This is a genomic window from Kordiimonas lipolytica (assembly GCF_042651265.1).
In the GTDB taxonomy this organism is placed as follows: Bacteria; Pseudomonadota; Alphaproteobacteria; order Sphingomonadales; family Kordiimonadaceae; genus Kordiimonas; species Kordiimonas lipolytica.
On sequence record NZ_JBHSCR010000001.1, the window covers coordinates 623174 to 680844 of the forward strand.

Below are 57671 nucleotides of genomic sequence, written 5' to 3' on the forward strand. Positions count from 1 at the left end.
TGATGCGCTCAATATCCACCATGTCGAGCAGATAATGCTGGATCAGGCTTTCCTCGTCTACCGGCACCCCCATCAACTGATGCCATTCGTCTTCTTTTAACAAAGGTCGATGCGCCATGTTCCTTCCTCCCGCAGAATGCCGCCCTAGCCAACGTCAAACGGCCAACTGTCTGTCCATGGCCTCCTGACTTAAACCAATTCTTCGTTAGCGGGTTACTTTCCTCAAGGGGCCTTATCTGGTCTATCAGCAAGCTTCGATAAATATTGGCATCTGCGAACATTTAGCTGTGGCTTGAAGCCCACTCACCCTGAGATTGGTTAGCCAGCTTCACAAAATATTGTGGTCATCGGCTGCATTTGATTCGATAGCCCCGTTCAGGTATTTAACGACGCCGATCAGCCATACGACGACACCTATACCGACAACACCAAGGCTTTCCTTGATGAATACTGGCTCTATCTGGGCGGCCTCGGCCGAAAACCCAGCCATGCTATAAAGTATCAGTCCGATAACGGCGATGCCGAATCCTGCGAACACCAGCCTTTGTCCGGTGCGCATGCGAATATTGTCCAGAGGCATTTCATTGCTCCTTTCCTGACCTGTCGTATCCGACAGTGTCCCTGTTGTTGGCGTTAGGGGTTTGGGTGTTGGTTTGCTCATATCTATCCCCTCACGGTTTGCCTGCATGACGTTGTGTTTCAGAGAGAATCATCGGTGTATCCAGCCTCGATTGCAGCCTTCAGATACTGTGCGGCACCCAGCCCGAACACTAGGCATCCCAAACTGCCAGCGATCAGCCCTTCCGCCAAAAAGCCGGTACTCTCGCCACCTGGCTCTACCATTCCGAAAGTGATTGTGGTCGAGCAGAAGAGGATGCCCACAATGAGCGCCAGTGTGCCGATGATCATATCCAGAATACCCTGTCTGATCCGGTCATCTGCCCTTAAAGGCCTGTCTTTAACTTTGCGCATTTTCTCTGTCTCCTTCGTTTAATTGAGTATCAGGAAAAATGGTGGTATCCCGCGATCTTGTTCTCACCATGAGCAACACCGCGTAAAGCGGCCTTTTGATCATGCTCAGAAACGTCAGGAGCCATGCGATCAGGGCCACCACAATGAAGACCCGCGCCACCAGCAAAAACATGGGGAGGTTGAAAACGACACCCAGCTTCAACGTGCACACCGCATACATGCCAAGCGGGAACACCAGCCCCCAATAAAGCGGGTCGTAGGTCAGCTTGAAGCGGCGTATGCCGTGGCGCCAGACACCGAGCACCAGCAACATGGGTATCCACCAAGTCGCCGTCGCCCAGTACATGGTCGTCATCCCCTTGATGAAAGGCAGCATGCTGTGGATCGCGGGCGTGCTCTCGAAAGCCCGGATCAGTTCGGCACCGGTCAAGGTGGTGATGGCGACGGCCCCCATGTTGATCCAATAAGGCGGGATCAGGTCCGACGGCTCGAACCGGAAAAACATATAGCGGTAGAAGATGAGCGAGATGAGCCAGATATAAAGCATCCCACCGAACAGCCAGAAGGAAAGCAACAGAACCGCGGAAAAATCGCCGCTCCCGAGAATGCTGGGTTTGACCAGCGCACCGAGCACGCTGACCGACTGGGTCGCAACCACGGCGATCAGCCAGCCGCCGTTGATTCCCTCTTCGATCGGCGGCTTTTGCTTTTGCACCGCCAAAAGGACAAAAATACTGTAAGTGCACAAGAGCCACAGGATAAAGCCTGCCCACCAGAATATCTCCGCGGCTGCCACATTGTCTTGCAGGAGGAAAAACTGCGAGCCGAGCACATTGGTGGCGGCCACGACGGTGAAGAAGCCGAAGCCGCGTTTGTGCGACAACCAGTCCGCCATGAACCGGGACGGAAACAGCCAGGCGCGGGCGCCATAAACCAGCCACAGGATGGCATAGGCGGGCACGTTGACCCAGAAGAGCAAGGTCGCCACCTCTTCCAGCCCCATCGCCTTGCAACCGATCGACACGATTCCCGTCGCCATCACCAGGGCAAAATACGCAGGATGGAGTGCCGCGAGGCTTTGCTTCATATAGGCGAGGGAAAGGATACGACCGTCTGCTGCGGGTATCGCGCTCAGATCAGTTTCTCGGGTTATGCGGGACATCGTGCTCATACCCTTGAATATGCCTGGCGCGACCAGGCACGGGTATCGGGCGGACCCCCTCTATTCTATAGGAGAAGCGCTGTTTTTTATGTCGGGGTTTGTCCGACAGGCTATGTCACCAGTCCGTGCTGCATAGCATAGCGCATCAGTTCGGCATTGGATCCCACATCCATTTTTTCAAGAATGCGGGTACGATAGGTGCTGATCGTCTTCACACTCAGGCACAACTCTTTTGCAATATCCGAGACGGATTGTCCGGCTGCGATCCTCAGAAAGACCTCATGCTCCCGGGCGGAAAGGGTCTGATGGGGGAACTCCGAACTGCCGACGGCAAGATAGTCTGCCAGATGGGCGGCAACGGACGCGCTGACATACCGGCGGCCACCGAGGATGGTGCGGATGGCGCGGATCAGCTCCTCCGGGGCATGCTCCTTGGTCAAATACCCCGAGACGCCAGCGCGCAAGGCCTGCACGATAAACTGCTTGTCGTCATACATGCTGAGCAGCAGCACCGGCAAATCAGGACAGGCATCCCTGATGGCCGGCAGAATATGCAGGCTGTTCTCCTTGCCCATGGCGATGTCGAGAATAAGCAAATCCATCCTTTGCCGGGCCACTTGCGCCAGCGTTTCATCGCAGGACGCGGCCTCTGCGATGATGGCATCGGGAAAGTCGTCTTCCAGGATGCGGCGCAGGCCGGACCGGAACATATGATGATCGTCGGCAAGCAGAATTCGCATATATACAGCCTTTATGCCGGTTCATTATCCCTTCGCGGCCTTTTCATGGCTTTTGTACCACAAAATACCGTTGAAGATAACGGCGCCGATAATATTGCCCGTCGTGACCGGAATCTGGTTCCAGAACCACCAGTCATGAAAATTCACTTCCGCACCGCAGAGCAGGGCCACGGGGAACACGAACATATTGACGACCGCGTGCTCGAAGCCGACCGAAAAGAAGGTGGCCAGCGGGAGCCATATCAGGATTATCTTCCCGGCCGCACTGCGCGCGCCTTTCGACAGGATGGGCGCGAGGCTGACGAGCCAGTTGCAGAGGATTCCCATGCCAACGGCGGCGCACCAGCCGGAGGCGCCGAAATGGCGATAGGCGATCTTCTTTTCGGCAATATGCGCGATCACGCTTAGGAGGCCGCTTGCCTCCTGGTTCCCTCCCTTGGTGAGTGAAAACCAGAGCAGAAAAGCGAAAAAAACACCGCCGGCCAAGTTTCCCATATAGGTCAATATCCAGTTTCGGACCAACGCCCAAAGGCGGACGGTTCGGGCGCAAACGCCGATTGCCATAATGGAAAAACTGCCGGTCACCATCTCGAAACCAAGCACCCACAGCATGATATAGCCGACAGGAAAAAAGAGCCCCGCCGAGCCGCTTGGCATGCCCTGGTCGGTTAAATGCGCCGTCAGTGCAACGGCAAATCCCAGGAAGGGCGTGCACAGGAATGAGCGCAGGAAAAGCGGGGCCGTTCCGAACCCGGTTTTCTTGAATGCGTCCGCGGCAGCGTCCTGCCCCATTTGCGCAGGCAGCACGCAATCGCCCAAGGGGACATCGGGACCGGCCCCGAAATGGGGTGCCGCTTTGCCAGGTCTCAGAAGTGTGTCTGCCATCAGGGATTTCCTCGTTCGCACCGCAGCCCACACGTCCGCCCAAGCCGCGGTTACATATTCCGACCGGTATCGAGGAGCAGATTATGGCGGGTCCGGGCAGTCCGGTATCGGGCGAAAACTGAAAATCATGCCGGTTGCAAGGGAACCGCATGTCGGCGTTTGTCCTACGCCGCCATCAGGCGGAAACAGAATAGGCGTCGTCCAAGCTTGGGACCACAGGTACCGAGACGCTTATCTTCGTCCCCCTTCCGGGTTCGCTTTCGATGGCAAACGCCCCGCCGACCAGACGGGCGCGTTCGCGCATCCCTGCAAGGCCCAAAGTTCCTCCCTTTTGCGTGCTGACATCAAACCCACTGCCGTTATCCTGTACGGAGAGATGAAGAGTGCCATCAGTTCTTTGCAGCCCGACGGACACTTCCGAGGCATGTGCGTGCCGCAGGATATTGGTCAGTGATTCCTGCACGATCCGGTAAAGGGTTGTTGAGACCAGCCAGTCCAGCGGTTCAGGTATGTCACAAGTGTCTACATCGACAACCAGACCCGCGTCTGTTTCCAATCCACGCGCCAAGAGGTCAATCGCCGACGACAATCCCATGCGGTCCAGCACCGGCGGACGCAGATCGGATGCCAAACGACGAATGAAGGCAACAGTCTTGTCGATCTTCTCCCGTATGGCGCCGATGCTCTCACTGATCACACTATCAGTTCCCGGGGAAGCTCTATGAGCGCATTTGTTTTGAAAATGGACGAGGTCCATTTTTATGCTGGTCAGAACTTGCCCCACCTCATCATGAAGGTCACGGGATATACGCTGTGCTTCCGTTTCACGGGCCACCTGGAGGTGCCGGGTCAGACGCTCTAACTGATGATGGGCTTCCATGACTTCCTGATGGCGACGCATGAGTGTTGCCGCCATCGTATTGAATGCGACCGCCATATCCTGCAATTCACCATAGCCGCGAGGAATGTCGATGCGCACCGTATAATCGCCGTCGCCAAATCTCTGCGTCGCTTGGGACAAGGCGCGAATGACCCTGAGCAGCGCAACTTCCTCGACGATCAGAACTGAAACCACCGTGAACAGTGTCAGCAGGCCGAGCAGACCGAGAGTTCGATAGAAGATATCATTCGCCTTGCGGGTAAACTGCGCCTGCGGCAATGCATTTGCCACAAGGATACCCGGCATATCCAGCATGGAGGCTGTAACAAAATAGAAGGATTGCCCACCCATTTGGGCGGAAACGGTTTTGCCGTCCTGTTGGGCCGCCAGCCCAGCCAATTCTGAAACCTTTGTGCCGATGGAGAAGTCAACTGCGCCGGACGTTGCTGATCCGGTTAGTATTCGTCCTTCCCGGTCTGTCACCAACAGGATATGATCTGTTGGCAATTCGACGGTTTTCGTCAACTGCTCCAGCCATTTCAGGTCTATGGCAACAAATACTACCCAACGCACCCGGCTGCGGGGATCCCTTATGGCATAAGCCAGATGCAGCAGGGGGCGTTTCACAATGGGACCGATGACATAGGTCCCTGTCTCGATCTCCTGCGAATGAAGTGCCCGCTGGACGGCATCGTACTCATGCATATTGACCGAACTCTCCAGGGGATAGGCGCTGTTGATGACTTCACCGTCCGGCGCCAGGATCGCGATGTTGCCGAGTTGCGGATGTCCCGCCAGCAGCGCTGCAAGAAAGTGCGGATCTGATATCAACGTTTCGCTGTCTTGCCTCGCCAACCTGCCTGATAGCCACCTCAAGAGGCTTTTCGCACCGGTCATCTGGTTCAGGTGTTCACGCGTCATCAGGCTAATCACATGGTGCCCGTCCTGTTCCATGCGCAGCAGCGCCGAGGTGCGCTCGGTGTGGGCTAGGTAAAAAGCGAACAGAATTGCCGGAAGCGTCGCCAGACATATCAGAAAAACCAGCCTGCCCCGAAGCGTCAGAAATGTTGACAAAAACTTGGGCATATTTCTTTAGGGCTCCCTTCTATGCAGGGCACACATCCTTTGGCAGCCTTCAATGGCATATGCAGGATGGATAACACTTCACTTTTCTTTTCGCAGATTATCACATTTTCACCTAAATTGATTAGGCCATGCGGGTAAGTAACTTGGCTCCACGGAGACCATGTAAGCGCAAAGATCCTACCAAACCCCACTTTTTCCTATCATCCCGGTGTGCAGCTTCTCGAAGCAGAAGAGGAGACCATTATAACAACTCGGTCACGTTTTCCCTTGTACTATCTTCTGTATTTCCTGCGATCTCAGCTGACAGCCCGAAGAATTCCAGGGCCGCCTTTAAACGAGGGAGGTCCGCTTGAGGCAGACCGAAGGCTGTGCGCCAACCCTTGTGCGGAGCATAGAGGACGACATGTCCGATCCCCGCATAGCGCAGGAGGCGGGGCATCATGTCTTCGTCCTCGGGTTCAACCGCAGCCAGAAGCGAAGCTTGTCGCGCACCCGCACAGTGCCAAGCAACCGCTTCTGGTTCGCAGCGCCGGTGCAGACCTTCGCCATAAGCGACAGCAACCGCTGTGCCCTTATACTCAATCTTATACCCCAGCATGGGGCCCGCCCATTTGGGGCCCTGCATCATCATGCGCGCGATATGCCACGCGGTCGGCGCCTTTCTGATCAGCCTCCACAGGTGGCATGCCGCCGCAGCCAGGCCTGGCGGCAAGAGGGGCATATGGGTCCAGCCGAAGACCGAGAGCGTGATATTACCGGATAGGGATATCTGTTCCCCGTTGGTTGCCGGGCGCAGCGTCAGGTCGGCCCCAGGGTAGTGGCGCCCGAAATACCGACACAGCCATACCGAGGCGACAAGCGTTACATTGCCACGACCGCGGGACCGGTTCAGGAAATCTATGGTCCCGCCGAGATGCTCGGGGTGGCCATGGGTGAGAAGAATGATGATGTCGCCGCTGTCCGGGAACTGGGTGCCTTTTGGCGGGTCGATGAATATGGACGGCAACCCAGGGCCGTGTAGGTGGAAACCGGACCAGCCCAGATATTCGATGGCATATGGGCGCGGCTTGCCGGTCATCCTACGTCTTCCAGTTCCGGTTTGGGTTCAGGCTGTGGTATATGCAGATGCGCTTCTTTCAAGGCCTTGTAGTTGCGCATCAAACCGACAAACATGCGGATATAATGCCAGGACCAGTTGCCCGGACGCCACAGGCCGAGTTTTAGCGCGGCCCGCCGGATCACACGCGCATAGGCCTGGCGCATCAGCTGGTAAAGCTGTTTTGGCGGTGTTTCCGTGGGCAGGAGAAAATGCTGCAAGTCATATAGCTGTCGGTCGGTTGAAACAAGATCCGGCTCCACCTTCCGGTACAGCGGTGTGCCAGGCAGCGGGGTCAGCGGCGTGAATTCGGTCAGCAGGATGGCGGGGTGCCGCTTCACATAGTCGTCAATGGCCAGGAAGTCTTTTTCTTCGAAATGCGGCTCGACGAGGAAGCCGGCGCTCATGCCGATGCCAAGGTCGTCTAGGATCGCGAGAGCTTCTTCATCCCGACCCTTTTCCACCCGCTTGCCGGTTCGTTTCAGAGCCTCATAGTCCAGACTCTCAAGACCCGACATCACCAGTTGCAGGCCCGCCCGTGCCCACAGAGCAAAGAGCTCCCGGTTTTCCACGATTGAATCCACCCTTGCATAGGTGAAATAGCGTTTCTTGATCCCGGCAGACAGCAGCATCTCACCAAGCTTCCACATCCGCTCGGGATCGTGGAAGGCATGGTCGTCGCACAGATAGACAAACTCTTCCTCAAGGCCAGCGATTTCCTCGAGCAACAATTCTGGCGACCGCGGGATGAACCCACCGTGGGAATAAACCCTGCAGGAACAGAAGATGCAGGGGAAGCTGCACCCCACCGAACTGCGTACCGCGGCGATCCGGCGTTCCCAGAGATAGAAATATTTGTGCCGATACCGGGCTGTCAACGACCTGTCAGGCATCGGCTGGTGATCGAGCGTCCTTGGCAGCGGTCGGGGCTTTGTCGGCGTCAACGCGTCACCCTCGCGGATCATCAACCCGTCGATATGGTGAAAGGTTCGGCCACCGTCAGCAACAGTATCGCATATGTCCCGAAAGGCCTCCGTGCCCTCCCCGCGCACCACCAGGTCAATGACAGGGTCCAGAAAATCCTGCGGCCACACTGTGGGATGGTGCCCGCCAACAACAGTAACGCAGCGCGGCGCCGCCAGACGCGCCCGCGCAAGCGCCCGTTTGGCGGTTTCCACATGCACAACTTCAGAGGTGACCCCGACGATATCGGGGATAAACTCTCGCAGCATGCTATCCAGATCCCGGGGCGCCACTTCCATATCCACCAGGCGGACCTCATGGCGGTCGCCGACCATTGCCCCGAGAAGCTCCAGATTGAGGGGTTCGATCTTGGCGATATTCTTGAGCCCGATGGTATGGTCGCCGCAGGGCGGGTTGATCAGAAGGATTTTCATGATAGCTCCTGTCGAGGAAAAGGGGCGGAGAGGTGCTGTGCCCGCACCCCGGCGAGCGTGTCCTTGAGGGTCATATCCAGGGGGCGCGTATCCAGCCCGAGGTCCCGGCGCGCGCTGTCGGCTTTAAAATACCAGTAATAGCGGGACAGCCGCACCCCGGCTGTTGTCAGGGTGCTGTGTGGGGCGATGGTCTCTGCAAGTGCCGCAGCGGCCAGCGCCAACTGATAGGGCATCTTAAGCCACGGCAGTCGGGCACCGGACAAGCGGGCGATCCGGCCCACCAGAGCTGCCAACGTGATATTGTCCCGCCCGGCAAGGATGTAATGATCTTCGGGAGACACACAGGTCAGTGCGGCTACAGTGGCGGCAGCGACATCGCGGACATCGATGGGGTTTACGCCGCCGCCGGGCCACACAGGAAGCCGATTGCGGCTGACGAGGTCGACAAGAGCAGTGCCATTTCTCAGGCCATCACCGGGGCCCAGCACGAACGTGGGGCTCAGCGTGATAACGGGGTCGCCGTCTCTCCGGGCCCCAATAGCCATCTCATGGCCAGCCCGTTTTGTCGTTACATAAGGGATACCAGCTTTCGCCAGATTAAATGGGGCGTCTTCATCAAGTGCATCCGCAGGTCGGTGCGCCGGAAGCGCCCCGACAGCGGATGTGCTGGACATGACAAGCAACCGCGCCAGGCCAACCCGGCGGGATGCCGCCAGCATGTTCCGCATGCCTTCGACATTGACCTGCTTTAGCGCAACCTTGTCCGCCGCCTGCACCGAAACAACCCCGGCTACATGAACCGCGGCAGCAACATCGGACAGGCTGTTGGCAAGGGAGCAGGGGTCAAGAATGTCGGCATATCTCACCTCCGTGCCAGACGGCAGTATCCGAGCAGCAACATCCGGTGACCGGGCAAGCGTCACAGGCCGGTACCCGGCAAGTGCCAGCGCCTCTGATACATATCGGCCAATAAAGCCTGTCGCTCCCGTTACCGCAACTCGGCTGCCCTTAGAAATACCAAGCATGATGCACCCTACCTGTCCGCGTCAGGCCGGAACATTAGCCCCGAGGGCACCGTCCGCGCTTGATCTGGATCAACCAGTCTCGGGAACAGCGCTCTGCTGCTTGACTGGAGGGTGGCTCTTGGCCGTGAGTATTGCCTGAGCCGGCACGAACCGGCTCAGGGTATTTGGTTTTGTTGATCAGTGGCCCTGGCCGCCACACGAACCACAGCAGATACTGTCTTCCTGCTCGCTGTTCATAGACATCGAGGCGTTTCCGCCATCAAGGACCGGCACGGCAGAAGCCCCAGTACCGGTGGCAACAGTTGCCACCGGCTGATGTGACCTGGTGTCACCGATATTGAAAAGGCCTTTCACAACCTGCCAACTTACAGCCAGCGCACCAACAATAAAGACAACATCGCCAATGGTACGCACCCACCTCAGGGTTTGCAGGAGGTCACTTTGCATGAAGCTTTCGCTTCTTGCATACCAAAGCCCTTCAGACGCACTGGCGACAAACTGAATGATGCCCACGGGCAGCAAGCTGGTGAACAGCATCAGAACAAGGCCGCCATTCAGGCAATGGAAACCCCATTTCATCAGCTTTTCATCAAAGACCATCTGGGGCCTGATATAGCGCAGAACCAGAATGGTGAAGCCGAGGGCAAGGAAGCCATACACGCCGAACAGGGCTGCATGCGCGTGTGTTGCTGTGGTGTTCAACCCCTGGATATAATAAAGCGCGATCGGCGGGTTGATGGAGAAGCCAAGAACACCAGCTCCAAGCATGTTCCAGAAAGCAACAGCTACAAAGAAATAGAGCGGCCATTTCATCTGATCCATCCAAGGGGCCCGATGTTGCAACTTCCAATGTTCCCAGGCTTCATGACCAAGGACGATCAAAGGCACAACCTCAAGCGCGCTGAAGGTGGCCCCTACAGCCATCACGGGTGTTGTGGTGCCGGAGAAGTACAGATGGTGGAATGTGCCAGGTACACCGCCCAGCATAAAGAGCGAAGCAGACGCCAGCGCAGCAATGGTTGCCATCCGCTTTGATACCAACCCCATGCTGGAGAAAATAAAGGCCAGTGCCGCGGTTGCAAATACTTCGAAAAAGCCTTCCACCCACAGGTGTACGATCCACCAACGCCAGTATTCCATGACGGAGATATGCGTCTTTTCGCCATAGAAAAATCCGGCACCATAAAAGAGCCCGATGGCAACAACGGATGCTGTAAACAGAGCCAGAAGGTGCTTGTCGCCTGGCTGCATCAAAGCGGGCACGATACCGCGCATCATCAATCCCAGCCACAGGACGATCCCTGTGAACTTGCCAATCTGCCACAAACGGCCAAGGTCAACATATTCATAGCCCTGGTGACCCAACCAGAAGTTCCACTCTTGCGGCATGATTTGGGCAATCGCCAGATAGTTCCCAACGAAAGACCCGACAACAACAACGATCAGCGCCCAGAACAGTACATCAACGCCAAGCTTTTGATACTTTGGGTCTTTTCCGCCGTTGATGATAGGGGCTAGGAACAGGCCTGCGGCAAGGAACCCGGTTGCTATCCAGAATAATGCTGACTGGATATGCCACGTCCTGACGAGGGTATAGGGAAACCATTTGGAGGTCTCGATCCCGTAGAAGCTTTGGCCCTCCACGGTATAGTGCGCCGTGAAACCGCCCAGGAACACCTGGAAGGTAAAGAGGGCAACAACAAGGAACAGATACTTGCCGAGCGCCTTCTGAGACGGTGTCAGTTTAAAGCGGGTCAAAGGATCGTGGGCTGGTGCTTCCGCTTCCTTTTCATCTTCCCCGCGCATGAAGGACCAGGCCCAAACCAGACCGCCCACACCAGCAATCAGAAGAACAACACTGACAATGGACCAGACAACATTCTCGGCCGTTGGTACATTGCTGATCAGCGGTTCATGGGGCCAGTTATTGGTATAGGTTGCCGCAGTTTCTGGCCGTTCGGTTGCTGCGGCCCAGGCAGTCCAGAAAAAGAATTCCGTCAATCGCTCCCGGCGCTCGGCGCTTGGCAGCACCAATTCTTTCATCGCATAGCTGTCGCGTGTCTGGCGAAGCTCAGGCGCCCCACCAAAAAGGCGCGCATAATAGTCAGCCGTCTGATCAATGGCCTCAAGCCTGCGTGGTGATATCACCAGTGTGTCGGTCGCTGCATCATAGCTGTTGGTGCGGTAGGCTTGTGTCAATTCATACCGGAGACTGTTCTGCTCAGCACCTGATAATTGTCCATAGGGCCGCCCATAAGCATCCTGAGACGCCAATTCGAGCCAGGCCACCAGCTCACGGTGCAACCAGTCTGCGGTCCAGTCCGGCGCCTGATAGGCACCATGTCCCCAAATAGAGCCCAGCTGCATACCGCCAACCGACTGCCAAGCGGTCTGGCCATCCAGGATACTGTCTCGGGTCATGATGACAGTACCATCCTCAGAAATCACAGTCCCGGGTATTGGTGGCGCTTCACGATAGACCTCACTGCCGAAATACCCAAGCAACCCGAACGTAACAGCAAGTGTTGCAATCAACGTCCACCAAAGTCGGTAATATCTAGCCATGGAACGCCCCCTTCAGGTTGCGTGCAAAAAGGATGTCATTTTCAAGATGAATGTGGGCTGCCAGATCTGCCACAAAGGCCTTCAGGCCCAGATATAGGGCACGCCACGTATTGCAGGCACCTTCCGGTGGGACACAGCCGCCCGTGAGCTCGTCCAATCGGGCCAATTCCTGAACATGTCCCTCATGTTCGGCCATCATTACGCGCATCGGCCCGCCTGCCATGCCTCCTTCGCCCTGTATCAGCATCGGAAAGAGGATGGCCTCTTCTTTCTGCATATGCTGTTCCAGTTCAAGCGCCAGATGATGAAGGAACTCTGTCAAGCCATGCGGACAGGCAGGGTTGTCGCCATGCACGCTTTCAACCCGGTGCGCTAATCGCTTCAGTTCTGTCAATTGTTCACGATGCACCTTGTGAAAACGGTTCAGGATAAATTCAATCAGGTCAGCATCACTCAATGTATCCACACCTTTAGCGCCTTTAGCGACACCTGGAAGAGCGCTCAGGGCGTCCGCAATCTCTTTCACGTCCACCCCGCGCTTGGTGGCAGCCTCACGCAATGTGTGCTCGCCGCCGCAGCAAAAGCTCAGCCTATATTGGTGGAAAATTGCGGTTGCCCCTGGCAACTCCTGTGCTAACTGGGCCAATGTCCTATCCAGCATACTCATGATCTTCTCCATAAAACAGCGGTTCACCTGACAGCAGGTGCTGGATCCCGGTTGGTCAGCCGGGAATTAATAAATGTATTTTACATACATCTTTAAAAGATGCAATATACATTCATGTTTAAAGTTGCCGATTGGCCACTGAATGGCTAAATAAACTGTATAGAGGCTAAGCGGGTCGTTGGAGTTGCGGAGCTTTATTGCCGCTCCGGCGCGCAGTGTCATTCCAGTCCACATTGGAGAACAGATGCATATCACACGTTACACAGATTATTCGCTACGCGTTCTTCTATATTTGGCCGTAAACGACAAGCACCTTGCAACCATCAAGGTGATCGCGGACAGCTATGGCATTTCCAAAAATCATCTGATGAAAATTGTGCAACACCTTAGCGCCAAAGGATATGTTGAAGCCGTGAGGGGGAAAAACGGCGGCCTCAGGTTGGCCGCCAAGCCAGAGCGGATCAATATCGGCAAACTGGTACGCGATATGGAACAGGGCTCGCCGCTGGTGGAATGCTTTGGTGCAGATAATGAATGCGTGATTACGCCAGCCTGCCAGTTAAAGCATATTCTGGCGGAAGCCATGGAGAGTTTCTTCCAAACACTCGACCAATACAGTTTGGCTGACATGCTGCTCCCCAAGAATATGAAAGGTCTGGCACGTATCCTCGATGCGTCACAAAGCAAACCCTGACAGCCCCGGAAAAGCCGAAACGCTCATACAGGAAGACTTCTTTTCAAGCGAGAAAACGATCGCTCGAACTTTGTTTCTGAATCGTCACCAATTGGCGAAGAGTCGATATAGAAGCTCGCAATCATAAATCCGTGCTCACAATATCTGCAACGTCACAAGCGACCCAACAATGGCCAAGATGCAAGCCATTGGAATGTCTGCTATGACAATCGGCTACAGATCTTTTCGGAGCATCGGCTTTTCGTCTCAGGATGACCCATTGCGGTCACCAGTACAACTAAACAGTCAGGTCTAGGCTGGTCAGGTCGGTGAGGGTGAGGTCCTCTATGAAAACACTGTTCCCACCACCAAGATCGATCAATACGCCTGCGGTGCCATCCACACTGGTCAGCGAGGCTGCGGCCTGCACGTCGGCAAGGCTGGTAAAGTCCACGGCCGCAAAGCGCAGATCGAGGGTATCGTCCGTCACCGAGAAGTCGGTGATGGTATCGTCACCGCTCAGCGCGCCGAAGACGAAGTTGTCGGCCCCCGCTCCGCCCGTGAGCGTGTCATTGCCCGCCCCGCCCCACAGGGTATCATTCCCGCTGCCCCCATCGATGGCATCATTGCCTAAGCCGTTGAAAATCAGGTCATTACCGCCAGACCCGATGAGTATATCGGCATCTTCTCCGCCATATAGGGTATCATCACCTGCCCCGCCGTTGAGCGTATCATCACCTGTACCACCACCGACTTTGTCACCACCCCCATCGCCACTGGCGCTATCGTTGCCCGCTCCAGCCCAAACTTCATCATTGCCGCTACCACCCGACAAGGTATCCTCGCCATCGGCTCCGCTAAGGGTATCCCTGCCAGCCTCTCCCGAGATCATGTCATCACCGGCGCCACCGGCAATAGTATCGTCGGCATCATTACCCGACAGCGTGTCGTTACCGTTGCTGCCGGCCAGGTTGACAGGCTTGGGGTCTGAAGGAATGATGGGTTCGGCGACATCTGTCACATTGATTGTGAGAGTATAGCTGCTGGAGGATACACCGCCTTCATTATCCCGGACAGTAAAGTGAAAACTAGAGCGAGCGTTACCATTCGCATCGGCTTGTGGGATATAAACCAGATAGCCATCAGACAGATCCGACGGGAAAATGTTGTAGTTGTCGGTAACATCAACATCATTTTCCCCGGACTCTCGGTAAACCAGTTTGTCGCCAGAGGCTAAGCTGATGTTGCTGAGCGTAATCCGGTTGAGAGTTGCACCGGCATCTGCGTCAGCAAATGTGAAGTCCGCCTCTTTAAATACATATTCTTGGTCTTCTGTCGCCGTAACGGCGGTGTTTTCGCTGGTGGGTAAGCTGTTCGGAATGACGATATCAATATCGAAAAAGCCAAAAGCAATATCTGCTCCGCCACCTAGACCACTATTACCGCCATCATTGGCGCTTACGGTGATACGGGCAGCATCTGTGCCACTGACACCTGCGGGTCCTGTATAAAGGAACCAATCGCCATCTGCTGTTGCATCAAAATATTTATCGATGTCCGCAATCGTTCCTGCAATCGTGACGGTATCAGTGCCGGACCCTCCAACCGTAACGCTGTAATCAGCAGCACTGTCCATGGTTGCGGTAATCGTGCCGATAGAGGCAACAAAGGTGAATGTAACTGTAGCAGAACCGGAATCTGGATCGTTTACCCGCATGTTCGAGAAATCTATCCTGGAGGCTTCGGCCATATTCGCTGACGCGGTGAATGGCAGATCCCCGGCATTGTTCGGTGGGTCGTTGACAGATGTTACCTCGATTGTGCGTGTATCAACACTTGAAGCGCCCGCACTATCGGTTGCTGTCACGGTGATTGTACGCGGATCAGTGCCTGGATTGTAGGAGGCCGGAGAATACCGCATGCTTTGCAGTGTTTCCTGCACAATTGCGTTCGTAGCCTGGTCGTTGAATGTCAGCGTAAAAGCATCGCCGCCATTTGTCCCAAAGCTATTAACAGAAGCCACAACCACGCTGTTTGCTGACAAGGTATCGGCATCAAGGTCGAGGGAAATGCCATCACCATCACTATCCAGAAAGCTCAGTCTGTCTGTGGATTCCGCATTGCCAGCTTGACTGACCTATTTCACACACCCTGCGACTAACTATACCGTCATGTGCGCCTTGAAACATTTAATCCGTTCGTGGCGAGAGGCTGCCGTAATTGGCGTCCGGGCGCCGCTTCCGATGTCAGGTCAGAAAGCAGACGATGTAGAATTCAGCTATTACACAGCGGTCCGAAAAAACGACCGTTATTCCGTACTTGCCTGACTTTGCCTTCTGATGGCGACATTCTTTGTATTTCCGGTTCATTTTTGCGGTTTTGCAAAGCAAAGTCTGTTATTTTTTCGCTCCATGAGTTTCTCGAACCCAAACGGTCGAAATCATGTCCATGAAGATTGGGTATGCCCGGGTCAGCACCAGGGACCAGAACCTCAGCTTGCAGCTTGATGCCCTGGAAAAGGCAGGCTGAGCCAAAATCTTCCGAGAGGTTATCAGCGGGGCCAAAGCAGATCGGCCGGCACTCGATGATATGCTAAAGCATCTCCGCACAGGTGCCTGCAGCTGTGCGCTTTCAGGCCAGGCATAGCAACGACTGCTGGCAATTCGACATCAGCACATCCGATCTCAAGAAGATCGATAAACCCGCCTGGATTGATCCAGCGGTGTGCCAATGTGAGCGTCAATGAGCAAACTTGATTGCAGATAATGTGAGCCCGGTTACCCGGATAGTTGCAATCAATCTGATCTGAGCTCAAAAGTGTCGATGATTGCGATCACAGGCATGTATGATTGCGAGCTTCTATAGGTAGACCTTCAGAGACATCGCCGCTTATGACGGCTTTCTTTACCCATTGCCGCCCGGCGCCGACGACTCCTTTGTCGTTTTCTTTTCTGAAAGGGGGCCAGACTACCTGGCCGCCTTCAGCGCCCGATAGATAGTTGCCTCTCCCAGGCTAAACTCCTTGGCCAATTGACCAATAGTCGCGCCTGCAAGCCGTCTTGAGTAAATTTCCTGTTTTTTGGTATCCGTCAATTTTGGAGGCCTGCCAAACTTGACGCCATTTTCTTTGGCCTTGGCGATCCCTTCGGCCTGTCGCTCTGTGCGAAGGTCGTTTTCAAACTCGGCAATCGACGCCAGCATATTGAACATCAGCCGACCGGTGGAGGTGCTTGTATCGATATTCTGGTCCAGGACCAATAGGTCGATACCTTCTTGTTCAAAACGTTTGGCGAGCTGCGCTAGATGGACAACCGACCGTGCCAGCCGGTCGAGCCGTGTGATGATCAAGGTATCGCCGTCACGAAGATAATTCATGCACGCCTTGAACTCAAGTCGGTCAGCCGTTCGACCACTGCGCTTTTCCCGATAAATCCGGTCACATGCTGCCTCATTCAATTTTTCCAGTTGAACTTCCAGACTTTGACCAATTGAGCTGACTCTGGCATAGCCAATTCGTGACATAATCTATCATATTCCTTTTAAGGTTTTGACTGTGTATTTATGATAGTAGTTTTGATAGCAATTTTCCAGGACTATCATATAGTATACTTTTCGATACAATAAAATTTTGACATATTTCATGCGTTTCGATTATATTGAACAAATCAGATGAATCGAACGATATTTAGGATCGCATCATGGACGCCCTTACTGCCAATGAAGCCAAAACGCAATTTGGCGACATGCTTTTAAAAGCTCAGCGTGCACCTGTGCAAATCAGCAAGAATGGCAAGCCCGTGGCCGTTGTCATCTCTATGGACGAGTATGAGGGCATAGAGGCCCTCAAACTTCGCCTGCTGCAATCCAGGGCAGCTCAGGCCAAATTGGACATAGAAGCAAGCAACACTGCTGACGGCGAGACTTTTTTTGATGACGTCGAAGCAGGCAAGTTTGATTGATGCTTGCATATCATTTAACGCCGGAGGCGCAGAAGGACATTCTGGAAATTCGCCGTTACACCACTGAGCAGTGGGGAAAGCCTCAATCTCAAAAATATCTGTCGGAACTGCGGCAGACCATCCGCTTGCTGGCTGAGAATCCCAATTTAGGCAAACAACGCTCTGATGTCAGTTCAGGCGTGTCGAGCTTTCCACATGCGAGCCATGTCATTTACTATATCGTGCACAGACAGCAATTGATTGTCTTTGGTGTGCTGCACAAACGCATGGTACCGGACCAACATCTAGCCGACAGGCCAATAATCTAAATCATCTATGTTCTTGTTTTGTCCAGGTTAGCGTACAAATTGGCACTGTTCTTGTCGTGACCCCTAGATGGCCGCGGCAACCTGAGCGAAGAGTCGCTCGCGGAGTTTGCCAAGTTCTTTCTGAAGGCCTGCATTGATCAGGTTAGCTTCATGGAGGAGCTGGTTCGGCCAGACCGGTTGCGGGATCGTATGTTGATTTGGGTGGAAGAAGAAATCCGTGGAGACCGCCTGCCGACCAAATCCGGAAGTGTCATGGAGGCTGTTCTGTTTCGGGGTGACCTACCACGCGGTGATGTCGCCCCACTCTTGAACGCCAGTGAACGTACTGCGCGGCGCATTACGTCGGCCCTGCTTGATCGTGGGGTACTCACAAGTGCAAGCACCCGGGCGCCACTGCGGCTTACATTCCCAGCTACATTGGCAGGCAGATGGATGCCAGGCCTTTTCCCGGACAAAACATGATATAGGCGGCGGTGCTACGCGGCGTCAGCCGTCTCGACCAGGGCAGTTAAATCATCAATGTCGCAATAGGCAATTGCAGCCAGATAGGCCACGATCTTGGGAAGACTGGAATAGCGATCCCCGATTGGATTGACTAGATGCATAAATGCGATTCCATCGGGAAACTGGGGTTTGATGATGGCGTCCTTCACATTGAAACGGTATGCAGCTTGTCTGGGAATAGTCTTTCTCCACGTTGATTCCGTCGTCTCACGGTCTATTCCGTCCGGAATGCCAATGATGAACTGCCACCGGCTCTTTGGGATCATGGGTGCAAAGAAATCGACAATATCACTAATCTGCTCAGGTTGGTGCAGTCGGTAAGAGCGTGCACTGGGTGATGAAGCTCTCAACACCATGAGGGTAAACTCTGCGATCTCTTGCCCCGTCATGGAACGGAGATAATCCGGAATGGTTTCGAGCACATTTGCTAATTCCAGTCGCACGGACTTGTCGTTTGGGGCCTTCACCGTGAGAATAGAGCTGTCATTGTGGGGCTGCAGCCGTTTATTTCCGCGGCGGGTAGTGAGCTGCTGCAATACGCGGGCCTTCTGAATCCACTCTTCTACCTGTCTACGTTCGATCCCGAACTGATCTGCCACGTCGCGGCTTCTGGACCCTTCCTCGACGAGGCGCAAAATTGTGTTTGTCAGAGCAAGGTCGGGATCTGCGCTTTCAAATGGCAATCCATCATCTGACCCTAGAGAAAAGGGCGGATTGGTTAGTGGCTTGTATTGATGCTCTATGACACTGGCGATTGGCTGAGTGGCCAGATATTCGTGCCGTTCTTGGGCCCCGAGACCAGACAATCTCTTGCCCTGTACCCCAGCGATTTGGGCCAATTTATCAGTGCTGACGACCAATGACTGTCTTTGTAGCTTTTGGAAGAGGATAAGGTCAGTTAGGTGGAGGTAGCTTGTCATGGTCTCACGCGGATCAGCATGGCCGGCGAAAGCCGCCAAGGTATAATAAAGGCCCATGCGGTTAGACGCATGTCCCATCAAGTGCGTACGGATATTTCTGAGTTGTTCGATGGAAAGCCCGGTGAAACCTTGGGAGGCTTCATACACCTCTTCAAGCGTTGCATGGAGGCAGGAAAAACAACTGTGTCGCAGATTGTGAAACACGATGTCATCTTCATTGGTCAATGCCTTCATGGCCATCGAGAACATTTTGGAGATTGCGCTGGGTTTATAGGGAATGCCAGTATCGTTCTTGTCGAAAAGTGGCTTAAGAAGATGCTTTTTGGATGCCGTTTTGTGGTTCATCAGAAGACGAAACTCTTTGAGCTCATCGTCATCGAGAAATGAGCTTAGATGTATTCGTCTGTGTCCTGCTTTTGATTTGTTATCACCATATGGGTTATTCTTGATGGTAACGACGAAGTCGTCTGATTTCTCAACTTCGCAGACCCGTAATTTTGCCAATTCGCCCAGACGCATCCCGGTCCGGAAGGCAAGCGTGACGTAAAGGGCAATCTTGCGCCTCTCTAACATGTTCGGCTCGTTCTCGAGCATAACGTCAATCGCTTTGCGCACCTGCTCTATGGATAGAATTCTGGTTCTTACGCGCGTATGTCGTTGGCGATTGTGCCATGGCAAGGTCTCTAGTTCGGGCAATCGATAGCGGCGATCCTTCATGGCGAAGCTATGGAAATCTGCCAGCCGCCCCATCAGATAGTCAGTCTCCCCTTGGGTCGTGTGGAAGGTCTGCATATTGGTGTATAGTTCTTGAAGGTATACTTCGTCCTGCAGGTCCGGCACTTCCCCGTTGGTTTCATAGATGAGGGGTAGGACAAGGTTTGAACAATAGCGCTGGAGTGTGGCCGGGCTATTGTCTTTTCTCAAAGCAACCTCGATCAGCCAGTCAATAGCAAGGCGCAAGTGCACCGGCAGATTGTCCCGGTCTCGAAGGAATTTCAGGTTGGCTACGGCTTGGCCAGTGGTGATCTTGCCGTTTTCAAATGAAGGTGGTGTGATGGCGGGCAACAATTCCCGGTCATAAAATGTCCCCCATTCGTTGGGGTCCTTTTTCAAAATATTACCTCGAGCGGCGCGTTCATCGCGGGGAAGCCGCGCAGACACCTGATTTACTTCGTTGAGTGGGCTAAACAAGGATCTCCATGCCTTTGGGCTAACGGAAAAGGTCCTGAAATGGTTTGAAGCGAGTGACTGGAGGGCTTCACTGATTTCAATACCCTGACGGCTTTCCAAAGACCAGAACCCTGCGGCAGTAAGTTGATCAAGCTTAGTGATAGAAGTTTTATTGGGTATTCCAGCGAAAACAGCTTTCTGGATGAGTACAAAAACGGCCTTGGTTTGTAAGCCTACTTTCAGGGTTTTTTGTTCAGGTGCCTCTTTCTTCCTTCTACAGAGGCGCCTTATAAGCGCTAGGCTGATTACATCCGGGAACCAGTGCCTGTGTCGATAGCATCTCTCGTCTTCGAGCTTCATGCTGTAGCGGCTACGCCGGCCGGCCGCTTCGGCGCGCAGCTCGAGCCAGGCATATGGGCCCATTCGCTGAAGCGTGGGTTCTGGTTTTGAAAGGGTGCCTGCCAGTTTCTTCACCATCTCAAGGTCTGTCAAACCACCATGTACAATTGCAGAATAGAGGATCAGGCCAATCAGTGTTTTTTCGTCTTCATTGGACGAACGAGTGATCGAGTTTAGCCTGTCTTTAAACAGTCGTTCCCATACATGAATGTAACGAGCGCTCGAAAACCATTGTTCGTTTCGAAAAGAACCCTCAAAGGTCAATCTTGTTGGCACTTGAGGCAAACTCACATGCAGCTTGTTTGTCCGGACGATCTTTTGTGCCGTCCGTAACAGTTTCCCTTTGATATAAACAAGTGCTTCTGCCGTTAAGTTTAGGCTCTCAATCTTGGCTTCAATATCCTTGAGTGCGTGTTCATATTGCTCGGCTGAAGTAATGTTGGCGCTGTTAAAATTGAGGTCAATTTCAAGCTGGTCATATTTTCGGATCGCGATTTGTCGGGACGTTTCCCTGTTCTTTGCCCTTTTACGTCGCCCGATTGCTCCTTCTTGCTTCTTTGGGGGATGATAGGCCCCAATGCGATTGGGGTGTGGAGAGGCGCCAATCGGAATAATGCCTCTTTCATCCAGCATCGATTGTACCTGATGGCCTATGGTCTTGAGGTTAGCAAAGTTATATCCACTCGTGCAGCTCATGGGGCCAACGCCAAGCAAGGCGTGGCCCATGAAAGCATTGATGCTTTCGTCCCAGGCGTTTCCGGTAAGGGTGCTACGCAACTGGTGGCGCTGCCAATTCTGAGGCAGCGGACTGATAAATCTGTCTTTGTGCTTCAGGACCTGTGGGGAAAGCGATTGAGGACCAGTATTTGTGAACAGAAAAAAAAGTGGCTGGCGGCTGGCAAGGACGTCTCCTATGAAATGGGCCAGTGCGATGTTGCTGGGCATTAGCTTCTTTTGGAGGTTCTTCAGATGATTGAGATAACGAAGCATTTGCTCAAGTGCAGTTTCGCAAAGTGGGACGACCCGGGACGAGTGGTTAGTGCGAACCACTTTGTCACAGATCCAGACGAAGCCAGCTTCCAAGTCAAAGTCGCGGAGGTATTCAAACGGTTCTGTGACCGGGCGATGCCCTGTTGCTAAGCAGAGCAACATGTAGGTATACAGCGTTAGCAGATTGTGGTGATTGAATACGTCTGCTGGCTTGTTCGCATCCAGTTTTTGGATCTCAGCGCGCATTTCCTGAAAATGACTGAAGATGCGCTTGGAGTGGGGCACTAAAAGGCTGCCCTGCACGCCATCGACTGGGGCACCCGATTCAGTCTCAAATCCGAGTGATTCCACATAGTCGTTAAAGCAGGAAATCACGGTATATGGTGACACCTGAGCGTAAAACAGAGCGGGCGTTTCATCGGCGCCCGTCCCGCAAATATGTCCCTGTATGACACTATCAACACCCGCGTGCCGAAGTGATAGCGAGAGTTGGGCGGCAATTTTGGAAAGTGTAACTTGACGGTGCTTTAGGCTCGAAAACCCACGCAGGGTTTGGCCTTCATTCTCGGGCAAATGCCAAGCATCTTCTCCGGTGCCAGAAAGATACTCATCTAGGTAGCCTTCAAGCTCCCGCGGCACAGGCAAAAGACACCCCAGGGATTCTTTATGGGCAAATAGCTCGTTGGTGACATTGTCCTCTATATGATCGGGAAGGTGTTCGCGTGGGATTTGAATCTTGTCATAGAGGTACCATTTTTCCTCAATCTTCACCCAACACACTTCTTTGGGTTTTCGGTTCGGGCCAATAGGCCGGTGTTTTAAGCCTTTGATCAGCCGAACCGGTCTCCCAAACACTAGGGACAGCAGTATAAAAAGGCTGTTTTTCCAGCTAGACGTACCTATTTTCCCTGGGTTCTTAAGCTGTTTGAGGCATTCTGACTTGATCGTCGCGACAATGTATGGGCTGAGGGATTTTGGATGGGTGGCGGACAATAGTTGCCCCATAACGAGGCTCTGATTAATCCGCTTGTTAACTTTGTGCTGTAGATTTGAGCATCTGGCATCCGGTTGAGACGCTCGCGTGCGGGTGTGTTCGACATATGTTGTTGAGGATGTGAAATAGCTGTTTTCACGTGCTGGCGTATGACTGTTGGCACTGTCGTCATTGTATCTCGTCTGCAACACGCGTGGCGGTCTATTTGATATATCGCTTGAGCTACTGAAGGCCAGTGAAATGGTCGAGGATAGACTGTCTTTGCTATGGGCCCGTTTTCCTTTTTTCCGCGCACATGCATATTGCAGCAGTCTCCGCCAGGGAGTGATCACGTTATTGATTAGAGACTTTGGTTTAGAATTGTCTGTCTCCAGTTGTTCGAGGTGGGCCAGGAACTGTTTCAGGTCATTCGTGGTATCGGCAAAGAGATCGAGGATGCCCCGGTTGTTTTTCCTGGCGGACCTAAGTGCAGCACCTGCGCTTCCAATCGATGTTGGTACCGTACCGTGCCGATCAAACCAATCGGCTGCGAGCAGACTTGCTGCCACGATGTTGATATAAAGCTTTTCTAATCTAGCTTTGTGTGTGGGATCGGAGGGGGGACTTGTATTGATGAGCCCCAACAACGGAAGCTCGCCCAAAACTATTCGCGCGGACATTTTCTCTGATTGGGGGAAGCGCTCTGGGGCCTGACGATAAGCCTCAAGTTCGTTGGCCCAACGTATGCATTCTTGCTGAACGTTGGGCTGGTTATCGAACGCATCGTGGACTTGTTGAAGCCGCCGTTTCAGGTTCGGGATGGCGTGGAGTGGCACCCCATCAATGTGTTGATCGAATATTATCCCTCTCCCTTACTCAAACTATTTCCAAAAGCGTCCGGTTCTGGAAGGACTTTGGGCGAGGGTGGCTGGCCTTGATACAATGCCTTAATGTCTGTGATAGAAGCTTTGTGAAAAGTGGATAGGCACAATAGCTCGCTACCGGCGATTGTGCGAATGCGATCCGGCGAAATACCAGGATAGTTGGCAATTGGAACTTTTAGTTTGTCCTTTAGGCCTACGGGGAGGGCTTCTAATTCTCGTAGGATAGCGACAGCGGCAAACCCGCCAAAATATTCGAAGACCGTAGGTTTCGATGGAGACCGAAGTTTGCCGACTGAAATGCAGATTCTCTGCTCAAGCATGTGCGCTTGCAGTCGCGCAATATCCTTGACTATCCATGAGGGTACCTTGGGCTCGAACGGAATGTGTCCGAGGTGGTTTTGGATTTCAGGATGGAGGGTGAACCTAAAATTTTTGGCCAGCCGTAAGGAGAGTCTGGGTTTATTTGGACGGGACAGAACCGACTTCATAACGTAAGCACCGATACTCTGACAGCGAATTCAAAAAATGTTGAACTGAGAGCTTAACCAGCGTCGCCAAGAATGGTCAAAAATTCATATAAATTTTAATAAAAATGCGCCCTTCAGCGGACTTGCCGAAGCTATCCGCCATAGGATGCATAGATACCCCGATTTTCTTTCCAATCTACGCTAGTAGTGCCGCCTCTTCGAAGTTGGATTTTCCGTTGGCTCGATGTTCGTGGACAGAAAATTTTTCTCTGGATCCTGCTTCTTGTCAACGCCGGAGTAAAATTCCCTCAGCCGCCGGAGTAAAAATACATCACGCTGGCTTTGGTTGTCGTCGCGGTGCTGACCCGGGATCCAGCTTGAGCAAGAACTGTTGATGAAGAAGGCAAGAAGGGGCCCAATTGGGCCCCTTCTTGCCTTCGGCGTTACTATTCCCGCTTCGCAAGCAACGTCAGCCTACAGGTTTTGATCGGCTCTGTTTGAGGCGGTAGCTTTCGCCGTTCATCTCGAGGATGTGGACATGATGGGTCAGCCGATCGAGCAGCGCGCCGGTGAGGCGTTCGGAGCCGAAAGTGCTGGTCCATTCATCGAACGGCAGATTTGATGTCACGATGGTGCTGCCGCGCTCATAGCGCCCGGAGAAGACCTCGAACAGCAGTTCGGCGCCGGTTGGGGACAAGGGAACATAGCCCAACTCGTCGATGATCAGCAGTCTGTATTTGGCGAGTTGTTTCTGCAGGCGCAAGAGGCGTTTGTCGTCGCGGGCTTCCAGCAGTTCATGGACGAGCGCTGAGGCTGTAATGAAGCCAACCGCCAGGCCCTTTTGACAAGCCGCCAATCCAAGGCCGGGGGCGATGTGGGTTTTGCCGGTACCACTGTTGCCAACGGCGATAATGTTCTCGTTGCGGGTGATATAATCGCAGCGAGCCAATTCCATGATGAGCAGCTTGTTGAGCGATGGCATGGCCTTGAACTCATAGCTGTCGAGGCTTTTTGTAGTGGGAAAGCGGGCTTGTTTGATCCGCCGCTCCACCATGCGGCGTTCGCGGTCAATCAATTCTGAACTGATGGGGTGGATGCCCCTTTCGAGCGACATTGTATGATGTCACAACGCCGCTGCGGCGGCATCATCGAAGGAGAGCATCATGACGAACATTTACATTTTGGCAATCGATCTGGCGAAACGGAGCTTTCAGGTCTGCGCAACTGATCGGGATGGGGCGGTTCTATATAACCGCATGATCTCGCGAACAAAGCTGGAGAAGCTTCTGGAAGCGCAAACATCTTGCATCGTGGCCATGGAAGCCTGTGCCACCAGCCACCACTGGGGGAGAGTTGCTGAAGGGTTTGGGCATGAGGTCCGCCTGATTCCGCCGATCTATGTGAAACCCTTCGTCAAGCGGCAGAAGAATGATGCGGCTGATGCTTCCGCGATTGCTGAAGCAGCGAAGCGCCCGAACATACACTGGGTGGCCGTTAAAAGTGCCGAGCATCAGGCACGAGCTGTGGCATTTCGTACCCATCAATGTCTTGTGGGGCAGCGCACGCAGCTGATCAATGCATTACGTGGCCACCTTGCCGAGTTCGGAGTTGTCGTTGCTCAGGGTCGCGCCAATATCAAAACCATCACCAGTATGCTGAAGGATCAAGCGATAGATCTTCCTGCGGGAGTAGAAGACATTGTGCGCCTCTATCTGGATCAGGTCGAACTGCTCAGCACCAGAATCGATGAATTGACTTGTAGGCTTCGAGAGGCTGTGAAGGTTAATGACGATATGCGACGGCTTTGTACAGTACCAGGTGTTGGTCCGGTGACGGCGGGCGCGATCATGGCCTTCGCGCCTGATCTGCATAGCTTCTCCAGCGGAAGGAACTTCGCTGCCAGGCTGGGGCTTGTACCGAGACAACGGTCTACTGGAGGCAAGACGCGTCTTGGCGGGGTCAGCAAGATGGGGCAGAGTGACGTTCGGAGGCTGCTGATCGTCGGTGCGATGAGCCGCATCAGGTGGATCGTGCGCAAAGGCGAATTGCCTGACAATTGGCTTGGTCGCATTCTGGGACGAAAGCCTCGTATGGTTGCGGCTGTAGCATTGGCCAACAAAATGGCGCGAAACATATGGGCAATGATGACAAGGAATGAGGATTATCGTTTGGCGTGATCCGCTGCTACCAATTGACAGCAAGACGGAAAGCGCTCAGGGCCCGGCCCTGACAAGGAGATCGACTGACCAATATGCGGCAAGGAGTTCAATGTTCAGGACGAGGTAAACCAGTCCCGGGGCTCGAGCGTCAAAGCTCTTTGAACCGATGTGGACCTTCGTTCTTCGAACTGCATACCGGCCCCGTGGCACCTTCAGGCCACGATCGGAGGCCTGACACACGACCGATAGAAGCGCCAAGTCGAAAAAGTCAGAAAATCACCTTGCAAAACAGGGGGCATCCACACACGCCCCGGGATTGCCGGAGGCTCCAACTTCTGAGTAAAAGGAGCCATTATGAGCAAGACCACGAACAAATTTTCACCTGAAGTCCGCGACCGTGCAGTCCGCATGGTATTTTCCCATGAGGGCGATTATCCGTCCCGTTGGGCAGCGATTGTTTCCATTTCCAGCAAGATTGGCTGTGTCCCCCAGACCCTGAACGAATGGGTCAAGAAAGCAGAGGTGGACAGCGGCCAGAGGGCTGGTGTGCCGACCGAGGTTGCCGACAAGCTGAAGGCCCTTGAACGGGAGAACCGGGAACTGAGGCAGGCCAACGAGATCTTGCGCAAGGCAATATGTACGGGCCGCAAATCGTGGATCAGAGACATCGGGTTGTATCAAAAGCAATCATGGCACTCATTCGCTCTGACATACCGAGATCTCGGCGACATACAAGTAGACGAAGAACCTGAGGGCTGCCCAGCGTATTCTGGGTCATTCTAAGATGGTCAGCCCGGATCGATAACGGGGCATTGATGTGGATGTTGCCTTGGAGGTTGCTGGAAGCAGATTTAACCTTAAACGCGCTGGCCAAGTTATATCTATGTCAGTCGACAATAGACACGCTGGTCTGCTATATATTGCCGACTATTGCACAATAACTGTACCTAATGGGAGGACTGTTTCATGGAGCACCATTTTCACACTTTTCTGCACATCACACTGTTTGGTGTTTGGCTGGGTTCGATTGTTGCTCTATTGGTTTTGCTGTTGTGTCGGTATCGAGAGATGCTTTCCGAGCCTGAAGGTCAACTGCACCTTCAAAATCTTGCCTATGTACAACGTCTTCCAAAGGCAGCGCTTATCCTGATGTTGCCCATGGGGTTACAATTATCGAATAACCTCGCACTGATCACGCTTGGTGATGGCTCTATGGTCGGCATTTGGGTTTTTGCGCTTCTTTGGTTGGTGATTGACTGGGTCGGAGCACCAAGTGGGGCCTCAGTGGCCTCCAAAGCCATGCGGGTCGTAGAGCGTGTATTGCAAGCTGGTTTTGTGCTTGTTCTTTTGGGGGCTGGCATTCTGTCCCACTTGTCGGGAGCGCCTGTCGAGGCACCCTGGCTGGCAACCAAGCTGATACTTTTTGCGGTAGCACTCGTTATCATGAGCGGTGTCGATGCCCTGCTTGTTCCACTATATCAAGCCGAAGAAAGCAAGGGTGGAAGCAATGGTCCTAGTCGAAAACAGTCAATTCTGATGGCGGCAGGGTTGCTTGCTTTGCTGGTTGCCTTATTGCTCACAGCTGCTTGGACAGGCTACACCAACTGGCGCGGCTAAGAACTGGGCTATCAGTTCTGAAAGTTGGCTTGAAACTCCAGCCAGTGACTTCTTCGGATAGGGGTGGCTGGGGTGCAATGCTTGTTCGTCTAAGGGGCTGTCGGGGAAGTGCCCGCTCTGATTGGCAACCTAATGTGTGAATGCAGTCGGTAGTTGCTCCCTTACCAGAGAAGCCTTGTTTGATTATGATCAATGTGCATGCGTCCGCATGGCCCTAGTTTACAATTAGGGATTTACAGTCGCTTTTACAGTCGCTGGTGAATGATTGGACTTCTCTGCTCGTACTGAGTTCACAGTGAATTCTGGTCCTACGTGGCGTCTGGAGGAGGAACAGCCATGGCTAAAACAATGAAAGCTGCAGTATTTGTCGAACCAAACAGAATTGTACTTGATGAGAAGCCTATACCGGATGTGGGGCCTCTTGACGCTCTGATCCGCATTACGACGACCACCATCTGTGGCACCGACATCCACATTCTGAAAGGGGAATATCCGGTCGCAAAGGGCCTTACCATCGGTCACGAACCCGTGGGCATCATTGAAAAGCTTGGCTCGGCCGTGACCGGATATGAAGAAGGTCAGCGGGTAATTGCTGGAGCTATTACCCCAAGCGGGCACAGTGCAGCGTGCCTTTGCGGCCATCATTCCCAGGATGGAGCGGGAACGAAGCATGGCTTCAAGCCACTCGGCGGATGGCGTTTTGGCAATACCATTGATGGTGCCCAGGCAGAGTATTTGCTGGTTCCGGATGCAATGACAAACCTTGCTTTAATACCGGACGGACTGACGGATGAGCAAGTGCTTATGTGCCCGGATATCATGTCAACCGGCTTTTCCGGTGTGGAATCCGGCCAGGTGCGCATAGGTGATACCGTGGCGATATTTGCGCAAGGTCCCATCGGGCTCTGTGCAACCGCAGGCGCGCGCCTGATGGGAGCCACCATGATCATCGGCGTTGACGCGATACCTGAGCGCATGACTATCGCCCGCAGGATGGGAGCTGACTATGTTGTCGACTATACCAAGGTCAATCCGGTGGACGAAATCATGCGACTGACGGATGGACGGGGCGTGGACGTTGCGGTAGAGGCGCTTGGTCGTCAGGAAACCTTCGAAGTGGCTCTCCGTGTGTTGCGGCCAGGGGGAACCTTGTCTTCGTTGGGTGTGTATTCCGGCGATCTGAAAATTCCCCTAGATGCGTTTCAGGCTGGTCTCGGTGACCATCGGATTATCACTACGCTGTGTCCTGGCGGCAAGGAGCGCATGCGCCGTTTGATGGAAGTCATTGATTCCGAACGCGTGGATACCAGCCCACTGGTAACACATCGCTTTGCGCTTGAGGACATTGAGGAGGCCTATGAACTGTTTGCGAACCAGCGAGATGGTGTCCTCAAGGTCGCGCTGACACCATAGCCTGTGGGTTGTACGTGCATCCAGCTTAAACATGATGCACGCAGGCCATGCACATTTTTGGGGTCGTGGACCTCGGAATCAAGGAGGCTAAATATGCGTCACTACCACAATCCGCTCTATGTTAGCTATGGTGTCGCTGACGAAACCGAGGGACTAAAGCAGGCACTGAGTCTGGCACGGAATAACGGCGCTCCATTGGGGGTTCTGGTTGTGTGCCCGGAATTTCCAGAAGAATTTCCTGACTACCGGAAGAAGTACGAAGAGGCGCTTGTTGCTCAGGCTGAAGCGTCGATACGTTCGACCAAAAAAGCTATCAAGCAAAAAGAAGGCATTGTCGATATTACGATTGAACTCGTTAGCGACAATACTCCGTCCATAAAGATCATTCAGTATGTGCTCCGGCACGGGCACGACCTGTTGATAAAGGAGGCTGAGCTTCTCAAAGGCAGTGACAGCGGCTTTAAGGCTATCGATATGGAGTTGCTGCGCCAATGTCCTTGTGCAATGTGGCTATGCCGCCCGATTGCACATTCAAGACAGCATATTCAGGTCGCCGTGGCCATTGACCCGGAGAGCATGGAACAAGCGGCGAAGGCTCTATCAAAGCGCATGTTGGAATTGTCGCGCTCGCTGGCAGATAGCTGCAGCGGCGAGTTGCATATCGTTTCCTGCTGGGATTACGAGTTCGAATCCTTCCTGCGCGACAGCATCTGGATAAAAGCCACGGATGCGCAAATTGCAGAAGCTGTTCAGGGCACCCAACACAAACACCGCACGGCACTTGAGGGGCTGATCAAGGCATCCGGCATTTCCGGCAACTGCCGGGTGCACCATCTGCGCGGCAAGGCCGAGGAATGTATCCCGTCTTTCGTGACGGACAAGAAGATCGACATTCTGGTGATGGGTACGGTTGCCCGTACCGGCATCCCTGGCTTCATCATCGGTAATACGGCGGAGAATATCGTGCAGAATCTCTCCTGTTCATTGATGGCACTTAAACCACAGGGGTTTGTCTCACCAGTGAAAGCGTACTGAAGGTATAGGGTGATAATGGAAAAGGCGGGCGCGGACGAGAGCCAGAAATCATGGCACACGTTATCTACTGAAAATTCGTTGGAGCTTCTTAAAGCTCCGGCGGGCGGGCTTTCGCATGTTGAAGCAACAAAGCGGCTCGCGGAATACGGCCCCAACCGACTGCCGGAAGCCGCCCGTCGCAGCGGCTTCAAGCGTTTTCTGCAGCAATTCCATCATATCCTGATCTATGTGCTGATCGGCTCCGCTGCGATTACAGCTGCGCTCGACCACTGGATCGATACGGGCGTGATCCTGGCCGTGGTTGTCGCCAATGCCCTTATCGGGTTCATTCAGGAAGGCAAGGCGGAAAAGGCGATGGAGGCCATCCGCCATATGCTGGCGCCCCGCGCCAATGTGCTCCGCGATGGGGAAAGACACCGCATAGAAGGCGAAGCGCTCGTTCCCGGTGACATTGTCTTGCTTGAAGCGGGAGACAAAGTGCCCGCCGATCTGCGCCTTCTAACCGCGCATGGCATGTCGGTGCAGGAGGCTATTCTGACCGGCGAGTCATTGCCGGTCGAGAAACATACTAAACCAGTGGCCAGTGACGTCGCTCTCGGCGACCGGTCGTGCATGGCATTTTCCGGCACGTTGGTGACGGCTGGCCAAGCCAAAGGCGCTGTCGTAGGCACCGGCAGCCAGACCGAAATCGGACGCATCAGCGGGCTGATTTCAGAAGTTGAAACACTGACCACGCCGCTTGTGGCGCAGATGGGTATCTTCGCTAAATGGCTGACCATCCTCATTCTGCTGATTGCCGCGTTGTTGCTGGCTTACGGATATTTTGTCGGCCACCATGAATTCACAGAGATGTTCATGGCGGTGGTAGGGCTATCAGTTGCCGCGATCCCCGAGGGGTTGCCTGCTGTCCTGACCATTACGCTGGCGATCGGCGTACAGGCTATGGCGCGGCGCAATGCCATCGTACGGCGTTTGCCGGCAATTGAAACACTGGGATCGGTTTCCGTTATCTGCACCGACAAAACCGGCACGCTCACACGCAACGAGATGATGGTAGCCTCTGTGCTTACCTGTCAGCATCTTTTCGCCTTGGAAGGCGACGGATATGCGCCTGAAGGACTGCTCAAGCTAGAAGATGCACATGTCGCACCTTCCGAACATGCCGTGCTGGAAGAACTCGCGCGTGCGGCGGCACTCTGCAACGATGCATTCCTGCGCGAGCATGATGGCGTATGGACGGTAGAGGGCGACCCGATGGAGGGGGCGCTCCTAGCCTTTGCTGGAAAAATGGATGTGGATGTCCGCAAGACACAGGCGGCGTGGACACGCACGGACGCTATTCCGTTCGATGCCAAGCACCGCTTCATGGCGACACTGAATCACGACCATGAACGCCATGCGTTTGTGTTCGTCAAGGGCGCTCCGGAACAGATACTTGCCATGTGTCAGGATCAGCGCGCCATGAACGGTTATACGGAAGCACTGGATATTGCTTACTGGCACGGGAAAGCCGAGGCTATCGCCGCGCTTGGGGAGCGTGTGCTCGCCGTTGCGGTGAGACCGGTGAAGTCGGACCATACGGTGCTCGAACATGGGGATGTTGAAGGTACACTCACACTGCTGGGTATGACAGGGATGATCGACCCGCCGCGTGCAGAGGCGATTGCGGCAGTCAAGGAATGCCACGGCGCAGGCATCCGTGTGAAAATGATCACGGGCGACCATGCAAAAACGGCGGCTGCTATCGGCAAGCAAATCGGATTGCAAAACCCGGAAAAGGTTCTGACCGGACGCGATCTCGACGGTATGGACGACGCGGTACTGCGTCAGACCGTGCTGGCTTGTGACATCTTCGCCCGCACCAGCCCGGAACATAAACTGCGGTTGGTCATGGCGCTGCAATCGCATGGCATGACAGTTGCGATGACCGGGGATGGCGTGAATGACGCGCCCGCCCTGAAACGCGCCGATGCGGGTATCGCCATGGGCTTAAAAGGCAGTGAAGCGGCCAAGGAAGCGGCGGAACTTGTGCTGGCAGACGATAACTTTGCCTCCATAGCCGCCGCAGTATGGGAAGGCCGCACCGTCTACGACAACATCAAGAAAGTGATCAGTTGGACGCTTCCCACCAACGCAGGCGAAGCGATGACCATCATTGTCGCGTTGCTGGCTGGGATGACACTGCCGATAACACCCGTCCAGATTCTGTGGGTCAATCTCATTACCGCTGTAACACTGGGCATCGCGCTTGCTTTTGAACCGACGGAAGAAAGTACCATGCGCCGTCCGCCGCGCCCTCGTGATGAACCGCTGTTAACCGGCGGGCTGGTCTGGCATATCGTGCTGGTGTCGTTGCTGTTCCTTTGCGGCGTGTTCGGCATGTATCACTATGCAGTTGACCGGGGCTATTCGGTAGAACTCGCCCGCACCATCGCGCTCAACGCGCTGGTGGTGATGGAAATATTCCACCTGTTCTTTATCCGGAATATCTATGGCACTTCGCTGACATGGAAGGCGGTGCGCGGGACCAAGATGGTTTGGACGGTGGTCATCGTCATCACTGCCGCGCAATTCGCGATTACCTATCTGCCGCTCTTGCAGACGGTCTTTGCCACAGAGTCCATCCCATTCCTGGATGGCCTGCTGATTGTCGGTGTCGGCGTGGCCCTGTTCGCGATCATCGAAATCGAAAAACAGGTCCGCCTTCGGGCATCACAAAAAGTGACGAATGATCATGCCCGATCTTAGCTTCCTGCATGCCTCGCCGTTCTATGAACTGACGGCGCTCATTGCCCTGGCCGCTGTTATCGGTTCCGTAGGCTTGTTGCTGCGCCAGCCGATGATCGTCAGCTTCATTGCAGTCGGCGTACTGGCCGGCCCCTCAGCCCTCGGGATTGTGCAGTCGCACGAACATATCGAGTTGCTGGCAGAGCTCGGCATCGCCGTGCTGCTATTTCTGGTCGGCCTGAAACTGGATTTGAAGCTGATCCGTACCCTTGGCCCCGTAGCGCTAGCAACAGGGCTGGGGCAAGTGACGTTCACCTCGGTGATAGGTTTTCTCATCGGTCTTGCGCTGGGGCTGGATACGGTCACTTCTCTCTATGTTGCCGTGGCGCTGACCTTCTCCAGCACCATCATCATCGTCAAACTGCTCTCAGATAAACGCGAAGTCGATTCCCTACATGGCCGGATCGCCATTGGCTTTCTGATTGTGCAGGACCTTGTCGTCGTGTTGGCGATGATGGTTCTGTCCGCCTTCGGTGTGGGTGCCCAGGAGGGGAATGATGGTTCGGTGTTCGTACATATCAGCACTAACGTGTTCTACGGCATTCTGATGCTAGGTTTTATCCTGCTTTTTATTCGCCACCTCGCGACGCCGCTGGTTAGCCGCATCGCCCACTCACAAGAACTGCTGATTATTTTTGCCATTGCATGGGCTGCGCTTCTGGCCACCATTGGCAGCGAGCTTGGTTTCAGTAAAGAGTTGGGTGGCTTGCTCGCCGGGATATCGCTGGCCTCCACGCCATTCCGCGAAGCCATCGTGGCGGGCCTTTCCTCTCTGCGGGATTTCCTCCTGTTGTTTTTCTTCATTGCACTGGGCTCGCAGCTCGATCTCGGTTTGCTTGGCGCGCAAGTTGCTCCCGCACTGGCCTTTTCTGTCTTTGTGCTTATCGGTAACCCGCTGATCGTGATGATCATTATGGGTTTGATGGGGTATAGAAAACGCACCGGATTTCTGGCTGGACTGACCGTCGCCCAGATCAGCGAGTTTTCGCTCATCTTTATGGCGATGGGACTCACGCTGGGGCATGTCTCGGCGGAATCGTTGGGGCTAGTGACTCTGGTTGGGCTGATTACGATTTCCCTGTCGGTTTATATGATCACTTATTCCCACGGCCTTTATGGCAGGCTGGAGCCTTGGTTCGACCTATTCGAACGGAAGAAGCCCTACCGTGAGGAAAAACTCGAACAGCAGCTCCTGGCCAAAGGGGAATACGACGTTATCCTTTTTGGTATCGGTCGGTACGGAAAAGCCATTGCACACTATCTGTTACAGCAGGAATACAGCTTGCTGGTGGTAGATTTCAATCCGGATGAGGTTCGCCGCTGGCGGGCACAGGGGCATGCGGCCATTTATGGAGATGCGAGCGATCCGGCATTTATCGCCAGCCTGCCATTAAATGGCGTCAAGTGGATTGTCTCCGCCATGCCCCAGCATGATATCGGCGTCACTCATGAGGATCCTCGTCTCATCCTTCTGGAAGGGTTGAAACAGCAACACTGCAGCGCCGGAATCGCAATATCTACTCAGCGCTCCCACGATAGGGAAATCCTCAGAGAGAAAGGGGCGACACTGGTTCTCCTGCCGTTTTTTGACGCGGCGGAACAGGCTGTGTTGCGGATGAAGATCTTGCAAGAAAAATTAAGAGAAACTGAATAGCTCCAAACTGAGTGAGCCCTGATACTGATAGGGCCGCCGACGATGTCCTGTAAATATGGCTGACGGACACTTGTCGATGCAGACGACTATCGAAAGCCTTTCACAGGAAAGGCAAGCGTCCGGTGAGGAAGGGAGGTTCAGGAACATGTCTAAACTCAACTACTATACTCGTTGCACTAGACACAGCTTTTTAACGTCAAGACCTTTTTTGCAGGAAAGTGACGCGCAGGTCACGGATATTGGCCAATATCAAAGCTACGCCACGTCCCTTTCAGGTTGAATATGATTGTTTCCAGTTAGTGCTGAATTACCGTTGTGAGTCAGAAAGCACACTGGTAGATCAGCGAGCCTGTCAATTGGTGAAGCTGAAGGTCTCTATGCTGCCTGTGCTTCATGCATCTGACTGCGTGCCTCACGCGGGTAGACCAAACGGTTCATATTGATTTCTGTCAATGACGATTGATCGTCGCTCCTTATGCTTAATGGTGGCATTTACGCTTCGTGGATACTGCGAACAGGAGGGATTGTCAGATGCTGCCCACAGAGGACAAGTCATTCGTGTCACAATCTTCGCCGCTGGAGCAGCGGATCGGTCAAGCCCTGCTTTGGCATGGCAAGGACTATGAGGCCCTTTGTTCGACCTTTTCCTGGAAGGCAGCCGGACGCCAGTTGGACGGATTGCCGGAAGGCGGGCTCAATATTGCTTATGAGGCGGTTGACCGGCATGTGATGTGGAACGGCTGCGAGAAGACCGCCATCCGCTGGCTCGGGAAATCGGGTAACTGTCGCGATATCAGTTACGCCGACCTGGCGCGCGATACGGCCCGGTTCGCGTCGGTCCTTGATCATCTGGGCATTGAGCAGGGGGAGCGGGTTTTCGCGCTGATGGGACGAGAGCCCGCACTTTATGTCACCGCTTTGGGCACACTCAGGCGTGGTGCCGTGTTCTGTCCGCTTTTTTCAGCATTTGGGCCGGACCCCATCAAGGCACGCATCAGTATCGGCGAAGGTGCTGTGCTTGTGACCACGAAAGCATTCTATCAGAAAAAAATCGCCCACATCAGGGGCGAGTTGCCAACGCTCAAGCACGTCCTGATCGTGGGAGATGCGGATGACCTGCCGGATGATACGCTGTCGTTTGATACCCTGTTGGCAGCCGGTGATCCCGGCTTCCCTGTGGCACAAACGAGGCCGCATGACATGGCGCTTCTGCATTTCACCAGCGGTACGACCGGTAAGCCCAAGGGGGCGTTCCATGTGCATGAAGCGGTGCTGGCGCATCATGTGTCGGCGCAGTACGCTCTTGATCTCAGGAAAGACGATATCATCTGGTGCACCGCCGATCCCGGTTGGGTGACAGGCACCTCCTATGGCATTATTGCGCCGCTGACGACCGGTGCGACCATGATTGTTGACGAGGCAGAGTTCAACCCCGAGCGCTGGTACACCATACTGCAGGATCAAAAGGTAACGGTTTGGTATAGCGCGCCCACAGCCATCCGCATGTTGATGAAGGCGGGAGGCGACTTGGCGCGCGAATATGATCTGTCGGCGCTCAGGTTCCTGGCGTCGGTGGGGGAACCCCTGAACCCTGAAGCGGTGATCTGGAGCGCTGACGTTTTTGGTAAACCATTCCATGACAATTGGTGGCAGACGGAAACCGGCGCGATCATGATTGGCAATCTGGCCATAGGTGATATCAAACCGGGGTCGATGGGGCGCCCGCTGCCAGGTATTGACGCGGGCATCGTTGAACTGCGCGAGGATGGTAGCGTGCGGGAAATCACGTCTGCGGGTGAGGTGGGTGAGTTGGCTCTCAGGCCCGGCTGGCCCTCGATGTTCCGCGGATATCTGCACGAGACAGCGCGCTACGAGAAATGCTTCAAGGGCGGCTGGTACCTGAGCGGCGATCTGGCTATGCGCGACACGGACGGCTATTATTGGTTCGTCGGGCGTGCGGACGACATGATCAAATCGTCTGGTCATCTGATTGGCCCATTTGAGGTGGAAAGCGCGCTTGTGGCGCATGATGCCGTGGCGGAAGCCGCGGTGATCGGCGTGCCGGACGAACGCGCGGGCGAGGTGGTGAAGGCGTTCGTGACGCTCCATCACGGGATTGAACCCGACGAGACGACGAGACGCGATATCCTTGCCCACGTCCGGCGCAGCCTTGGCGCGGCTGTCGCGCCACGGGTGATCGAATTTGCCGATGAATTGCCGAAAACCCGGAGCGGAAAGATCATGCGGCGGCTCTTGAAGGCCCGTGAGCTCGGGCTACCGGAGGGCGACACGTCCACCCTGGAGACATTCAAATGAACAAGTATGCCCCAGGCGATGTCCGCCCGCACTTAACGCGCGACCATTGCCTGCACCTGATGAAGCAGATGACCCGTATCCGCCGGTTCGAAGAAAAGTGTGCAGAGCTCTACACCCAGGAGAAAATCCGGGGCTTCCTGCACCTGTATATCGGTGAAGAGGCTGTGGCGACCGGGGTGACAGAAGCCCTGGGCCCCGAGGATGCCGTGGTGGCCACTTACCGCGAACACGGGCATGCGCTTGTGCGCGGGGTGCCCGCGGATCGCATCATGGCGGAAATGTTCGGGAGGATTGACGGTGTCTGCCGGGGGCGCGGCGGATCGATGCATCTTTTCGATGTCGGGCGGCGCTTTTATGGCGGCAATGCCATCGTGGGCGGCGGCCTGCCGCTGGCGGTTGGCCTCGCGCTTGCCGACAAGATGCAGGGGCGCGACCGGGTGACAGTTTGCTTCTTCGGCGAAGGGGCTGTAGCAGAAGGCGAGTTCCACGAAAGTCTCAATCTCGCGGCGCTATGGAAATTGCCCGTCCTGTTCGTGTGCGAAAACAATGGCTATGCCATGGGCACAGCGCTCGACCGATCCGAGTCTGAGACCGATATCCATGCCAAGGCCGCCAGTTACCGGCTACCTGCTGAAGTGGTGGATGGCATGAATGTGGTGGAGGTGGAAGCCGCAGCCCGCCGTGCCACGGGTGCCATCCGTGCGGCTGAAGGGCCCTATTTCCTTGAGTGCCGCACCTACCGCTTCCGCGCCCATTCCATGTTCGACCCCCAGCTGTACCGCTCGAAAGACGAAGTGGCGGCGTGGGAGAAGAAGGGCCCGGTGGTTCGCTTCCGGGATTGGATGGTGGCGGCGGGCATGGCGCATGAGGCCGATCTCGCTCGGATCGAGGAAGAGGTGGCAGCGGAAGTGACAGCCGCAGTTGCCTTTGCCGAAGCAAGCGAATGGGAAAGCGTGAACACAATGCTTGAAGAAGTAGGGGCTTTGGGATGACCGAAGAGGTGACATACCGGGAGGCCGTTGGCCGGACCATACGCGACGCCATGAAGGCAGACGACCGGGTTTTCATCATGGGTGAAGATGTCGCCCGTTATGGCGGCACTTACGCTGTAACCAAAGGGCTTGCCGAAGAGTTCGGCGAAGACCGGGTGCGCGATACGCCGCTGTCGGAATCAGCCTTCACTGGCGCCGGCATCGGTGCAGCGATTGGTGGCATGCGACCGATTGTCGAGATTATGACGGTGAATTTCAGCTTGCTGGCGCTTGACCAGATTTTGAATACCGCCGCCACCTTCCGCCATATGTCCGGCGGGCAGGTGGGTGTGCCGTTGGTGATCCGCATTGCAACCGGTGCCGGGCGGCAACTGGCGGCCCAGCATTCTCACAGCCTTGAGAATTGGTATGCCCATATCCCGGGGCTGAGGGTGCTCGCGCCCGCGACCGTGCAGGATGCCTATGCCATGCTGGCTCCAGCGCTTCAGGACCCAGACCCGGTGATCATTTTCGAGCATGTCATGCTTTATGGACGAACGGAGCCGTTGGACACATCCTCAGTTGCGGACCTTCGCTCTGCCGCTGTGCGCCGTGCGGGCACCGACATTAGCCTGATCACCTATGGCGGGTCCCTGCCGAAAACGCTGGAGGCCGCAGAGGTGCTGACAGAGGAAGGGATCGGCGCCGAGGTGCTGGACCTTCGCGTGCTGCGCCCACTCGATAATGCCGCGATCCTTGAGACGGTATCGAAAACCCGGCGCGCGGTGGTTGTGGATGAAGGCTGGCTGACCGGCAGCCTAGCGGCCGAAATATCCGCCCGGATCATGGAAGGCGCCTTCTGGGAACTGGACGCGCCCGTGGGCCGGGTATGCTCGGCCGAAATCCCGATCCCGTACCCCAAGCATCTTGAAGACGCTGCCTTGCCGCAAGTGGACAGGATTGTCGCCGCGGCCATGGCCGCCATGGGCCGGTAGGGGGCGCATATGGGGCTTTTCAAAATGCCGTCGCTGGGGGCCGATATGGAGGCCGGTACGCTGGTGGAATGGATGATCGCGCCGGGTGACGTGGTTGCCAAGGGTGATACTGTGGCGGTTGTTGAAACCCAGAAAGGCGCGATTGAAATCGAGACGTTCGAGGCAGGCACTGTCGGCAAACTGCTGGTCGAAGTGGGTGAGACCGTGCCGGTGGGTACACCGCTCGCCGAAATCGGTGATGTTTCGGCGCCAGAGGCCGCGCCTGCACCTGCACCGGAGTCAGCGGTTGCGCTAGAGCCCACGCAGGAAGTTACAGCCGCGCCGGAAGCGCCACCACCGACACCTAAACCCACGGCGGCACCCACCCCCGCAAGCGCCGGGCGTCACCGGGCGTCGCCCGCTGCCCGCAAGCTTGCTGCGGAGACGGGCGTTGACCTGTCAGGCATCAAGGGCACCGGCCCCGGTGGTGCGGTCACGAGCTGCGACCTAGAGGGCGCGCCGAAAGCGACACCACGAGAGGCCGCTCGTGCATCAGGGATCGATTTCACCGAGATGCGCAAGGCCATTGGCCGGGCGATGGCCCGGTCGAAGCGGGAAATCCCGCACTATTACCTCAAGCACCAGATTGACCTGCAGGCCGCCAGCGCGTGGCTTGAGGATTATAATGGATCGCAAGAGCCGGCGGGCCGATTGCTAATGGGCGCGCTACTGGTGAAAGCCGTGGCCCTTGCGCTGAAGAATTTCCCGGACATGAACGGCTTTTATGAAGACGATGCCTTTACACCAAGCGTCGCCATCCATTGCGGTGTTGCTGTGGCTGTACGAGGTGGCGGCTTGATTGCTCCTGCGGTCCACGACACTGACAGCCTGTCGCTCAGTGACCTGATGGCCGCGATGCGCGATCTGGTTGCCCGGGTGCGGGCGGGTGGCCTGAAGGGATCGGAACTTGCGGACCCGACGATCACGATCACCAGCCTCGGCGATCGCGGCGTGGACGAAGTCTACGGCGTTATCCACCCGCCGCAGGTGGCGATTGTCGGCTTTGGCACAGTGGAAGAGCGCCCCCTGGTTGTGGATGGCTCACTTGTGGCTGCCCCCACGGTAATTAGCACGCTGGCCGCGGACCATAGGGTCGGCGACGGCAGGCGCGGTGCCCTGTTCCTGCGCGACATCGAAACGCTTCTACAGAAACCGGAGGCCCTATGACGTCCCACATGACCCATGATGCGCTTCGGCGCGCTTTTGAAGAAGAATTGTTGGCTATCGCACCTGACGCCAGCCTCGACGGTGTGGCCGAGGACGCGGACTTGCGCGATGCGCTTGATCTGGACTCGATGGATATCATGAATTTGGTGATCGCGCTTCATGACCGCCTTGGTGTGGATATTCCGGACAAGGACGCAGCCCAGTTGGTGACGATTAAAGGCGCACTCGATTACCTAAAAGGAAAAAGCTGAGGAACCGTTTTCGGAGGAAGAACGGAACCCCTTTGCCGCTTAGCAGCAATCGGATCGTGTTTGCGACCCGAATCCTTCCAGCCGCCAGTGCATTTGCCGGATATTGTGCACTGCCCCACTGAAGGCGTCGTCAAGCGCCTGTCTGACGCTATCCGTCAATCTGGGCAGGAAGCCGTGGCAGTTGATGCCAATACGCTGGCCGTGCCAATGCAGTACAACAGCTACTTTCACTGAGGGGCCATCGTCTGGTGACAGCACCTCAATGGTGACATGAATGGGATAAATGTCGCCGAAGCGTTCCTGGAGGCGCCGAACCCGGGTTGCAACATCCTGTTCCATTACCGGATTTGCTGCGACACCGCTGAATGTCACCGTTGCGAATTCCTGCATCCTCATATCTCCGCGACAGTCTGCCGGAAGGAAAGTGCGTGTTCAGGTTATCACGAAAAGGCCTGAATACCTATTGATGTGCCGCCAGAGGTTGGTGCGGATGTTGATCTGGCTCAATGACACGAGATGGAAGCGCGTTCATTCTGAGGTTCGTACCGGGCTGCTGGCGGGGACGCTTGCTCATTTAAGGAGGATGCCATGAGCCTCAGTTTGACCAGTTCCGCTTTCGAAGACAAAGGAAGAATACCGGTTAATTACACCTGTGAGGGTGATAACTGTTCGCCCGCGCTCAGGTGGCGGGGCGCACCAGAAGAGGCGGAGAGCTTTTTGCTAACCTGCGAAGACCCGGATGCGCCCAGTGGGGTCTTTCGTCATTGGGCAGCATACGACATACCGCCGACATGGGCGGGTTTGAAAACCGGCTATACGAATACCACCGATGAGCAGTCCTTTCGTCAGGCCATCAATGATTTTGGCCTGGCGGGCTATAGCGGACCCTGTCCGCCCTTGCGTAACGCACCCCACAGGTATCGGTTTCAGATTTCAGCGCTCGATGTTCATACATTACCGGTAAGGCATGGCGCGACCTGCGCCGAGGTGTTGGCTGCGGCCAAGCCCCATGTGATCGAAAGCGCCGAATTGATGGGATATTACGGCCGTGAATGACGCAACTGTGAAACAGAACCAAGCTATGTAGGGGCTGTTTTTTTGAGATGATCAATAAAAGATGGAAGGACAACGATGTTGGAAGGATTTAATCGGTGGTTTTGTTGTCTTGTGATTCTGTTGCTTGCGGGGTGCGCTTCCTCTGTTGACTGTAATGTCGTGTCCTTTCATTCCCTTGAAGAACCGCATGGTGAACGCGTGAGGCTTGTGCACAAAGATCCGGCAAAAACTGGCGGTCCGGAATTCAAACATTATGCAGCACAAATAGCACCGGTTTTGGCCAAGGTAGGATATCGGCCCTTAACGAGCCCGGACACAGACCTGGTATTTGAGATCGGTTACGGTGTCGGGCCAGGGCCTGAGGAAATAACACGACTACCCAGATGTTCCATGCGGTATCATTTTCGCCCACATGAGCCAGGAGGCCCGCTTTACTATGGCATGCAATGCTTTGACACCGGTGTCGAGATCAGGGAAAAATTCGTCCATTTTCTGGAGCTGAAAGTGCGGCGTGCGGGCGAAGGGCAGCCGGTCGTCTATGAAGGTATGGTGCATGGACTGGATGCATCGGCCAACCTGTCAGTCATGATGCCTTATCTGATTGCGGCGCTGTTTGACGAGTTTCCGGGCGTTAGCGGAGAAGTCCGCAGTGTCACAATTGATCGCTCTGCGAGGCCCGACAAATAGCGGGCAGGGCAAGTAGCCTGCACTTCATTCAATAAGGAGAATAACGATGTCAAAATGGAGAATAGCTTTGCTGACATGCGCTTGCCTGTCATTGGCAGCGTGTGGAGATAATCAATCCAAGGGCTTTACTCTTCCAAAAGGCGATGTGGCTTCTGGCCAGGCAGTGTTCCAGGCCCGCCAGTGTACCGCTTGCCACACGGTGAAAGGGGTGGCGTTCGACCTTGGGGATGTTGAACCAGAGATGTCGCTGCAGCTGGGTGGCAAGATGAGAAAAGTCTATACCTATGGCCAGTTGGTAACATCCGTCATCAATCCGTCCCACAAATTGTCGAAGCGCTTTCCTGGCAAGGACGTCGATGACTTCGGAATCTCGAAGATGCGCAATTACAATGCAGTGCTGACAGTCAAAGAATTGACCGACCTTGTCGCATTTCTTGAGGCGCACTACGAGTTGGAACCCTACCAGCCGACCAGCTATGGTCATATGTAACACCACCTGTGTAGGCATGCAGCTCGGGGAAAAGGGCGACGTACCCTGCAGGTTGGGTGCGGTCAGGATAAGGTGTTGGAATGCATCAATCCAGTCATATCATGGCCAGTCATATCATGGCCAGTCATATCATGGTCAGGACCGCGGCGCCGTCAAAGCGGCCATGGCGCAGATCGTCCAGAGCTTGATTGGCCTCCCGGAGCTGATAAAGGTGTACGGAGGTCTTGACCGGCACCTTTGGCGCCTCAGCAAGAAAAGCCTCGCCGTCCTCGCGTGTCAGGTTGGCAACGGACCGTAGCGTTCGCTCTTGCCAGAGATACTCATAGGGAAAGGACGGTATATCGCTCATGTGGATACCTGCGCAAACCACTGTGCCGCCGGGCGCAACCCGCCTAAGCGCGATGGGTACCAGATCTCCAACAGGGGCAAACAGAATTGCGGCATCCAATGGATGGGGTGGCGTCTCATCACTGTTACCCGCCCATGTAGCACCCAGGGAACTGGCGAAGGCCTGTGCTTTTTTGTCTCCTGGTTTCGTGAATGCATAAATCTTTCGCGCCTGATGCCGCGCTATCTGCGTCATGATATGGGCGGCCGCTCCGAAACCATACAGTCCGATATGCTGTGCACTTCCTGTCATTCGGTATGCCCTGAAGCCAATCAGTCCCGCACACATTAACGGGGCAGCATTCACGTCGCTGAATGTATCCGGAACGGGAAAACAATAGTGGTGGTTAGCCACCATATAGTCGGCAAAGCCGCCATCCAGTGTATAGCCCGTGAAAGCCGCATTCTCACACAGATTTTCACGCCCAGATTGACAGTATGGACATTCGCCGCACGTGCGACCCAGCCAGGGCACACCGACACGGTCCCCGATGCTGAAACCGGTGACCCGCGGCCCCAACTCTGCGATAGTGCCGATCACTTCATGGCCCGGAATGAGGGGCAGTTTGGGGTGTTTAAGGTCTCCGTCAGCGACATGCAGATCAGTTCGGCAGACCGCGCATGCATGGACACGGATCAATATCTGACCCTCGGATGGCGCAGGCCGGGGCACAGAGCGAAGCTCAAGGGGTTTTCCAGGGCGGGGCAGCACCATTGCATTCATCGTCTCTGTCATTGCTATGCCTCCTGGGCTGGCACAATAGCATGCCGTGTAGTCGCATGAATTACCGCCCCAATGCCACCGTTCTGTCAATGCTGCCAGCGGATCAATGGTAGCTCGGCTGGTAGAAACGCGTGTTCATTGTGGGCGATGACGCGCGGCGTATAGGCCGATGGTGGCCGGTCGATCGGGATGGTCAGTTGGTAGATGTAGCCGTGTTCCGCGCCGGGCAGGTTGTCTGCGCGGGTCATGATTTTCCGGAATGGTGATGAGCCAGTTCCTGCGCCATCGGCATAAAGTTCGACCCGTATTTCGTCGGGTGAAATTTCCCCGAGGTAGACCTGGACCGAAAACGCGACGCCCCGCACGCACGGCTCGCTCTCTAAAGTGCCAAAATGAATCTGGTTCCAGTGGCGGACCAAAAAGTTCTTCCAATCTTCAAGCGTTTGGCCAAGCTTCCCGCCTTCCTTCTGGCGTGTATGATAGGCCGCGGCGGCTGGGCAGTAATAGCTGTTATAGTATTCCCGTACCATTCGATTGGCACTGAAATGTGGTGCAAGATTGGCCATGCTGGTGCGTACCCTTGCGACCCAGGCGTCAGGCAGGGCACCGTCCGGTCGTTCGTAAAATTCAGGAACGATCTCATTTTCCAGAACCTGATACAAAGCCTCGGCATCGGCTGTGTCTCGGGAGTTTTTCTCTGCCTCACTCAGGACACCAGACACTCCGTTCGTCCAGGCACCTGTCCCGATGGCCCAGCCGGATTTGCCGTTATGGGCTTCGGCCCACCAGCCATCGGGTACTGACAGGTTGAGCCCGCCATTCACCAGGGTCTTCATGCCACTGGTGCCACAGGCTTCCATGGGCGGGCGCGGGGTGTTGATCCAGACGTCCACGCCCGCGACCAAGTCCTGCGCCAGCCGGATATCATAGTCTTCAAGAAATACCGCCCGATGGCTGACATCCGGTTGTTGGGTGAAAGCAACCCATTCCGCTACCAATTGTTTGCCCTGTGGGTCGTTTGAGTGTGCCTTGCCTGCCACCACAATCTGCACCGGGCGATTGGGGTTGTTGAGCAAGCGCTTCAGTCGGGCATGGTCAGACAACAACAGCCCCGCGCGCTTATAGTCGGTGAAGCGCCTTGCAAAGCCGAGGGTCAAGACATTGGGATCGAATAGCGTGTCTGGGTCGACGTGCGACCTTGTCCCCGCATGGGTTTTCTGCTGGGCTTCCAACCGGCGTCTCAACTTGACGATCAGATCAGACCGTTGTTGGGCTCGAAAGGTCCACAGCACCTGATCTGAGAGATTTTCTATGCCAACTGGCAGTTCCTCTGTTGTACCGCACCAGCGGCTTTTGCCGCAGGCGCAAGTCCAAAGGTCGTCCGCCCATTTCGAGTCCCAGGAAGGGGTATGCACGCCGTTGGTTACGTGACTAACGGGGACTTCCTCAGTTGGCCATCGGGGGTAAAGCGGTGCAAATAATTGCTGGCTGACATGGGCGTGCCGTTGGCTGACGCCATTGATCATGGCTGATCCGCGGACCGCGAGCCATGTCATATTGAACGGTTCGGAGGTGTCTGATGGATTTAGCCGCCCAAGTGCCAGAACCAAGTCTGCTTCGATGTCATAGCGTTTGAGGATATCACGGATATAATTTGTTGGAAGCGGTACTTCGACAGGTGAGTAACGGTCAAACCCTGCACTTACGGGCGTGTGAGTGGTGAAGATGGTACCGGCGCGGGCTATCCAGAAAGCCGGCCAGAAGGAGCGTCCCGTACGCGCCATTATGGAAAGCGTTCGTGCCAACACCACCATTGCGGTATGACCTTCATTGAGGTGGCAGACATCAATGGGCAGGTTCAGCGTTTCGATCAGGCGCCAACCGCCAATGCCCAGAACAAGTTCCTGCAGGAATCGAGTTTCCGGATCGTTTGTGTATAGTTTCGCGGTGATGCCACGATCGGTCGCGCTATTGAGGAGGTCGTTGCTGTCGAGCAGATATAGTTTGACGCGGCCCACCGTGGCCTGCCAGACCCTTATCGACAGAAGGCGCCCCGGTAGCTCAAGCTGGATGCGGAGGTGATTGCCATTCGGCGACGGTACCGGTTCAATCGGCAGGTAGGCCGGCTCGCTATAGGGAAATGCTTCCGCCTGTTGGCCAGCAGCGTCAATAAACTGTCGGCAATAGCCTTCCTGATACAGGAGACCGATGCCGACTGCAGGAACGCCCAAATCGCTGGCCGCTTTCAGATAGTCGCCCGCAAGCATGCCAAGGCCGCCCGCATATAAGGGCAGCGCCTCGCTGAGGCCGAATTCCATACTGAAGTAGGCAATGCTCCGGGGTGTGCGAAGGTCTTTGGGTAAATTATCTGTCCACAGCTGGCGGTCGCGGTAGCGCTGGCGTTCCTGGATGAGAGCGTTCACATCCTGCAGGAGGGCCGGGTCGGAAAGACATGCTTCCAACCGGTCTGCAGGCAGTTGTTGCAGGAGGAAACGGGGATTTTCCGTCCGGTCCCATACGGCCTGATCCAATTGGCGCCAGACAGCGTCTCCAGCGTGGCTCCAGCTCCAGAACAAATCCAGGGACAGCTGTTCCAGTTTCTGCCGCATCAATGCATTTGGTGGCGATGCCATCAGAATCAGGAAACGTCTGCCTGAGAGGCTTTCACCTTGCGTGGCGCTGCCGCTCTTTTCGCCTTAGCTGCTTTGGTTTTTGGGCGTTTTTCTGGGCTGCTGCCAGGCGCGCGCGGCGGTGGATTGAAAAGTGCCTTCAGCTCAGATTCGGCCTGAAGCCAGTGATCAATATCATAGCCGTGCGGGCAACCTTCCTCTTCCCAGATCAGGTAGCTTCGCTTCGCAATTTGTTCGTACGGGGGTATTGTCATGGTGTCCTCCGGTGGGTCCTATCAGGGTAGACTTGGTTGACTGAGGGAGAGTGGCGCGGGCAAATTGGCGTTGCCGGGCCTTGGTGCTATTTCTCTATCCATTTTCCGGTGAACCATCGCCGTGTTGGCAGGTCGACGCGGCGCGGATAGTTTTCGGCCAATCATCCGCTGCTGCAGCCCATGGGGTGTTACCAGCGTGACGCCATCAGCAGTTCGGGTAAACCAGCGCTTGTCTTCTTCCGCATCTAGGCCCACGGCCATGTTTTCCGGGATGGTGCAGCCTTCGCTGACGACGGTTTTATGCAAAATGGTGCCTTCCCCGACGGTTGATCCTGGCAGCAGCACGCTTTTCTTGATGCAGCAGTGCGGTGCGATATGCACATCGGCAGATACGATGCTGTGATCAAGATTTGTGTCCTCAATGATCGCGCCTGGCGCCAGAACCACGTTTCGGATTTGGCCAAACTGACTGTTTGGCGACAGAATGATCCGAGCTGCAGGTCTTTGCTCCGGTGCGGTTCTGATTGGCCAAGAGGTGTCATAGAGATCAAGTGGTGGATGAACATCGGTTAGGTCGAGGCACGCGCGCCAATAGGCATCCAGTGTGCCCACATCCCGCCAGTAAGGAAGGGCTGCAGATACCCCGGCCCGACAACTGTTGGTAAACTGGTGCGCATAGAGCTTTGATCGTCCGACAAGACGGGGCAGCAGGTCATGGCCGAAATCGTGGCTGGACGCGCTATTGTGATGGTCTTCATACAGAAGTTCGGCGAGGAAATCTGCTTTGAACAGATAAATGCCCATGCTGGCGAGGCAGGTGTCAGGGGAACCTGGGATCGTTGCCGGAGCCTTGGGTTTTTCAATAAACGTCTTGACGCTATTGGTCGCGTCGATAGCGACAATGCCAAAATCCTGAGCCTTTCCAGTTGGGACGCCAACACAAGAGATCGTGGCGTCTGCGTCATTCTGGATATGCTCCGCCAACATGCGGCGATAGTCCTGTTTGTAGACATGGTCTCCTGCCAAGACCAGGATATGCTCTGGCGTATCGCCACCAAGGTGCCTGAGGCTCTGGAACACAGCATCTGCGGTGCCTTTGTACCATCCGTTGCCGTCGCCAGCTTGTTCTGCAGGCCACGGTTCAATGAATTCATCCAGATCACGATGAAGAAAACTCCAGCCCTTGTTCAGGTGGCGGAGCAGGCTCTGTGCGCGATATTGGGTTGCCACGCCGATGCGCCGGATACCGCTGTTGATGCAATTCGACAAGGGAAAATCGATCAGCCTATGGCTGCCGCCAAACGGGACTGCGGGTTTGGCCTGCATAGCCCCCAAATCATGAAGTCTGGCCCCTTTTCCGCCCGCCAGGATCACCGCGGTCGTCTTGCGTAGCGCATAATCCAGATCTGGATTGCGATCAGGCATAATATCCCCCTCAGGTATGGAAGAATTGAAAAGGAAGGATACCATCAATCCGTGTCGGAAAATTGACAGGGATCAACGTTTTGGTGTTGTTGTGCCAATTTTCTCCGGTACTGTCAGCTGCGCCTGATGCTCCTACCGCAGGGATGCGACGGTTGGCGATTGCACGAGTGGTGTGGAAATGGCAGCGATCAACTCACCGGATAGCGCGTGTGGCAGGTGTGTGGCGATATCACCAACGGATAGAATGCCGACGGTACGGTTATTTGTGTTCACCACCGGCATCCGCCGTATCTTGTTTCTTTCCATGACGAGCACTGCTTTGTCGATATGATCGCTTTCCGTGCAATAGACTACATGGCGTGTCATGACATCGCGGACCACCAGCTCCGTGGCCTCGTAGCCGGGAACAAACCCCCTGCAGGCGATATCGCGATCCGTGACCATGCCACATAGATGTTCTTGGTCTTCCACGAGAAGAGCTCCAATGTCATGGTCGCGCATTTTTTGGGCTGCGGTCGCGAGGCTGTCATCTGGACTGACGGCTATTTTCCGTTTCGACATAATTTCCTTAACCAACATGACCATCTTCCTTTTCGGTTCCAGCGGAATGGAAATCCAGGCCGCGTCCGACCGTGGCCCCAGTGTTTTAGAGGCCTGTCGGATATGTTTCATCCAGTTCGCCCTGATGCCACCTCATGGGGACATGCAGCGGCCTCACGGCATCAGTCTCGTCAAAATGCAGCAGAAGGTCGAACTGTTCCGGCAAACAACTGCTGAAATAGTGGCTCTGGCGCTCTGTTTCGGGCCGATAGATCACGCCGATTGCGCGCATCAGGCGCGGCTCAAGCAAATAGTCAATCGCTTCGTTGTTGCTTCTCATGTCCAGCAGGAAATTGGGGTGCGACACCCTGTGAAACAGATATTCATAGCTGTCCGGCAGAGGTGCGCGGACATTTTTGCGTTCCGCCGGGCGGTCCCAGTCAGACGCGGCCGTGACTTCCCCGGTGGAGGTTGAGAAGCCGATGAGCAGGGCATTGTTGCCATGGCTCTCGCGGACCAATTGGCCAATGTTGAATTCTCCCCGCCTGTGCATTTCAGTGGCGGCGGCGTTACCGATATGGGAATTGTGTGCCCACACGATAACCTTGGCTTCGCGCCCAAGTTGTTCACTCAGGTGGTGCACAAGGTCGCCCAGCGTTTCAGCCATATGTTGGTCGCGCAGGTTCCAGGAATTAGGACGCCCCCTGAACAGGGCGCGATAATAGATTTCGGCATTCCTGACCAGCTTGGCGTTCTGCTCGGCGCAGAAATACTCGTCCCCGTCGACGATTCCTTTTTGGGTCAGATACCGGAAAGCCTTGTGGCGCAGGTCAACCAGCTGGGCTGTGATGTCGTGCTCACACGCCTTGGTCAGCCCCATCTCGGCAGCGTAACCATACTGCTGCGGCTTATGGATGAACTGATCGAGACAGCTATATCGCTTCCGCGCCCGGTTGGCTGCTTGGGGGTCAACGCGTTCCAGATAGTCAAGGACTGCTTTGGCAGATGTGCTCATGCTATAGAGGTCGAGCCCATAAAAGCCGGTCGGGCGACCGGATTTCTTGCTGTTGAAGGTATGCAGCCAGGTAATGAAGCGTGAGACTTCGGTATTGGCCCACATCCATGTCGGGAACCGTTCGAAGGCGTCAAGCGCCGCGCGGGGGCATACTTCCGGACCCGCACCCGTAACATAGCGATTGATTGCATAGGCATCGGGCCAATCGGCTTCCACGGCTACGGCATCGAAGTCGTACTCTTCGATCAATCGAGCGGTGATGTCAGCGCGCACCCGATAGAATTGCTGTGTACCGTGGGTGGCTTCCCCGAGGAGGACGAGCTTCTTGTCTTTTGCAGCCCTCAGAAGGGAGGCATGGTCCGATGCCCCCAAGTCAAGGGGAGTGACACACTTTTCCAGCGCGTGGATAGCTGCCTGATCCTGGACGGACATGGCTTAGGCACTCCTTTTATGTTTCATACAGCGTTCAGCCATCGCAGCTTGTACTTCTTCGTCACTGACCTGGGAGAAATCCCCATACCAGTGGCCTACGCCCCAGAAAGGATCTGGCTTGAACGGACAAACGAGCCGATCCACCTGCCGTGCCAGTTGAGCACATGAATCAACGGCGCCGACCGGCACTGCAGCAATGATTTCCCGGGCATGCATTTTCTTGCAGGCTGCGACGGCTACCTGCATGGTGGCGCCGGTGGCCAACCCATCATCGACGAGGATCACGGTCCTGTTGTCCAGCTTGGGTGCGGGCCGGCCACCACGATACGACTCATTCCGGCGCGCCAGCTCGGCCTGTTCCTTCGTCAACACCTGGTCGAAGACTTCCTCGCTCAGGTGCAGTTGCCCGATAATATGCTCGTTGAGGACACAAAGTCCGCCGACCGAGATGGCTCCCATCGCCAGCTCTTCCTGGCCGGGTACACCCAGTTTGCGCACCAACATGATATCAAACGCCAGCCCCAGTGTGTCTGCAACCTCACGGGCGATGGGAACGCCGCCACGGGGCAGTGCAAGGATAAGGACATCCTGCCGGTCCGTGTAATCGACCAGTGCGGCGGCAAGAGCCCGCCCAGCCTCAGTGCGGTCACGATATTTCATGGCGCGTTCCCGAATGATGTTTGATCCAGTCTGCGGCAAGGTGGGCAACTTTATCGAGAGCCCCATGTTCCTCAAACAGGTGACCGGCACCGGGGACGACGTGAATGTCAGACCGATCGTTGAGCCTCGCGAGAGCCTGTTCATTGAGGTCAAGAACCTGCCGGTCATCACCCCCGACGATCAATAGCGTAGGCGCTTTGACATGGGGCAGATATTCTCCTGCCAGGTCCGGGCGTCCGCCACGGGACACAATAGACGTAACGTTGTCTGGGCTTTCCGCCGCGGCGATCAGGGCGGCGGCTGCCCCAGTGCTGGAGCCGAAAAAGGCACGCTCTAGATGTTTGGTTCGGTCATTGGTTTTCACCCAGTGCCCAATCTGCACAAGCCGGTCGGCTAACAGGGTAATATCGAACCGCAGCTTGAAGGTCATCTGGTCTTCTCGGCCTTCCTTTTCCGTCAGCAGGTCGGTAAGCAAGGTGGCGATATGCTGCTGATGGAAGATTTCGGCTACATACCAATTCCGGGGGCTGAAACGGCTGCTGCCGCTGCCGTGTGCGAATATCGCGATCTGCCTAGCCTCTCCCGGGATAGTCAGCCGCCCTTCAAGGGCGACTGTGGCAAGTGGAATGTCAATGCGCAGGTCGTGAATCTGATCCTGCAGTTGATCGTGAAGGGTAGGCATTGTGGTCCCCTTTTCGATTGGTTAGCATCCCCTCTTTCAGCGGCCCTGCGCGTCGGGGTTGCTGGCTTGGGTGTCGTCTTTTTCCTGCAGTTTTTTCAGCCGGGCTGGCAAGGTTTGTTCAGGCACGCCGATCAGGTTCTTTGCATATTCCCCGGATATTTTGGCGAGCGTCGCTTTATTCAGGCCTGCCTTCAGCATCGCCATGGTTTTAGGCAGGGCAATTAGGATGAGGCTGTCGATTTCCTTATGGGCAACAGCGTCGTTGAGTTCTTGCGCCACAGCATCCAGAAAGGCCTCGCTTTCCTGCTCTGGGAAATTAGCGTGGTCTTCGTAAGCATAGGCATGGTGAGATGCAGAGCCATGGCCGTGTCCTGGTCGATCAGCGGCCAGATCGCCCTGTTGCTTGCGGGCAGCAGGGTGTTCCAGTTCCAGATAACGCAGCATGGCGCCATTCAAATGGCCGCGCGTATAAATCTCCGCATGGGCACGGTCGGCAAGCAAAACCCATTCATGATTGACGATAGTTGACATGGCTTTCTCCAGCATTGGAAGCGATGCCCAACTGTACCAACCGAGCATCAATTGTACATTGATCTGCATCAATGCCACTGGAACGCCAGCGGTATTGCTTTAGCGCAACCGGCAATTGTGCTAGTGTCGTCAGCCTGAGAGGACACAATCTGACATGGGCAGAATATTAGTTGTCGATGATGATCCCCGTGTGCGCCAGATGCTGCAACGGTATTTGTCGGGGGAAGGATTTCAGACGGTGCTCGCTGCAGATTTGCGGCAGGCAGGACAGTCGCTGAAAGAGCAACCAGTCAGCCTTGTCATCCTTGATATTAATCTTGGGAGTGATGACGGCCTGGATTTTGCTCGTGAGGTACGTGCCGCCGACGGTGGCCTGCCGATCATTATCCTGTCAGGAAAGGACGATGTTGTGGACCGCATCGTTGGGCTGGAAGTTGGTGCCGACGATTATGTGACCAAACCATTCCACCTGCGCGAATTGCTGGCGCGTATCAAGACGGTTCTGCGGCGCAGCGCCACCCGCAGGGATGGCACCAGGCGGGATATGACCGCGAATGACAGTGCCATTCGGTTCGGAGCCTGGTATTTGCTGCGGGGCAGCCGACGACTGCTGCGGGAAGATGGGGCCGAGCATGTCCTGACCACTGGCGAGTTCAAGCTTCTGGACGCCCTGACCCGGCACCCCCAACGCGTGCTCAGTCGCGACAGACTTCTTGATATGGTCGCGGGACGCAACTGGACCCCGTTTGACCGTAGTATCGATACACAGATCCGCCGCCTGCGCAGCAAGGTTGAGGAAAATCCGGCGGCCCCCAGCCTGATCAAAACCGTGCGCGGCGAGGGCTATATGCTGGCTGTGCGGGTGGAAAATGGTGTGCAGGTGCCCGGTGTTCTTCAAGGCTGACGGCAGCTTGCTATCTGACATTGACTGAAATCAATAAGTAGTATCATGGAGCTTGCTATATAATCAGACGGGAATTGCACCTATTCCTGAACGAGGAGAAGGCCATCGTGAACGACGCCTCCGTACCGCACGAGAAGGACGCACAGGGGGGAAGCCGTCAGGTCGACTTGCAGGCAAAATGGCATGCCGTCGTAGAATCTCTGGTGCATGCTCTTATCGTGATCGATGACCGCGGCATAATCCAGGAAGTGAATCCTGCAACCCTTGAGCTTTTTGGGTATGACGAAGGCGAAATGGTTGGCCAGAATGTATCTATGTTGATGCCTGAGCCCTATCGCCACGAGCACGACAGCTATCTGGCACGCTATAAGAAGACGGGCGAGAAACGCATTATAGGCATTGGGCGCGAAGTTCTGGCCATGCGCAAAGACGGCAAGACATTCCCTGTACTTCTTTCGGTAGGGGAGGCGCTTGATGGCGGCCCCCGGTCTTTTTTTTTCGGGGTCATCTATGACCTGACGGAAGCCAAACAGAATGAAGAACGATTGGTTGACGCGCAGAAGACAGAGGCGGTCACCCAGCTGACAGCCGGCATCGCGCATGATTTCAACAATATGCTGACCGTGATTCAGGGCAATCTGGAGATGCTGGACGCCCATGTGGCAGACCGGGACGGTCGCGAGCTTCTGAGCGAAGTTCTGGGCGCCATCGAGGATGGTGGGCGTTTGGTCAAGCAACTTCTGGCCTTTAGCCGGAAGCAGACGCTTGATCCACGGGTAATTGACCTGAACCAACTGGTGGCCGGATTGCTGAAGTTGCTCAGGCGCACCATCAGCGAAAACATCGAGATACGGGACATATTGGGGGCAGGTATGACCCCGGTGGAAGTGGACCCTCAGCAGCTTGAAAATGCGATACTGAACCTGGTGATCAATGCCCGGGACGCTATGCCGGGCGGCGGTCGGATCAGCATCGAAACAGATATGGTGGACGCGGATAACGTCATGCCAGGAGCGGACATTCACCCAAGCACAGACCGCTATGCCCGTATCACCATCCGCGACAGCGGCCCCGGCATCCCCGAAGACATCATGTCGCGCATTTTCGAACCATTTTTTTCGACGAAGGCGCCGGGCAAGGGGTCAGGGCTCGGGCTCAGCATGGCGCAGGGCTTTACCCGCCAGTCTGGCGGTGACCTCCTTCTGGAAACTATCCCGGGTCAGGGGACAACCCTGTCCATCTTGCTGCCCGGTTTGACCAGTGTCCAGCCCACCAGTCGGCGCCCACAGTTTGAGACCGATCCAAATGCACCCGTCCGGGGTGGTAAAGAGACCATTCTGCTGGTGGAAGATGATGCCCGGGTGCGCCGGGCCAACACGCGCCGGCTTGTAGCGTTGGGATATCGCGTCCTTGAAGCGGCCGATGGACCAACTGCGCTGGACATACTGCTGAAGCATGACAATGTGGAGGTGCTGTTTTCGGATATCATTATGCCCGGTGGCATGCTGGGCAACGAGCTTGCCGAAAAGGCACGCCTTATGCGCCCCAAGCTCAAGATTTTGCTGACGACCGGCTATGCGGAAGATGCGGTGTCAGGGCGCGGCTCGCCCTTTGACCTGCTCAGCAAGCCCTTCAGAGGCAAACAACTTGCTGCGAAGGTGCGAACACTCCTGGACAATTGACGCAGGGCACTGCCGCCGCAGTGACCGCCAGCCCTTGGGGTAAAAAACACCCCCCGGTCATTTCTGGACAGAGGGTGAGGCTCAGGGAGGTAGGGACGCCGTATGAGAGCGGTGCTTAGGGGGCGGGCGCACAGTCCAATATAGTCAGTTCACAAAGACAGTTTCGGCCATATATTCCAGAGAACGGAGGTCGTAGATAGTGACCTCGCGGCCGGGCTTGGCCTGAATAATACCCTGGCGTTTGAATTTGCTGAGTACTCGGCAGACTGTTTCCTGGGTCAGGCCCAGATAGTCAGCGATGTCGATCCGTGACATCGGCAGGCTGAGGGTGCGGCTTTCGCAACTGTTTTTGGACATGTTCGCATGCCAGGTCACAAGGAAGGAGGCGACCCGCTCCGCAGGATGTTTGCGGCCGAGAGAAATGATATGATCCATCTGGTGCGCTGAGGCCTGGTGGACCACTTGCATCATTTGCCGCGCCAATGCGGGCGACCGGGTGATGGCCGCTTCCAGTTGCAGAATGGGATAACAGAGAACAGTCACATCGGTAACGGCCTCGGCGCAGTACTGCGCCTCCTCTTCAAAGGGCTCACCGACCAAGTCACCCGCACCCAGGAAGCCGATGATCTGGCGACGCCCATCCATCAGGATCTTGCTTGTCTTTATGGTGCCTTCCGTAATTTCGTAAATCGACGTCTGCGGATCACCATCATGAAACAGAACACTGTTTCGAAGTAGCCGACGTTGTGTAGAGGTGAGAAAAGAGGACAGTCTGGTGCCACCCTCTTTCAGCATACCGGTTCTAGAGACGGAATGTGGAATCCTTGGATCAGTGGAATCAGAAATCTGGCGCGTCATGACAGTCTCCGGCGAAAGTTTGGAACCTATGAAGGGTACAGTCGCACGGGAAGGTAACCGTGGCACGCGATGTATGTGACACTGTGTGACAAATGGTGACAAATATCGCTAAAGCGGCAGCTCTTTTCAGGGGTGGTATGGTGGGGTGTTCCCGTCTTTGGGTACTGGCGCCACTAGGTCGATAGTGGCCAGGGAGGGCATTAGCGCCACAATATCCTTGAGGGAGATTACACCGGCAATCTTGCCTTCGGCGTCTTTGACCGGCAAACATCGGACGTTGTTGATTTGCATGAGGCGTGCAACATCGACGATATCCTCAATCGGGCTGCACCAGATGGCGTGACGGGTCATCAAATCTTCGGGCGTCAGATCAAAAACATTGGGCCCCAAAACCATCCCGCGCCTTACGAGGTCGCCTGCAGTGAGAACGCCAACCAACACGCCGCGGCAATCACAAACCGGCAGCAAGCCGATTGCGTGTTGTCTTAGCGCTCTGGCGGTATGCGGAATGGGCGCATCGGTCGAAATAGAGACGGGGGCAATATCAATGATATCCTTTACTTGCATGACGCTCATCTCCTATTGCTACCAAACCCGAGGCGCTGTCAGTCCTTTTTGACCGAGATCTTGCGTTCCTGTTTTTTGGTGGCTTTGGATTTCGGGATCAGAATTCGCAGCACGCCCTGTTGCAGGGTGGCTTCGATTTTGGCCTCATCGGGTTCTATCGGCAGGTCTAATTCCCTGTAGAAAGCGCCGCTATCACACTCCTGATGCAGAATCTCAGCGTCGGAGTCATGCAGGATCTCCTCACGGTGACCACGCAGGATCAGGCGCTGCCCGGACAGCGTGATGTCGATGTCATCGAGCGCCATGCCAGGGACGTCTGCGCAAATATCCAGGTGGGAGTCTGTCAGCATTGCGTCGATCGGGATGGGGTGTTTACCATTGACGCTGCCGCGCCATGGCATGGTGACCCGAACCTTGGGCGCGTAATCGTGAAAGAGCCGGTCAACTTCTTCATGTAGACGGTGCAGTGGCGTGAGAATGGCCCGTTGAGCAAATGCTTCCGCATTGTCGCGGGACGTTTTTATCAGGTCATCCATAAAATCCTCCTGTTGGGGCGAGGTGAAGCCGAAAATAGTGTCTGTATGATTTCAATATGAATGAACCGTGTGCCGCCGCATTGATTGCAGTCAACAACAGTGAACCGCAATGACTTACTGCACCATGTCTTCCATAAGGGCCGTTTTCTGCAGTGCGCGCTCCGTGGCGGCGACAGTTTCGAAAATATCGAAAAAGACGTCGCTTGTGACGCTCATGGAATCGATCCCGATCTCCACCAGGAATTCAGCGAAATCGGGATAGTCCGATGGTGCCTGGCCACATATGCCGATGGGTACGCCACTCAGGTGGGCACCTTCGACAGCCATCGTGATTGCCCTCTTGACGGCCGGATCACGCTCGTCAAAGGTTTCAGCCAAAAGAGCCGAGTCCCGGTCGATCCCCAGCGTGAGTTGGGTCAGGTCGTTCGAACCGATTGAAAAGCCGTCGAACCGTTCGGCAAACTCTGCGACCGACAGCACATTGCTTGGGATTTCGCACATGATATAGACCTCGAGGCCATCTATGTCGCGCTTGAGGCCATGGGTGGACATGGCCGATAGAACAGCATCCGCTTCACCAAGGGTGCGGCAGAAAGGGATCATGAGGCGGATATTATCGAACCCCATTTCGCTGCGCGCCCGCCTGACCGCAGCGCATTCAAGCGCGAAAGCCTTGGCATAGGCGGCGTGGATATATCGTGCCGCACCGCGGAAACCGATCATCGGGTTATCCTCTGCCTGTTCGTAGGTTGCTCCACCAAGTAACGCGGCATATTCGTTTGATTTGAAATCAGACAGCCGCACGATCACGGGGCGTGGGTGGAAGGCGGCCGCGATCTTGGCGATACCCTCCGTCAGCATCTGAACGAAGAAGTCTGCGCCGCTTGTGAACGGTAATATGCGGTCCTTTATCTGTTGTTTGAGGTGCGTGTCGCTCAGCGTGTCCAGTTCTAACAGGGCCATGGGATGAACACCGATGGCGTGGGTGATGATAAATTCAATTCTCGCCAACCCGACACCGTCGCTTGGCAATATACCCATCTGGAATGCCTGTTCCGGATCGGCGGCATTGAGCATGATTTTGGTGTGGGGCCGGGGCGTCTCGCCGATGTCTTTCCGCTCGGTCTTGAAGGCGACGACACCTTCAAGCACGCGGCCGGTTTCGCCAGCCGAGCAATCAACCGTTATGATGTCCCCATCCCTGATCGTTGCGGTGCCATTTTCTGTCCCGACGATGGCCGGGATACCAAGTTCCCGTGCAACAATGGCGCTGTGGCAGGTGCGACCGCCATGGTCAGTTACGATGGCGGCAGCCTGCTTCATGATGGGTTCCCAATCCGGGCTGGTGGTTTCCGCCAGCAGGATATCGCCGGGCTGGAAGGCCCCAAGATGGTTCTTGTCTGTCACATGACGTGCGGTGCCTGTGGCGATCTTCTTGCCGATGGCGCGACCAGATGCCAAAGTGGTGGCCTTGCCGGTCAGTCG

48 protein-coding genes and 5 pseudogenes (2 of these 53 running past the window's edge) are annotated in these 57671 nt (G+C 55.3%); 23 read left to right on the forward strand and 30 right to left on the reverse strand.

Going from position 1 to position 57671, the window contains the following annotated elements:
* The 12 genes from ACFO5Q_RS02970 to ytfE all read right to left on the reverse strand — a co-directional run.
* A protein-coding gene (locus tag ACFO5Q_RS02970) for a Tn3 family transposase (RefSeq protein WP_068147798.1) crosses the window boundary here: on the reverse strand, window positions 1–118 show its beginning. Its footprint begins 2864 nt before the window's first position; only the first 118 of its 2982 coding nucleotides appear in the window; it begins with the start codon at window positions 116–118; the stop codon falls past the left edge of the window.
* Window positions 119–328: 210 nt separating this feature from the next.
* The gene (locus ACFO5Q_RS02975; RefSeq protein ID WP_156431956.1) at window positions 329–661 is read right to left on the reverse strand and encodes a hypothetical protein; all 333 of its coding nucleotides are present in this window, start codon (window positions 659–661) and stop codon (window positions 329–331) included.
* A gap of 38 nt (window positions 662–699) precedes the next feature.
* Window positions 700–972, reverse strand: coding sequence for a hypothetical protein (locus ACFO5Q_RS02980; protein WP_068147804.1), 273 nt, complete (start codon window positions 970–972; stop codon window positions 700–702).
* Window positions 959–2134 (reverse strand): tellurite resistance/C4-dicarboxylate transporter family protein, encoded by a 1176-nt coding sequence (locus tag ACFO5Q_RS02985; RefSeq protein ID WP_197421074.1) that lies wholly within the window; start codon window positions 2132–2134, stop codon window positions 959–961. The genes ACFO5Q_RS02980 and ACFO5Q_RS02985 overlap by 14 nt, the downstream gene beginning before the upstream one ends.
* A 110-nt stretch (window positions 2135–2244) precedes the next feature.
* Window positions 2245–2874 carry a response regulator gene (locus ACFO5Q_RS02990; RefSeq protein WP_068147806.1) on the reverse strand — a complete coding sequence of 210 codons (630 nt, stop codon included), beginning with the start codon at window positions 2872–2874 and terminating at the stop codon, window positions 2245–2247.
* Between the two features lie 24 nt (window positions 2875–2898).
* A complete protein-coding gene (locus ACFO5Q_RS02995) occupies window positions 2899–3759 on the reverse strand; it encodes a formate/nitrite transporter family protein (protein ID WP_082719874.1) in 861 nt (286 codons plus the stop codon).
* A 175-nt stretch (window positions 3760–3934) separates the two neighbouring features.
* On the reverse strand, window positions 3935–5725 hold the full coding sequence (locus ACFO5Q_RS03000) for an ATP-binding protein (protein ID WP_068147809.1): 1791 nt from the start codon (window positions 5723–5725) through the stop codon (window positions 3935–3937).
* 241 nt (window positions 5726–5966) lie between these two features.
* On the reverse strand, window positions 5967–6803 hold the full coding sequence (locus ACFO5Q_RS03005) for an MBL fold metallo-hydrolase (RefSeq protein WP_068147812.1): 837 nt from the start codon (window positions 6801–6803) through the stop codon (window positions 5967–5969).
* Window positions 6800–8218, reverse strand: a complete 1419-nt coding sequence (locus ACFO5Q_RS03010; RefSeq protein WP_068147815.1) for a B12-binding domain-containing radical SAM protein — start codon at window positions 8216–8218, stop codon at window positions 6800–6802. Before ACFO5Q_RS03010 ends, ACFO5Q_RS03005 begins: the two co-directional genes overlap by 4 nt.
* A complete protein-coding gene (locus ACFO5Q_RS03015) occupies window positions 8215–9243 on the reverse strand; it encodes an NAD-dependent epimerase/dehydratase family protein (protein WP_068147817.1) in 1029 nt (342 codons plus the stop codon). The genes ACFO5Q_RS03010 and ACFO5Q_RS03015 overlap by 4 nt, the downstream gene beginning before the upstream one ends.
* 177 nt (window positions 9244–9420) lie before the next feature.
* Window positions 9421–11808 carry a nitric-oxide reductase large subunit gene (locus ACFO5Q_RS03020; RefSeq protein ID WP_082719875.1) on the reverse strand — a complete coding sequence of 796 codons (2388 nt, stop codon included), beginning with the start codon at window positions 11806–11808 and terminating at the stop codon, window positions 9421–9423.
* Window positions 11801–12475, reverse strand: coding sequence for an iron-sulfur cluster repair protein YtfE (gene ytfE / locus ACFO5Q_RS03025; protein ID WP_068147820.1), 675 nt, complete (start codon window positions 12473–12475; stop codon window positions 11801–11803). Before ytfE ends, ACFO5Q_RS03020 begins: the two co-directional genes overlap by 8 nt.
* Before the next feature lie 244 nt (window positions 12476–12719).
* On the opposite strand from ytfE, the gene ACFO5Q_RS03030 reads away from it, so the two are divergent.
* Entirely contained in the window at window positions 12720–13169 is a 450-nt protein-coding gene (locus tag ACFO5Q_RS03030) for an Rrf2 family transcriptional regulator (protein ID WP_068147822.1), read from the forward strand.
* A 277-nt stretch (window positions 13170–13446) separates the two neighbouring features.
* Here the strand turns inward: ACFO5Q_RS03030 and ACFO5Q_RS03035 are convergent, their stop codons facing one another.
* A complete protein-coding gene (locus ACFO5Q_RS03035; RefSeq protein WP_156431957.1) occupies window positions 13447–15171 on the reverse strand; it encodes a calcium-binding protein in 1725 nt (574 codons plus the stop codon).
* A 425-nt stretch (window positions 15172–15596) separates the two neighbouring features.
* Between ACFO5Q_RS03035 and ACFO5Q_RS03040 the strand changes: the two are divergent.
* Both ACFO5Q_RS03040 and ACFO5Q_RS03045 read left to right on the forward strand, forming a co-directional pair.
* Window positions 15597–15761: pseudogene (locus ACFO5Q_RS03040) on the forward strand (recombinase family protein); the annotation flags it as partial.
* Window positions 15757–15867 (forward strand): annotated as a pseudogene (locus ACFO5Q_RS03045) (hypothetical protein); the annotation flags it as partial. The pseudogenes ACFO5Q_RS03040 and ACFO5Q_RS03045, both read left to right, overlap by 5 nt.
* 248 nt (window positions 15868–16115) lie before the next feature.
* On the opposite strand, the gene ACFO5Q_RS03050 reads toward ACFO5Q_RS03045, so the two are convergent.
* Window positions 16116–16670: a recombinase family protein gene (locus ACFO5Q_RS03050; RefSeq protein ID WP_068147827.1), complete on the reverse strand. Its 555-nt coding sequence runs from the start codon at window positions 16668–16670 to the stop codon at window positions 16116–16118.
* A gap of 176 nt (window positions 16671–16846) precedes the next feature.
* On the opposite strand from ACFO5Q_RS03050, the gene ACFO5Q_RS03055 reads away from it, so the two are divergent.
* The 3 genes and pseudogenes from ACFO5Q_RS03055 to ACFO5Q_RS03065 all read left to right on the forward strand — a co-directional run.
* The gene (locus ACFO5Q_RS03055) at window positions 16847–17107 is read left to right on the forward strand and encodes a type II toxin-antitoxin system Phd/YefM family antitoxin (protein WP_068147830.1); all 261 of its coding nucleotides are present in this window, start codon (window positions 16847–16849) and stop codon (window positions 17105–17107) included.
* Entirely contained in the window at window positions 17107–17415 is a 309-nt protein-coding gene (locus tag ACFO5Q_RS03060) for a type II toxin-antitoxin system RelE/ParE family toxin (protein ID WP_156431961.1), read from the forward strand. Before ACFO5Q_RS03055 ends, ACFO5Q_RS03060 begins: the two co-directional genes overlap by 1 nt.
* Before the next feature lie 63 nt (window positions 17416–17478).
* Window positions 17479–17877 (forward strand): annotated as a pseudogene (locus ACFO5Q_RS03065) (Fic family protein); the annotation flags it as partial.
* A gap of 14 nt (window positions 17878–17891) precedes the next feature.
* On the opposite strand, the gene ACFO5Q_RS03070 reads toward ACFO5Q_RS03065, so the two are convergent.
* Both ACFO5Q_RS03070 and istB read right to left on the reverse strand, forming a co-directional pair.
* Window positions 17892–23207 carry a tyrosine-type recombinase/integrase gene (locus ACFO5Q_RS03070; RefSeq protein ID WP_068147840.1) on the reverse strand — a complete coding sequence of 1772 codons (5316 nt, stop codon included), beginning with the start codon at window positions 23205–23207 and terminating at the stop codon, window positions 17892–17894.
* Between the two features lie 984 nt (window positions 23208–24191).
* A pseudogene (gene istB, locus ACFO5Q_RS03075) lies at window positions 24192–24809 on the reverse strand (IS21-like element helper ATPase IstB); the annotation flags it as partial.
* Between the two features lie 76 nt (window positions 24810–24885).
* Here istB and ACFO5Q_RS03080 point away from each other — a divergent pair.
* From ACFO5Q_RS03080 to ACFO5Q_RS03135, 12 genes and pseudogenes are all read left to right on the forward strand, one after another.
* Complete coding sequence (locus ACFO5Q_RS03080) at window positions 24886–25899, forward strand: IS110 family RNA-guided transposase (RefSeq protein ID WP_068147846.1); 1014 nt, start codon at window positions 24886–24888, stop codon at window positions 25897–25899.
* 336 nt (window positions 25900–26235) lie between these two features.
* Window positions 26236–26514 (forward strand): annotated as a pseudogene (locus tag ACFO5Q_RS03085) (transposase); the annotation flags it as partial.
* A 333-nt stretch (window positions 26515–26847) separates the two neighbouring features.
* Window positions 26848–27498: a hypothetical protein gene (locus ACFO5Q_RS03090; RefSeq protein WP_068147848.1), complete on the forward strand. Its 651-nt coding sequence runs from the start codon at window positions 26848–26850 to the stop codon at window positions 27496–27498.
* 336 nt (window positions 27499–27834) lie between these two features.
* Complete coding sequence (locus ACFO5Q_RS03095) at window positions 27835–28911, forward strand: NAD(P)-dependent alcohol dehydrogenase (RefSeq protein ID WP_068147851.1); 1077 nt, start codon at window positions 27835–27837, stop codon at window positions 28909–28911.
* Between the two features lie 93 nt (window positions 28912–29004).
* The gene (locus ACFO5Q_RS03100; protein WP_068147854.1) at window positions 29005–29946 is read left to right on the forward strand and encodes a universal stress protein; all 942 of its coding nucleotides are present in this window, start codon (window positions 29005–29007) and stop codon (window positions 29944–29946) included.
* 15 nt (window positions 29947–29961) lie between these two features.
* Window positions 29962–32694: a cation-transporting P-type ATPase gene (locus ACFO5Q_RS03105; RefSeq protein ID WP_068147857.1), complete on the forward strand. Its 2733-nt coding sequence runs from the start codon at window positions 29962–29964 to the stop codon at window positions 32692–32694.
* Window positions 32681–34387, forward strand: a complete 1707-nt coding sequence (locus ACFO5Q_RS03110) for a cation:proton antiporter (RefSeq protein WP_068147963.1) — start codon at window positions 32681–32683, stop codon at window positions 34385–34387. The genes ACFO5Q_RS03105 and ACFO5Q_RS03110 overlap by 14 nt, the downstream gene beginning before the upstream one ends.
* 531 nt (window positions 34388–34918) lie before the next feature.
* Window positions 34919–36703 (forward strand): acetate--CoA ligase, encoded by a 1785-nt coding sequence (acsA, locus tag ACFO5Q_RS03115; protein WP_082719877.1) that lies wholly within the window; start codon window positions 34919–34921, stop codon window positions 36701–36703.
* Window positions 36700–37695, forward strand: a complete 996-nt coding sequence (pdhA, locus tag ACFO5Q_RS03120; RefSeq protein WP_068147859.1) for a pyruvate dehydrogenase (acetyl-transferring) E1 component subunit alpha — start codon at window positions 36700–36702, stop codon at window positions 37693–37695. The genes acsA and pdhA overlap by 4 nt, the downstream gene beginning before the upstream one ends.
* Complete coding sequence (locus ACFO5Q_RS03125) at window positions 37692–38669, forward strand: alpha-ketoacid dehydrogenase subunit beta (RefSeq protein WP_068147862.1); 978 nt, start codon at window positions 37692–37694, stop codon at window positions 38667–38669. The genes pdhA and ACFO5Q_RS03125 overlap by 4 nt, the downstream gene beginning before the upstream one ends.
* Window positions 38670–38678: 9 nt before the next feature.
* On the forward strand, window positions 38679–39875 hold the full coding sequence (locus ACFO5Q_RS03130; protein WP_068147866.1) for a dihydrolipoamide acetyltransferase family protein: 1197 nt from the start codon (window positions 38679–38681) through the stop codon (window positions 39873–39875).
* Window positions 39872–40126, forward strand: coding sequence for an acyl carrier protein (locus ACFO5Q_RS03135; RefSeq protein WP_197421082.1), 255 nt, complete (start codon window positions 39872–39874; stop codon window positions 40124–40126). The genes ACFO5Q_RS03130 and ACFO5Q_RS03135 overlap by 4 nt, the downstream gene beginning before the upstream one ends.
* Window positions 40127–40165: 39 nt before the next feature.
* Here the strand turns inward: ACFO5Q_RS03135 and ACFO5Q_RS03140 are convergent, their stop codons facing one another.
* On the reverse strand, window positions 40166–40516 hold the full coding sequence (locus ACFO5Q_RS03140; RefSeq protein WP_068147869.1) for a hypothetical protein: 351 nt from the start codon (window positions 40514–40516) through the stop codon (window positions 40166–40168).
* Window positions 40517–40714: 198 nt separating this feature from the next.
* On the opposite strand from ACFO5Q_RS03140, the gene ACFO5Q_RS03145 reads away from it, so the two are divergent.
* From ACFO5Q_RS03145 to ACFO5Q_RS03155, 3 genes are all read left to right on the forward strand, one after another.
* A complete protein-coding gene (locus ACFO5Q_RS03145) occupies window positions 40715–41182 on the forward strand; it encodes a YbhB/YbcL family Raf kinase inhibitor-like protein (protein ID WP_068147872.1) in 468 nt (155 codons plus the stop codon).
* Window positions 41183–41572: 390 nt separating this feature from the next.
* Complete coding sequence (locus tag ACFO5Q_RS03150) at window positions 41573–41869, forward strand: hypothetical protein (protein WP_068147875.1); 297 nt, start codon at window positions 41573–41575, stop codon at window positions 41867–41869.
* Between the two features lie 46 nt (window positions 41870–41915).
* Window positions 41916–42359 (forward strand): c-type cytochrome, encoded by a 444-nt coding sequence (locus ACFO5Q_RS03155; protein WP_082719878.1) that lies wholly within the window; start codon window positions 41916–41918, stop codon window positions 42357–42359.
* 124 nt (window positions 42360–42483) lie between these two features.
* Here ACFO5Q_RS03155 and ACFO5Q_RS03160 read toward each other — a convergent pair whose 3' ends face one another.
* The 9 genes from ACFO5Q_RS03160 to ACFO5Q_RS03200 all read right to left on the reverse strand — a co-directional run bounded on the left by ACFO5Q_RS03160 (window position 42484) and on the right by ACFO5Q_RS03200 (window position 51654).
* The gene (locus tag ACFO5Q_RS03160; protein WP_068147974.1) at window positions 42484–43470 is read right to left on the reverse strand and encodes a zinc-dependent alcohol dehydrogenase family protein; all 987 of its coding nucleotides are present in this window, start codon (window positions 43468–43470) and stop codon (window positions 42484–42486) included.
* 86 nt (window positions 43471–43556) lie between these two features.
* Window positions 43557–46103 (reverse strand): alpha-glucan family phosphorylase, encoded by a 2547-nt coding sequence (gene glgP / locus ACFO5Q_RS03165; protein WP_068147877.1) that lies wholly within the window; start codon window positions 46101–46103, stop codon window positions 43557–43559.
* 5 nt (window positions 46104–46108) lie between these two features.
* A complete protein-coding gene (locus ACFO5Q_RS03170) occupies window positions 46109–46354 on the reverse strand; it encodes a DUF2934 domain-containing protein (protein ID WP_068147881.1) in 246 nt (81 codons plus the stop codon).
* 21 nt (window positions 46355–46375) lie between these two features.
* Window positions 46376–47779 (reverse strand): glucose-1-phosphate adenylyltransferase, encoded by a 1404-nt coding sequence (gene glgC, locus ACFO5Q_RS03175; RefSeq protein ID WP_082719879.1) that lies wholly within the window; start codon window positions 47777–47779, stop codon window positions 46376–46378.
* Between the two features lie 132 nt (window positions 47780–47911).
* Window positions 47912–48451 carry a CBS domain-containing protein gene (locus ACFO5Q_RS03180; RefSeq protein WP_068147886.1) on the reverse strand — a complete coding sequence of 180 codons (540 nt, stop codon included), beginning with the start codon at window positions 48449–48451 and terminating at the stop codon, window positions 47912–47914.
* Window positions 48426–49766, reverse strand: coding sequence for an erythromycin esterase family protein (locus ACFO5Q_RS03185; RefSeq protein ID WP_068147889.1), 1341 nt, complete (start codon window positions 49764–49766; stop codon window positions 48426–48428). Before ACFO5Q_RS03185 ends, ACFO5Q_RS03180 begins: the two co-directional genes overlap by 26 nt.
* A gap of 3 nt (window positions 49767–49769) precedes the next feature.
* Window positions 49770–50426 (reverse strand): phosphoribosyltransferase, encoded by a 657-nt coding sequence (locus ACFO5Q_RS03190; protein WP_068147892.1) that lies wholly within the window; start codon window positions 50424–50426, stop codon window positions 49770–49772.
* Window positions 50413–51108 (reverse strand): dienelactone hydrolase family protein, encoded by a 696-nt coding sequence (locus ACFO5Q_RS03195; protein ID WP_068147895.1) that lies wholly within the window; start codon window positions 51106–51108, stop codon window positions 50413–50415. Before ACFO5Q_RS03195 ends, ACFO5Q_RS03190 begins: the two co-directional genes overlap by 14 nt.
* A gap of 36 nt (window positions 51109–51144) precedes the next feature.
* Window positions 51145–51654, reverse strand: coding sequence for a host attachment protein (locus tag ACFO5Q_RS03200; RefSeq protein WP_068147899.1), 510 nt, complete (start codon window positions 51652–51654; stop codon window positions 51145–51147).
* 139 nt (window positions 51655–51793) lie between these two features.
* On the opposite strand from ACFO5Q_RS03200, the gene ACFO5Q_RS03205 reads away from it, so the two are divergent.
* Window positions 51794–52543, forward strand: coding sequence for a response regulator (locus ACFO5Q_RS03205; RefSeq protein WP_068147903.1), 750 nt, complete (start codon window positions 51794–51796; stop codon window positions 52541–52543).
* A gap of 107 nt (window positions 52544–52650) precedes the next feature.
* Complete coding sequence (locus ACFO5Q_RS03210; protein WP_156431958.1) at window positions 52651–54225, forward strand: PAS domain S-box protein; 1575 nt, start codon at window positions 52651–52653, stop codon at window positions 54223–54225.
* A gap of 144 nt (window positions 54226–54369) precedes the next feature.
* On the opposite strand, the gene ACFO5Q_RS03215 is transcribed toward ACFO5Q_RS03210, so the two are convergent.
* The 4 genes from ACFO5Q_RS03215 to ppsA all read right to left on the reverse strand — a co-directional run.
* Entirely contained in the window at window positions 54370–55083 is a 714-nt protein-coding gene (locus tag ACFO5Q_RS03215) for a Crp/Fnr family transcriptional regulator (RefSeq protein ID WP_082719881.1), read from the reverse strand.
* A gap of 126 nt (window positions 55084–55209) precedes the next feature.
* The gene (locus tag ACFO5Q_RS03220; RefSeq protein WP_068147912.1) at window positions 55210–55650 is read right to left on the reverse strand and encodes a CBS domain-containing protein; all 441 of its coding nucleotides are present in this window, start codon (window positions 55648–55650) and stop codon (window positions 55210–55212) included.
* Window positions 55651–55688: 38 nt separating this feature from the next.
* Complete coding sequence (locus ACFO5Q_RS03225) at window positions 55689–56186, reverse strand: Hsp20/alpha crystallin family protein (RefSeq protein ID WP_068147917.1); 498 nt, start codon at window positions 56184–56186, stop codon at window positions 55689–55691.
* Window positions 56187–56300: 114 nt separating this feature from the next.
* On the reverse strand, window positions 56301–57671 hold the 3' portion of the coding sequence (ppsA, locus tag ACFO5Q_RS03230) for a phosphoenolpyruvate synthase (protein WP_068147919.1). It continues 1056 nt past the right edge of the window; the window shows 1371 of its 2427 coding nt (coding positions 1057–2427); its start codon lies off the right edge, out of view; the stop codon is at window positions 56301–56303.

Coding starts and splice junctions, on each gene's coding strand:
- ACFO5Q_RS02975 (WP_156431956.1), bottom strand. CDS start 661: ATGAGCAAACCAACACCCAAACCCCTAACGCCAACAACAGGGACACTG.
- ACFO5Q_RS02980 (WP_068147804.1), bottom strand. CDS start 972: ATGCGCAAAGTTAAAGACAGGCCTTTAAGGGCAGATGACCGGATCAGA.
- ACFO5Q_RS02985 (WP_197421074.1), bottom strand. CDS start 2,134: ATGTCCCGCATAACCCGAGAAACTGATCTGAGCGCGATACCCGCAGCA.
- ACFO5Q_RS02990 (WP_068147806.1), bottom strand. CDS start 2,874: ATGCGAATTCTGCTTGCCGACGATCATCATATGTTCCGGTCCGGCCTG.
- ACFO5Q_RS02995 (WP_082719874.1), bottom strand. CDS start 3,759: ATGGCAGACACACTTCTGAGACCTGGCAAAGCGGCACCCCATTTCGGG.
- ACFO5Q_RS03000 (WP_068147809.1), bottom strand. CDS start 5,725: ATGCCCAAGTTTTTGTCAACATTTCTGACGCTTCGGGGCAGGCTGGTT.
- ACFO5Q_RS03005 (WP_068147812.1), bottom strand. CDS start 6,803: ATGACCGGCAAGCCGCGCCCATATGCCATCGAATATCTGGGCTGGTCC.
- ACFO5Q_RS03010 (WP_068147815.1), bottom strand. CDS start 8,218: ATGAAAATCCTTCTGATCAACCCGCCCTGCGGCGACCATACCATCGGG.
- ACFO5Q_RS03015 (WP_068147817.1), bottom strand. CDS start 9,243: ATGCTTGGTATTTCTAAGGGCAGCCGAGTTGCGGTAACGGGAGCGACA.
- ACFO5Q_RS03020 (WP_082719875.1), bottom strand. CDS start 11,808: ATGGCTAGATATTACCGACTTTGGTGGACGTTGATTGCAACACTTGCT.
- ytfE (WP_068147820.1), bottom strand. CDS start 12,475: ATGAGTATGCTGGATAGGACATTGGCCCAGTTAGCACAGGAGTTGCCA.
- ACFO5Q_RS03030 (WP_068147822.1), top strand. CDS start 12,720: ATGCATATCACACGTTACACAGATTATTCGCTACGCGTTCTTCTATAT.
- ACFO5Q_RS03050 (WP_068147827.1), bottom strand. CDS start 16,670: ATGTCACGAATTGGCTATGCCAGAGTCAGCTCAATTGGTCAAAGTCTG.
- ACFO5Q_RS03055 (WP_068147830.1), top strand. CDS start 16,847: ATGGACGCCCTTACTGCCAATGAAGCCAAAACGCAATTTGGCGACATG.
- ACFO5Q_RS03060 (WP_156431961.1), top strand. CDS start 17,107: ATGCTTGCATATCATTTAACGCCGGAGGCGCAGAAGGACATTCTGGAA.
- ACFO5Q_RS03080 (WP_068147846.1), top strand. CDS start 24,886: ATGACGAACATTTACATTTTGGCAATCGATCTGGCGAAACGGAGCTTT.
- ACFO5Q_RS03090 (WP_068147848.1), top strand. CDS start 26,848: ATGGAGCACCATTTTCACACTTTTCTGCACATCACACTGTTTGGTGTT.
- ACFO5Q_RS03095 (WP_068147851.1), top strand. CDS start 27,835: ATGGCTAAAACAATGAAAGCTGCAGTATTTGTCGAACCAAACAGAATT.
- ACFO5Q_RS03100 (WP_068147854.1), top strand. CDS start 29,005: ATGCGTCACTACCACAATCCGCTCTATGTTAGCTATGGTGTCGCTGAC.
- ACFO5Q_RS03105 (WP_068147857.1), top strand. CDS start 29,962: ATGGAAAAGGCGGGCGCGGACGAGAGCCAGAAATCATGGCACACGTTA.
- ACFO5Q_RS03110 (WP_068147963.1), top strand. CDS start 32,681: ATGCCCGATCTTAGCTTCCTGCATGCCTCGCCGTTCTATGAACTGACG.
- acsA (WP_082719877.1), top strand. CDS start 34,919: ATGCTGCCCACAGAGGACAAGTCATTCGTGTCACAATCTTCGCCGCTG.
- pdhA (WP_068147859.1), top strand. CDS start 36,700: ATGAACAAGTATGCCCCAGGCGATGTCCGCCCGCACTTAACGCGCGAC.
- ACFO5Q_RS03125 (WP_068147862.1), top strand. CDS start 37,692: ATGACCGAAGAGGTGACATACCGGGAGGCCGTTGGCCGGACCATACGC.
- ACFO5Q_RS03130 (WP_068147866.1), top strand. CDS start 38,679: ATGGGGCTTTTCAAAATGCCGTCGCTGGGGGCCGATATGGAGGCCGGT.
- ACFO5Q_RS03135 (WP_197421082.1), top strand. CDS start 39,872: ATGACGTCCCACATGACCCATGATGCGCTTCGGCGCGCTTTTGAAGAA.
- ACFO5Q_RS03140 (WP_068147869.1), bottom strand. CDS start 40,516: ATGCAGGAATTCGCAACGGTGACATTCAGCGGTGTCGCAGCAAATCCG.
- ACFO5Q_RS03145 (WP_068147872.1), top strand. CDS start 40,715: ATGAGCCTCAGTTTGACCAGTTCCGCTTTCGAAGACAAAGGAAGAATA.
- ACFO5Q_RS03150 (WP_068147875.1), top strand. CDS start 41,573: ATGCGGTATCATTTTCGCCCACATGAGCCAGGAGGCCCGCTTTACTAT.
- ACFO5Q_RS03155 (WP_082719878.1), top strand. CDS start 41,916: ATGTCAAAATGGAGAATAGCTTTGCTGACATGCGCTTGCCTGTCATTG.
- ACFO5Q_RS03160 (WP_068147974.1), bottom strand. CDS start 43,470: ATGAATGCAATGGTGCTGCCCCGCCCTGGAAAACCCCTTGAGCTTCGC.
- glgP (WP_068147877.1), bottom strand. CDS start 46,103: ATGGCATCGCCACCAAATGCATTGATGCGGCAGAAACTGGAACAGCTG.
- ACFO5Q_RS03170 (WP_068147881.1), bottom strand. CDS start 46,354: ATGACAATACCCCCGTACGAACAAATTGCGAAGCGAAGCTACCTGATC.
- glgC (WP_082719879.1), bottom strand. CDS start 47,779: ATGCCTGATCGCAATCCAGATCTGGATTATGCGCTACGCAAGACGACC.
- ACFO5Q_RS03180 (WP_068147886.1), bottom strand. CDS start 48,451: ATGAAACATATCCGACAGGCCTCTAAAACACTGGGGCCACGGTCGGAC.
- ACFO5Q_RS03185 (WP_068147889.1), bottom strand. CDS start 49,766: ATGTCCGTCCAGGATCAGGCAGCTATCCACGCGCTGGAAAAGTGTGTC.
- ACFO5Q_RS03190 (WP_068147892.1), bottom strand. CDS start 50,426: ATGAAATATCGTGACCGCACTGAGGCTGGGCGGGCTCTTGCCGCCGCA.
- ACFO5Q_RS03195 (WP_068147895.1), bottom strand. CDS start 51,108: ATGCCTACCCTTCACGATCAACTGCAGGATCAGATTCACGACCTGCGC.
- ACFO5Q_RS03200 (WP_068147899.1), bottom strand. CDS start 51,654: ATGCTGGAGAAAGCCATGTCAACTATCGTCAATCATGAATGGGTTTTG.
- ACFO5Q_RS03205 (WP_068147903.1), top strand. CDS start 51,794: ATGGGCAGAATATTAGTTGTCGATGATGATCCCCGTGTGCGCCAGATG.
- ACFO5Q_RS03215 (WP_082719881.1), bottom strand. CDS start 55,083: ATGACGCGCCAGATTTCTGATTCCACTGATCCAAGGATTCCACATTCC.
- ACFO5Q_RS03220 (WP_068147912.1), bottom strand. CDS start 55,650: ATGCAAGTAAAGGATATCATTGATATTGCCCCCGTCTCTATTTCGACC.
- ACFO5Q_RS03225 (WP_068147917.1), bottom strand. CDS start 56,186: ATGGATGACCTGATAAAAACGTCCCGCGACAATGCGGAAGCATTTGCT.